The organism is Croceicoccus pelagius (assembly GCF_001661915.1).
Lineage (GTDB): Bacteria > Pseudomonadota > Alphaproteobacteria > Sphingomonadales > Sphingomonadaceae > Croceicoccus > Croceicoccus pelagius.
Genome location: NZ_LYWY01000014.1, coordinates 1 through 52,274, shown reverse-complemented (window position 1 = coordinate 52,274; position 52,274 = coordinate 1). Strand labels below are relative to the sequence as shown.

The following is a 52,274-nucleotide window of genomic DNA, read 5'->3' as shown; positions in this document are numbered from 1 at the left end:
GGGATGAGGGATTTACACCGTGGAACTTTACCTGAGGGTTCGTCTGGCGTGTTCTGAAGGGATGAGCCAGCGCGAGGCAGCGAAGCATTTCAACATATCGCGCGACACGGTTCGCAAGATGCTGTCGTATTCGGTGCCGCCCGGTTACCGTCGCAGCGCCCCGGTGCGGCGACCGAAGCTGGAAGCGTTCATACCGATCATCGATGGCTGGCTGGAAGGGGACCGGTCGGTTCCGCGCAAGCAGCGCCATACGGCGAAGCGTGTGTTCGACCGCCTTCGCGCAGAGCATGGCTTCACCGGCGGTTACACGATCATCAAGGATTACATCCGGGAGCGGGTTCAGCGCAGCCGGGAGATGTTCGTGCCGTTGGCGCACGCCCCCGGCCACGCACAGGCTGATTTCGGCGAGGCTCTGGTTGAGATCGGCGGTGTGGAGCAGAAGGCGCACTTCTTCGTGCTCGATCTGCCGCACAGCGATGCCTGCTACGTGCGGGCCTATCCGGCGGCCGTTGCCGAGGCGTGGATGGACGGCCACGTTCATGCCTTCGCGTTCTTCGGCGCGGTACCGCTCTCGATCGTCTACGACAACGATCGCTGCCTGGTCTCTAAGATCCTTCCTGACAGCACGCGGCGGCGCGCGAGGCTGTTCAGCGCCTTTCTGTCGCACTACCTGATCCGCGATCGTTACGGCCGCCCTGGCAAGGGGAACGACAAGGGCAGCGTGGAAGGTCTGGTCGGCTATGCCCGCCGCAACTTCATGGTCCCGATCCCCCGGTTCGCGACATGGGAGGCGTTCAACCTGTGGCTCGAGGAGCAATGCCGCAAACGGCAGAACGATCGGCTGCGCGGCGAGAACGAGACGATCGGCGAGAGACTGCAACGCGATCTGGCGGCGATGCAGGACCTTCCGGCATCGCCGTTCGAGGCCTGTGACCAGACCAGCGGCCAGGTCTCGTCGCAGGCGCTGGTGCGCTACCGGACCAATGATTACTCGGTACCGGTACGCTTCGGCCACCAGGAAGTATGGATCAGGGGCTATGTCGGCGAGGTGGTGATCGGCTGCCGGGGCGAGGTCATTGCCCGTCATCCCCGCAGCTATAGCCGCGAAGACGTGACCTTCGATCCGGTCCATTACCTTCCCCTGATCGAACAGAAGATCAATGCCCTCGATCAGGCCGCGCCCTTGCAAGGCTGGAACCTGCCCGAGGCGTTTGTGACGCTGCGCCGGCTGATGGAAGCGCGCCTGAACCGTCATGGGGGCAAGCATGGCCGGCGCGAGTATGTGCAGGTGCTGCGCCTGCTGGAAAGCTTCACGCTTGCCGATCTGCATGCCGCGGTGAAGCAGGCCCTTGATATGGGCGCGATCGGCTTCGATGCGGTGAAGCACCTTGTATTGTGCCGGGTTGAACGCCGGGTGCCCAGACTGGATATGGCGATCTATCCCTACCTGCCCAGGACGAGGGTGGAGACGACATCGGCGCGCTCGTACATGCGGCTGTTGTCGGGCGAGACGAAGGACGCGGCATGAGCAGCCCGGCTCCCGAACTGCTGCTCACCAATCACCTCAAGACGCTCAAGCTGCCGACGTTCCTGCGTGAGCATGACAAGCTGGCCCGGCAATGCGCGGCAGAGGGCGTGGATCATGTCCGCTATCTTGCCCGGCTTGTCGAACTGGAACTGATCGACCGGGAACGGCGGATGGTCGAGCGCCGGATCAAGGCCGCGCGGTTCCCGGCGGCCAAGAGCCTCGACAGCTTCGATTTTACCGCCATCCCGAAGCTCAACAAGATGCAGGTGCTCGAACTGGCGCGCTGCGAATGGATCATCCGGCGCGAGAACGTCATCGCCCTTGGCCCGTCAGGAACCGGCAAGACCCATGTCGCGATCGGCCTGGGCCTCGCGGCCTGCCAGAAGGGTCTGACAGTCGGTTTTACCACCGCGTCCGCGCTGGTCAGCGAAATGATGGAAGCACGCGACGAACGCCGCCTGCTGCGCCTGCAAAAGCAGATGGCCGGATACAAGCTCCTCATCATCGACGAGCTGGGGTTCGTTCCCCTGTCAAAGACCGGCGCGGAACTGCTGTTCGAACTGATCTCGCAGCGTTACGAGCGTGGCTCGACGCTGATCACCAGCAACCTGCCGTTCGACGAATGGACCGAAACGTTCGGTTCCGAGCGCCTGACCGGCGCGCTTCTCGACCGGCTTACCCACCACGTCAGCATCCTGGAAATGAATGGCGAGAGCTATCGTCTGGCCCAGAGCCAGGCACGAAAAGCACGCCCCAACCCCTGACAGAAATGACAATCCGGGTGTTGGCGACCCCCGCTCGGGCTACGCCCTCACGGCGCTCGCCAACACCCGGATCAACTGGCCTGGTTTTGCGCCGCCCAATGGCCGACTTTTACTCCGCCGTTGACAGAACCCCGCGCGTCGGGTTGGTTTGCACGCGGGGTTCCTGAACGGCCCCTTGGGGGCACCTGCGACCCGCAGGGCGTCGGGGGGAGGCGGGGCCGTCCTTTCCTGATCTTGCGATGTTCGTTTGTGTTTTTGCCGAGGGTATCTCCTGGATAGCCGTGTCACCGGGAAACGCGTCCGATCACATACCTTCCATGTCGTGATCGGCCATCGAGGACATGTCATGACCCGCATGGGGATCGGCCGGCTGGGTCGCCTCGCTCGCGGGTTGCGTGCGTGTTGCTGGAGGTGCGGGTGTGGCAGTTGCGCGTGATGCGGGAGAGGCAGCGTGCCGTGAGGCGGGCGTGGCGGCGCCATTTGTCGAAAGAGCGTCCTCCCGAGCGGTCGCTGCCTCATCTTTGGAGGGAGAGGCTGCCGGATCGGCAAGACCCGCCTCGGGTGCCGTGCCAGCCACCACCGCAGCTTCGCCCATAGGCGAAACCTCAGCAGCCGGTGTGCTCTCCTGCGCTTGGTCACAAGCGGCGAGAGCGAACGTCAATGGCGCGGTCGCGAGAAATGCTATCGCGGTGTTCGATTTCAGAATTCGCATGTTATTCAACTCCTTCAGAGCCACGAAACGCCAAGATGGTCCGGTCCGTGCGCGAGCTCGCCGCCAAGGAACCCCTGGATGAGAACGAGTGCCGCCATGGAGAAGATCGACGCGCGCAACCATGCGCGGCTCTGGCTCGGCCTGCTCGCGAGGTATGCCATCGCAATACCGAGAACCGCGATCAGCATACCGGTCCATCGATGGACTTGCATGACAGTATCGCCGCCGAACCACAGACCGGTGTGAATCCATCCGAACAGAACTGCGACGACTGCGCCGATTGCTCCGCCGTAGACGAGTACGCGCACCGCACTTTCCAGGCCCGCTCCTTTCCGGCGCATCACGAACAATTCGGTGGCCGCAGCCATGAAAAACAAGGCGATCGGGAAGTGGATCGTTGCCGGATGCAGCTTTTTCAGTACGGCCATGACGCCGGTTTCGCTCTCATCCGCATGGCCACCGGCCTCGTCATGGGCTGCGCCCGCTTCATCGTGCGCGCCGGAGGACTCGCCAGCATCCGCAGTCTCGCCCATCTGCGCCATGGCCGCCTGGTCGTGCACATCGCCATTGGTGGCAGCAGGCGCGGCGCTCGCCTCTTCGCCGTGCTTTTCGTCGCCATGAGCCTGAACGGGTCCGACGAAGAGCAGGCTTGCGGCGAGCAGCGCCAGAAATGAGGGGGCTTTCATGTCTCGTATGTCTCCCCACCCTGCAGTTAAAGTGCGACCTATGTGCCTGATACGCACGGCAGCCGCGTGCCCCTCGCATTAATTTGATAGTTCAGCGCGACTGAAGTGCGCCCGGGTGGTCACGCTTGCTGGCGGCATCATCGCGATCGTCGAACGCATTCGGCTCCTGGCCGCGTTCGGCCTGGCGAACGAGGGTAAGGCGTTCGCCCACGCGAATAAGCCCCATGGGCTCAGGCGAGCTTGCTCTTCTTTGCGCGGCGGCGCAGCCTCGGCATCCGGTTCGCCAGCAGGACGAAACCCGACAGGGCTATGATCGTGCCGCCAATGCCGAACAGCAGCAGCCACCAACTGTTGATGCGGTCGCGCTCGGTCCAGTCCATGATGTGGAGGCCCCAGATGAAATCGAACAGGCGCCATGTATCGCTGCGCGCCGCCCCGAGCGTGCCGCTGGCGGCATCGATGTAGATGCGCGTCGAAGCCTCGTCAGCATAGGTGACCTGCCAGGCCGGAAAAGGGCCGCGAAACTCGGTTCCGATGGGGTCATCGACGATCCGTGCGGCCTCGATGGTCGTGCGCGGCCCGGTCCATGCGCGCAAGGCGATGGATTTTGCCGTTGCCGCCGAGATGGGGGAGAGTTTACGCCCAGTCACCGGATCGTGGAGGCTCACGCTACCGTCAACCTTGCGGACCTCGGTCACGGCATCGCCGTCGAGCGAACGTGTCGTTACCGCTGCAAGAGTACCGTCGTTTGCGACCCAGGCCGGGAGCGGGGCATCGGCGGGCAGCGCCTCTTGTTCACGCGAAACGACATGTTCGGAGCGAACTTCTTCCAGGTCGAGAAACGACATGAGGGCGCCGGTTCCCATCCACAAGAGAACCTGGACACCGACGAAAATCGCCAGCCATTTGTGGATCTTGCTGCCGAGCACATGCAGGCGCAGCTTCAGCGACGGCGTTGCCAACCGGTGCTACCTCTTCGAAAGCCGTAATCAGTTGCGCGGCGCGCGCGACGAGGAATGGTACTGGACGATTCTCCACCCGTCCGCATCGTGAGCAAGCACCGATGTCGCCACGCCGTCGCGCTCGATCACCCGGCCATCGCTAAGTTCGATGCGATAGCCATACGTCTCATAGGCATGGGCCATGTGCCCCATCCGGGTGACGGTCAGCGTGGGGTCGGTAAAGGTGAAGCTCACAATCGCGTCGAGCTCGGGGCCCAAATGGTGCTCCATGTAATTGGCAAAGCTTCCTTCGGCCTTGCCATTCTCGAAGATCGCCGAGTCCTCGGCGAAGAGCGCGCGCATTGCCTGCGCGTCGCGCGCTTCAAGAGCGGTGCGATAGGCCTTGAGGGTTTCTTCAGCGCCCGCGACATCGTCCGCCGAAGCGTCCATCGCGTGCATCTGATGGTTCGCATGGGAAGAGTGGTCCATCTGCTGCGCGAAGGCTGGCAGCGGTATCAGCGTGGCAACAAGCGCAGTCGCCGCGATGCGTGTCAAAGGCTTGGTCATGGAAGTTCTATCCTTTTTGAGATTTCAGAACCAGAATCGCACACCGACGACATAATTGGTGACGCTCGGATCCTCTCCGGCGGCCCGCGCAAAATCCGCGCTGTCGCCGATGCGCCATTCCTGGGAAACGCCGACATAGGGCGCGAATTCGCGTGCGAACTCGTAGCGAAGACGCAGACCTGCCTCGATCCGGTCGAGGCCAGCGCCAATGCCGAGTTCGGGAATATCCTGAGCGGAAAGTGCGATTTCGGCACGCGGTTGAAGGATCAGCCGCTGCGTGATGCGCTGATCAAGTTCGCCCTCAAAACGCGCCGTCACATCGCCCTTGGTGGAGACGAAGGCCGCGGCATCGACCTCGAACTGGTAAGGCGCGATCCCTTGGATACCGATAACCGCGTGCGTGCGTTCCGGACCGGTCAGGTCCTGGCGAACACCCGCCTGGAAATCGAAGAAGGGCGCAATGGCGCGGCTCCAGAGCGCCTGGACCTCGGCGCCTTCTATGGGTTCGCCGAAGCTGCCCTCACCCTCGGACTTGAACCAGAATTTGTCGATGTCGCCGCCATAATATCCCTGGATGTCCCACAGATATCCATCCTTCCCCTCGCGGGCGCGGTACTCGAGCCGGTCGCCCTGAAACCAGAAGCGCATTCCTCCGTCGGTCTCGCGGACAAGCTCGCGGCGCGCTTCGTTCATGGCTTCCTCGCCCCAGATGGCGACCGCCGCGCGCGCTGGGCCGCTCCCTGCTTCTGGAGGAGGCGGCAGCAGCGGGATATCATCGTCCGAGCCCATCTGCATCGCCGAATGGTCCATGCCCTGCCTGTCCTGCGAAGGCGTCTCCCCATGGTTCATCTGGCTGTGATCCATCTGCCCATGGTCCATCGACGAACTGGCCTCCGCCTGACCCATCTCGCCGTGATTCATCTGCGAATGATCCATCGCGCCTTCGGCGGGCTTGCCCTGCGGCATCGAGCCGTGATCCATTCCTTCATGACTTTCGGGCGATGCCTGTGGACGGGCAGCGTCCACAGGCATTGTCATGCCAGAATGGCCATCCTGAGCGGTCATCGCACCATGATCCATGGTTGAGTGATCCATCTGCGAGCGGTCCATGGCGGCTTCAGGTTGAGCAGCCGGTTCGCATGCTCCATCTGCAACCGGATGCCCCATCGCGCGGTGGCGCTCGGCTTCTTCCTCGCACTTCGTCTTCGCGTCAGCCTGCGCCTCGGCGCTTTGCTGCGGCTCCGCCGGCGAATGACCGGCATGCTGCGCCGCCGCGGGGGAGGCGAGAACTGAGCCGGCTGCGACCGATGCGAGCAGGCTGACAATACGAATTTTCATGCTTCGCTCCCGTCGGGATTGGCGACCGTGACGATCTGAAACATCCCGGCATGCATGTGGTAGAGAAGGTGACAGTGGAAGGCCCAGTCGCCCGGCTCGTCCGCCGTCAGGTCGAACTGCGCGCTGCCACCCGGCTGCAGGATTACCGTGTGCTTGAGCGGTTGACGATCGGCCGGCGCGCCATTGACCAGCTCGAAGAAATGACCGTGCAAGTGAATGGGGTGCGCCATCATCGTGTCGTTGACGAGCTTCACGCGCACGCGCTCGTTATAGGCGAAACGGATCGGCTCGTCTGAGACGGCGGAGAACTTCTTGCCGTCGAACGACCACATGTAGCGCTCCATATTGCCGGTCAGATGAATTTCCATTCGCCGGGACGGCGTGCGGCCCTCGCGGTGTGGAGTCAGCGCGCGCAGCTTGCGATAGTCGAGCGTACGATGCGGCACATCGGCGAGACCGATGCCGGGATCGCCCATGCGGTCGACCGGGTTCATCGAGACCATGTCGAGACCGGGCCCGACCTTCACATCGGGCGGCAGAAGCGACGTGTCGCGCATCTGCATCCCCGACATGCCGGCCATGCCTGCCATCTCGGATTGGCCGGACGAACCATGATCCATCCCCGCCATGTCGCCGCCACTTCCGTGGTCCATGCCCGACATGCCGGCATCGCCAGACGAGCCGTGGTCCATGCCGCTCATGCCCATGTCGGCCATGGTCAGAAGCGGCGGATCGCGCAGCGGCGGAATGGCGGCGCGAGCGCCGGGTGCGCTCGCGAGTGTGGCAATACCCATGCCCGAGCGGTCCATCGACTCCGCGACCAGCGTGTAGGCTTGTTGCGCGCCCGGCGTCACGACGACGTCGTATGTCTCGGCCACACCGATCTGGAACTCGTCGACCTCCACCGGCTCGACGTTCTGCCCGTCCGCCTGAACGATGGTCATCGGCAGGCCGGGAATGCGAATATTGAAGAAGGTCATGGCGCCGGCATTGATGAAGCGCAGCCGCACGCGTTCGCCCGGGCGGAAGAGGTATTCCAGATTGTCGAGCGGGCCATGGCCGTTCAGAAGATAGGTATAAGCCGCGCTCGACACGTCGAGGATGTCCGTCGGCATCATGCGCATTTTCGCCCACATCCGGCGATCCTCGCCCGAAAGCGGGTAATCGTCGGTCCAGGTGTTCTGGTTGTAGTTGAAGTAGCCTTCGCCCTTCTTGAGCTTGTCGAAAATGGTGTGGGGCGACATGGCGCTGAATTCGCTCAGCACCACGATATATTCGCGGTCGGCCTGAACCGGATCGGGTCCGGCGGGATCGATCACGATCGCGCCGTAATGCCCGGCCTGTTCCTGCAGGCCGCTATGCGAGTGCCACCAGTAAGTGCCCGATTGGCGAACCGGAAACTCGGCGGTGAAGGTCTCTCCCGGTTTGACACCGGGGAAGCTCACGCCGGGCACTCCATCGAGCTGAAACGGCACGAGCAGACCGTGCCAGTGGATCGAAGTATCTTCCTCGAGCTGGTTATGGACATTGAGCCGGACGGTCGTGCCTTCCTGCAAACGCAACAGCGGACCGGGGATCGTGCCATTGACGGCGATCGCGCCGCCGCGCCTGTTGCCGGTCGCGAAGGCCGATCGGGCAACGGTGAGGTCGATATTGGGGCCGGATATCTCGTCCAGCCCCTTGCGGGCGTTACCTGCGAGGATGTCCGCGCCCCGTGCCCAGGCAGGCATCGCCCCGGCAAGGCCGAGCAGACCCATTCCTCCTGCTCCGGCTCCGAGAAACTTGCGTCGATTGACGGCGATCATAAAGGGCTCCTGACTTGGCGTTTACCGTTACTTACGCGCGCGCCCAGCCAACCCCTCAAAGTTTTTCGAAGCGCTCCTTCAGCCTGTTGCGCGCGCGATATACGCGGGTTTCGATCGCCTTTTCGGTCGTTCCGAGAAGATCGGCCGCCTCGGCCTGGCTACGCCCCTCGATGGTCACGAGCACAAGCGCTTCGCGCAGCCTTAAAGGCATTCGCGCGATCTCGGCCTGAACGAGATTGAGCTCTTCCCTGGAAACGGCCAACGCTTCAGGACCCGGCAAATCGTCGGCGATGGAATGGAGTTCGTCATCACCCGACAGTCCGAAAAAGCCTGCGACCTTGCGCCTGCGCAAACGGTCCCGGCAGCGGTTGAGGACGACGGTTGTCAGATAGGGTCCGATCGGCTTGTCCGGATCGAGCCGATGGCGCGTCAGCCACACCGAAGCGAGGCTGTCCTGAACAACGTCCTCCGCCTGAGAAGGAGAGGAAAGCATGCGTGTCGCGAGCGCGAGAAGCCGACCGGTTTCATGCTCGACGAGCTTGCTGAAAGCCCGCTTGTTACCGGCCCTCACCTGCGAGACAAGGGCCTCATCCGGATTGTCGCCCGCCCCCGACATGGCGCTTCAGTCGCGCGGGTCGCGGGTCAGGGCGTCGGAGACCTTGCGGTCGAACTGGCGTTGCTGCTCGGGTTCGAGAATTTCACGCATGTCGAAGACATGCCGTACCGTTGCTTTCTGCAGATCGCCCATACGCGCATGCACCTCGTCGATCGCGGCCGAAACCTCGGGACCGTACTCGTGCTCATTTTCCATCGCCTGGGCGAGCCGGGCATTGGCTGCGCGCGCCGATCCTTCGAGCCGTGCCCTTTCGACAGCGAAACGGGCCTCGAGCGCATCGAGACGCTGCTCCTGGTCGGCCGTCAGGGTGAGCTCGTCGTGCACGAAATCGTGGAGGCCGGAGCCGGCCTCGTGATTGGCCCAGCGATCCGCGGCAATCGCGCCGAGGCATCCTGCAAGTGCTGCGAGAAGCACCGCGAGAACGATATGCGTCGTCTTCAAACCCTATTGCTCCACATGGAGGAGCGCCGATGGGGACAGCTGTTCGCCGAGGATAAGACCCTCGCCAAATGACGCGGAAGACGTGCCATAGCCGCCGGGCCAACCGCTCGTTCCGGCGCCAGCTCCAAGCCCGACGACGAACAGACCGACGAAAAGGGCCGTCCGGCGGCGTCGGTCGGCGATTTCGCCAAGCTGTCCGGCGCGCTGCCAAACGCCATCCATGAAGTCGGCTGGGACCTCGTTGGCGGCGGTGGTGGAAAGCGTTCCGAGCACCGCATCAAGAGAGTGATTGTCACGCATCCGAAAAACTCCTGTGGGTTGCACGTGTCCTATACGCGCTCGCCTGCACAATCCCTTAAACTTCTTTTTTTGAGGGAATGTCCAGCGCCATACGTAACCGAGACGGGTCTGTCAGAATCGGGTCGAACCCGGGATGAATGGGAACCAGCTCGTGAACAATATCACCGCACCTGAAGATCACGGCGAATTTACGCCTCTTCTTGGCAAGAGCTTTCTGACGCCCCTTTACGACCGGGCGATCGGTCTGTTCACCCGCGAACATCTCTGGCGACAAAGGATTGTCGAAGAACTGCACCTTGTCCCCGGCGACCGGGTGATCGATGTTGGCAGCGGAACCGGCACTCTTCTCAAGGCCTTGATGACGGATTGTCCGGAAGCGGGTCTGATCGGTGTCGAACCCGACCCGGATGCGCTCGCGCTTGCGCGGCGCAAGTTTGGCGCGGGAGCCGATCTCGTGAAATGGCACAATGGCTTTCTCGAAAGCCTCAAGCTGCCCGCAGGGTGGCAGCCGAACAAGATCGTCAGCAGCCTCGTCCTGCACCAGGTCCCCTTGCGCAAGAAGCAGACAATCCTGGAAACCATCGAAAGCTTGCTCGTGCCAGGCGGAACCGTGTTGATCTCCGATTATATGAAGCAGGATAGCCCACTCATGCGGAGCCTCTTCCGGGCGACCGTCCAGTCTCTTGACGGCATAAGCGACACGCAGCCCAGCGCCGACGGCGAGGTCGAAAAACTATTCGCCGAAATCTTCACCGAGCCATGCCTGCTCCAACGGTTCCCGACGGCAACCGGGACGATCTCGCTATGGCGCGGATACAAGAAAGGAATTGCACAATGAATTTGAAAAAGCCTTCGCTGCTCCGGCGATCGATTAGCGGCGCGGCCTTGCTCGTGCTGGCAGCCTGTTCGAACGTGGCTCAGGCAGCGACCTATACGATGTTCAGGGACCCCGGATGTGGATGCTGTCTCAACTGGGCAGGCCATCTTGAAGATGGGATGAACGCGAAGGTGGCATCGGTCGATAGCAACGACATGGCGGCGATCAAGACAGCGCGCGGCGTACCGGAAGAATTGTGGTCGTGCCACACGATGGAGGTCGATGGATACATCATCGAAGGTCACGTGCCCGCCGAAGCCGTCGCCCGACTTTTGCGCGAGCGGCCCGACGGCGTTGCCGGTCTAGCGGTTCCGGGAATGCCTCTGGGATCGCCCGGCATGGAGGCCGGAAACCGGATCCAGCCCTATGAGGTCATCGCCTTTGGTCCGACCGGACAGAGCGTCTTCGCATCTTATCGGTGATTGTAAGGAACTGACGCCAGTGGCCGCGCGAGAAATAAGGGCGATGTCTCGTTGAAGAACAATCGCGCGGGAATAACACAGAAGCCCGGGACACCGGGACGGGCGCTAAGATGCCTGTCGATCATCCCGCTGGGTCCGGGGCCGGCTGCCCCGACGGTCCCGGACCCTTCCGTTTGCATAATTTTAGGACGCACGAAGTGGGAGAAATGCGATGGTAAAAGGATCAATCAAGAACTCGATATTCGCATGGGGCTGGACGCTCAGCGTGTTCCTGCTTGTCAGCTACCTCCTATGCATTGCCTTCGGAGTCCTCGCACCCGAGCGGTTTCACATGCACCAAGCCTGGGCTCCGTTGCTGCCATGGTTCGAATGGCTGACCCTGTCGGGATTTCTTGCAGGAGCGGTGGGCAGTTTTCTCTACGGCTGGTACATCGCACTCATCGCGGTCCCGCTGCACCGGTTTTTCCAGGCCCGGTTTTCCTGATTTGACGCGCTGAATATTAGGCGCACTCAGCGTGGACTGCCGTGCCTTGACGCGCCGCCATCGGCATCGCTGCAGGAAGAAAGAGCGCGCCGCCGGAAATCGATAGCTCAACGCGATTTCGGGGCCAGCCCAAGGATGGCTCATGCCCCGCCAGAAAATTTTTTGAGGGGTGAGCCGCTTCGCAACGTACTGCTTGTCGTGATGTTTCTCGGACGGGAGGACATCGACAGGGGAAAGACTTGCAGACAGATGGCAACGATCAACATGGGAAGAGTGCTGGATCGATAACGCTGCTTGGCGGTGTCGCAATGGGAACCGGCGTCATGATCGGCGCTGGTATTTTCGCACTGACCGGCCAGATTGCCGAACTGGCTGGACCGCTATTTCCGCTTTCTTTCATAGTCGGCGCCCTGGTCACTTCCCTAGCCGCCTACAGCTACATCAAGATGTCGAACCGCTGGCCCTCCTCTGGCGGCATCGCGATGATTCTTCAGAAGGCCTACGGACCGGGTGTTGTTGCAGCATCGGCATCGCTCCTGATGGCGCTGTCGATGGTCATCAACGAAAGCCTGGTCGCTCGGACCTTCGCGACCTATGCCTTGCGGCCCTTTGGGCTCGAGAGCAGCGGCATTCTGGTTTCCGTCGCGGCACTGGCGCTCATCGTCTTCGCCTATTTCGTGAATGCGGCAGGCAACAAATCGGTCAGCGGTTTCTCTCTCGTCATGTCGGCGATCAAGATCGGCGGCATCGCCCTGTTCGCGATTGCGGCGATCTGGGCCAGCGGCTTTTCGGGCGGCGCCTTCTCAGAGCCAGTCGCGCTTTCGGGTCTCGACGCGTTGCTCGCGTCGGTCGCCTTCTCGATCCTCGCGTTCAAGGGTTTCACCACCATCACCAACAGCGGCGGCGAAATCATCGATCCGCACCGAAATGTTGGCAGAACTATTATCATTTCGATCACAGTATGCGTGGTCGTCTACCTTCTGGTCGCGGTGGCGGTCGGAGCCAGCCTCAGCACTTCGGAAATAGCGCAAGCGCGCGATTACTCGCTTGCGGCAGCTGCGCGCCCCGCGCTCGGAGAGCTTGGGTTCTATTTCACAGTCGCAATCGCGATCGCAGCCACGACCTCGGGTGTCATCGCCAGCGTTTTCGCCGTTTCGCGAATGCTGACGATGCTGACCGAAATGAAGATGATCCCGCATAGCCATTTTGGGATGAAGGGACCGATCCGCAGTCACATGCTGGTCTATACCGTCGTGGTCGCCGGCACGCTCGCGGTCCTGTTCGATCTTTCGCGGATCGCCTCGCTCGGAGCGTTCTTCTATCTCGTAATGGACATGCTCGTGCATTGGGGCGTGCTGCGCGGTTTGCGGGAAGAAATAGGCGCGCGTGCCTGGATCCTCTGGTCGGCGCTCATGGCGGACGGCGTAGTCCTGACAGCTTTTGCCCTCGCCAAGCTCAAAACCGACCCTGCGGTCGTCGCCTATGCGGTCGCAGGTATTGCCGCAGTGTTCGGAGCCGAATGGTTCTATCTCCGTCGGAATCCTGCGCTGCGTGAAATGCCCGCCACACACGATGGAGATCATCGATGATCGCCGCACTAATTCTCGCCATTGCACTTTTCCTGGCCTCGGTCGGCGTGCATCTGTCGATCCTCGGCGCAGGGCATCGCATGCTCGACGCACCCGGAAATTTCTCCGCCAAACTTGGGGTCGCGCTTCTCGTCCTGGCATCGCACCTGCTTGTCGCGACGCTCTTCGCTGGCGGTTTCTGGCTGGGCGCGGAGCTGGGCCTCGGCGGGTTCGACAAGACGCCGGCGATGAGTGCGATGGACTATTTCTATTTCTCGCTGATCAACGTGACCACGCTGGGGCTCGGCGACATCTACCCGACCGAGCACCTGCGCGTCATTGCCGGCGTCGAAGCCTTGACCGGCTTCGCGCTCATCAGCTGCTCGGCACAATTGTTCTGGACCATGATGAAGGAAGGAGAAAACGCATGACTGAAAGCACATCCCACTCGGATAAGGGAGGGGGCGGGAACTACTGGCGATTCATGGCCATGGTATCGACCTCGACCGTGATCATGTTCTTCCTGATGTACGCCAACAGCTTCGACATGGACGACGTGTTCTGGAGCGAGACGCGCTTCTGGATGATGTTCGTCATGGGCGCGATGATGATGGTGGTCATGCTTCTCTTCATGTGGGGCATGTACAAGGACCGGACCAAGAACTTCATCATCCTGGGCGTCGGAGCCCTCGTATTCGCACTCGCGCTATGGCTCGTACGCAGCCAGACCACGGTCGACGACACCGAATACATGGCCGCGATGATCCCGCACCACTCGATCGCGATCATGACCAGCGAGAGGGCGAGCCTGAAGGATCCGCGGGTTCGCGAACTTGCGCAGGCCATCATCGTCGCGCAGCGGCGTGAGATCGCCGAGATGAAATATCTCATCGAGGACATCGAGGAGAACGGTCCACGCACCGAAGAACGCCTGCCCGAGGAGATGCAGCAATGAACAAGATCGCACTTCTGACGCTTGCAGCCCTCCCGCTGGCGGCCTGCAACACCAATACCGCGGTCGGCAATGATCGCGAAGCGCAGCTCGATCCTCCGGCGACGGCAGCTCCGATAGAGAGTGCTGCGAGCGCTCTTGCCAACCTCAGCCCCGGCCTCATGCTGCCCGAGACCATGAGCGAGGCGGACCTCGCCGCGCTGGGAGCCGAAAACACGTGCCAGTTCCGCCTGACCGAGGTCGCTTTTCCGTCATTCGTCTACGACAACAGCGGTCGCGGGGCCATCAAGATCAACGGCAAGCTGATCCCTGTTACGGCAAGCGCCTCGGGTGAGTATGCGAATGGTGAGCTTCGTATCCGTACGCGCATTCTCGATGACGAAGGAGACGCGGGCTTGCAAATGCAGGAGCTCATCGTCGCCGGCCCCCGGATGAAGGACGAGTTCGGGTTCTGGGGGTACACGACTTGCGGCAACAGCGAAGCGTGAACACGAGCGAGCGGGCGCCGGCTTCCGTCGGTGCCCGCTCCATAATCATGATCGGCCCGGCAAGCGCGGCCGAATTTACAATGAGGTGCTACAGTGGAAGCTGAGCCTGTGACCGATGCAGCCCCCCTTGCGGTCTTCGGTGCCGGAGGAAAGACCGGCACGGAAATATTGCGCCATGCGGTCCGCAAGGGCATCGCGGTACGAGCGTTCGAACACACCCTGCCCGAACCATCGGACAGGGTCGACAATGTCGAGTATTTCCAGTGCGACGTTCTCAATGACGACTTCAGCAGCGAGCTTGAAGGTTGTCGTGCGGTCATTTCCGCACTCGGTATAGGGTTCAGTCCATCCACGACGATCGATCCGCCTCCGCTTTACACGGAGGGAACCCGCAGGCTGGTGGAAGCGATGTCGACGACCGGCATTTCCCAGATCGTCGTGATATCGGCGGCGTTTGTAGAGCCGCAACCCAGCGTTCCTGCATGGTTCGAGCTCACGGCAAGACCAGCCTTGCACAATATTCTCGAACAGATGCGCGCCATGGAAGATCTTCTGGAGCGCGCGAAAGGCCTGAAATGGACGGCTGCGCGACCGGGCTGGCTCCTCGACGAACCCTATACGGGTGAAGCCGTCATTACCGACGAGCGTCTTGCCGAGGGTTGCTTTCGTTGCAGGCACGCCGACCTCGCGGCAGCCATGCTCGAATTCGTCTGCGAGAACACCTGGGTCAACGCTAAACCCGCTATCGCCCGGCCAGAAGCAGACCGCTTCGAGAACGTCTCGGCGCTCAAAGCCGAATTCGGGATCGACTAGATCGACGCGGGCTCGCGGAAACACTCTAACGACGAGGCAAAACATGCTGCTCGAGAAGATAAAGACCCCCGGCCTCTCCCACCTTTCCTATCTGATTGGTTCGCAGGGCAAGGCAGCGGTCATCGATCCGCGCCGGGACTGCGAGATTTATGTCGAGCGTGCCCGCGCCGAAGGGCTGGAGATCACGCATATCTTCGAAACGCACAGGAATGAGGATCTCATCACGGGATCGCCGGTATTGGCCAAAATGACCGGTGCCCGCGTTCTGCACGGTCCAAACCCTGCGGACGAGATTGTTTTCGCCGACACCGCGCGAGAGGGCGACGTTTTCGAGATCGGGAAGTTGCGGATTTCGGTGCTCGAAACTCCCGGTCACACCGACGATCATCTCGCCTTCGTCCTCCATGACGACGATTTTCCCGAAGGACCGGTCGGCGTGTTCACCGGCGATGCGCTCTTCGTTGGCGACGTCGGACGCACCGATTTCTATCCCGAGCGCGCGCGGGAGGTCGCGGGCCTCCTGTACGATTCACTGCAGAAGATTTGCGGTCTGGGTGACCAGGCGATCATTTACCCCGCGCATGGAGCAGGCTCGGTCTGCGGTTCGGGAATGGCGAACCGGGAATTCTCGACCATAGGCCACGAACGTCGCAACAATCCGCGGCTCCAGATAGCCGATCGCGAGGAATTCATCGAGGCGAAGCTCGCCGAGCATCATTACCAGCCACCCTATTTCAGACTGATGGAGCGTCTGAATGTCGAGGGAACATCTCCTGCGCCACGGATCCTGCGACCAAAACGTCTCATGCTCTCGGACATCCGCGAAATCGACGCCGACCATGTCGTCGACGTGCGGGATCCGCTTGCATACGCAAGCGGGCATCTGCCTGGTTCGATATGCCTTCCGGTCGGCATGATTTCGGCGTTTGCGGGCTGGTTCATCAGGGAGGGTGAAACAATCGCCCTCGTCGGATCGGCGGAAGACCAGCTGGCTTCGGCCATGACGCACCTTGTGAGGATCGGGCTCGACTCGATCGTCGGCGGCTATGTCGGTATCGTGCCGGCTGCAGCGCAAGGAATGAAGATGGCGAGCCTTCCGATGATCGGGACGAACGAGGTTCAGGATCGTCTCGAGCGCAAGCGCGACGACTGGACCTTGCTCGATGTGCGTGACCTCGATGAGCGGCGCAGCGGCGCGATCGAGGGATCGGACCACATCTACGTGGGCGAGCTCAATTCCCGCTTCGCCGAGCTCGATCGCGAACGCGCCTATTCCGTCATGTGTGCCAGTGGAATGCGTGCGAGTGTGGCGGCGGGCTGGCTGCAAAGCAAAGGATTTGGCAAGCTCGATATATATCTGGGCTCGATGGGTGCCTGGCAGCACGCGTCGTGATGAACCATCGCACCCGATGCGAGGTCCTTGTCTTGCGCTCTTCAAAGCTTTACGCTTTTTTTATGCGAGTCTTGCGCACCCTTGGACTGCTACTGATCGCCTGCGGGCTGTTCGTCCAGTCGGCAGCGCATGCATCTGCCCTGCCTCAGGCGGTCGATGCAGGCAAACCGGCCTGCGCCGAGATGGAGATGATGGCGGGCGCAGCTTCCATGGACGATCATGACGGCGTGCCTTGCAAGAACCTTCGGCTGGATTGTCTCGTGGCATTCGGCTGCATCCCGCCCCTCGTTCCAGGGGGTGATGCGACCCTGGTCGGTGAAATACCGGCGCAGGCTTCTCAGTTCAGCAGATTAGTCTCCAATTCGCTCGCGGCCCCAAGGCTGGGGCCAGAACCGCCACCTCCGCAATTTCCGGCATGACCCGCGTGCAGGCATAAGCCTGTGCGCTCCTGCCTCTGGATGGACGACCTGCGCTCGATGCGGGCCGGTGATCCGGAACGCGTGTCTGACGCGCTCCTTTTGCGGATGAACGATCATGCAACGAATTACTTGGACCGCGATTCCGGTCCTGCTGGCCCTCGCGCCGGCGAGTAATGCCCAGTCGGTGGGCTATGAAGAAGCTTTGCGAGCAGCAACGAGCGACCAGCCCCAGGTTCGCACAAGCGAGCTGCGACTGGACGCCCGGCGCGAGATCGCCGACGCTGCCGATGAACTGCCCGATCCGCGCCTTCGCGCGGGCATCCAGAACCTGCCGGTAAGCGGGCCGGCTGCGTTCGAGCTGGGTCGCCAGCTCCCTACGCAAATCCAAGTCGGTATCGAACAGGAGATTCCCAATCTCGCGAAACGTCGGGCCCGGTTCGGAATTGCGGACGCCGACATCGACCTTGCCGCAGCACAATTGCGTCAGACCCGTTACAGGGTACGCGTCGGAGCAGGAATGGCATGGATTTCGTTGGCTTATGCCCAACGGGCTCTGACCGTCGCCGACGATGCACTTGCTGAAATCGAGGGGCTCGTACCACTCGCGAGCAGTGCTGTCGCCGCCGGTTCGGCCAGACCCGCCGAAAGTCTGGAAATACGCCGTGCCGTGCTCGAAGTCGAGGATATGCGGACCAGGATCGAGGCCGACCGAGAGGCCGCTCAGGCCATGCTGTCGCGCTATACCGCTCTGCCGACCGCCACCGCGACCGGAACCATCCCTTCGGCCGATCTCGATCCCGAAGGTTTGCGGACCATGCTTCAAAGCAATCCGGAGCTCGTCGTGGCGCTTGCGCAGGTCCGCCAAGCGGAAGCGAGAAGCGATCTTGCCCGATCGGAAAGGCGTCCGGATTTCGGCGTCAATGTGAGCTATGGACGGCGCGATCCCGATTTTGGCGATGCAATCTCGGTGATGGGTTCGATCACGCTCCCGATTTTCGCGGACCGGCGCCAAAACCCGCGTATAGCCGCCGCCGAAGCCGAAGCGGCTGCGGCACAGTCGGCCAGAGCCGATCGGCTGCGTGAACTCGAAGCCCGGTTCGAAACCGATCTCGCGGCATGGCGCAGCGCTTATCGACAATGGCAGCGCGCGACCGACGAATTGCTTCCCCTTGCCGAAAGCCGCGTGGACCTCGAGCGCGCGAGCTTTGCCGCGGGCCGCGCGGAACTGCTCGACGTCATCGACGCCATCAAAACGCTCGCCGTGCTGCGGGTGGACATTCTGCAACGCGAGGAAGCGACCGTCGAAGCCGCCGCGAACCTGCGACTGACCTATGGGGAGTATGGCCGATGAGAGCCGCAATGGGAGCCGCGTGGGACAGGCTGTCGCCGCGCCAGAAATCCTGGACGATGGCAGGCACGGTCGCGCTCATCAGTCTTGCCGCCGGCTATGGTCTCTCGCAGCTCGGCGAAGGCCAGGGTGGTGCAAGCGACGCGGGCGGCAGTGCGACCGAATGCGAGGAGGTCCTTTACTGGTACGACCCGATGGTGCCGGGGCAGCACTTCGACGAGCCGGGCAATTCGCCCTTCATGGATATGCAGCTGGTGCCCAAGTGCGCGGGCGAGGAGGCCACTGCAGGCGTCAGGATAGATCCCGGCCTGGTGCAGAATTTCGGCATCCGCACCACTGAAGCCGAGTACGGCGTCCTCGAGCCGGAAATAACCGTCACAGGCGTTCTGGCCTACAACGAACGCGACGTCGCGATCGTCCAGCCACGTGCCGGAGGCTATGTACAAAGAACCTACGGCCGCGCGCCCGACGATGTCGTTGGACGGGGCGCGCCGCTCGCGGATATCCTGGTTCCCGAATGGGGCGGAGCGCAGCAGGAGTATCTGGCCGTCCTGAACAGCGGTGATGAAGAACTTGCGCAGGCCATGCGCGAACGCATGCGCCTTTTGGGCATGCCTCCAGGCCTGATCTCATCGGTAGGGCGCAATGGACGTCCGCAGTCCACGATCACCGTTACCGCGCCGATTGGAGGTGCCATCACATCGCTCGGCGTGCGTCCGGGAATGACAGTCATGGCCGGACAGACGCTCGCCGAGATAACCGGTTTCTCACCGATCTGGCTCGAAGCCGCGGTGCCTGAAACGCAGGCGGCGAATGTACGCGTCGGGCAACCTATCAGCGCGACGCTGACCGCATTCCCCGAGGAACGCTTCTCCGGACCCATTGTCGCTATCCTGCCGAGCGCGGAGGATGCAAGCCGTACGATCACCGTTCGTGCGCAACTGCCCAATGCATCCGGTCGCCTCAAGCCGGGCATGTTCGCACACGTCTCGCTGACCCCGGACACACGCCGCGCGCTGCTGGTGCCGTCCGAAGCCGTTATCAGGACCGGACGTCGAACCATCGTGATGGTGAAGCAGGACGAGGGCGGTTTCATGCCCGCCGAGGTCCGGATCGGCCGCGAAGCGGGTGGCAGGACCGAGGTTCTGGCCGGTCTGTCGGCCGGCGAACAGGTCGTGACATCGGGTCAGTTCCTGCTCGATTCCGAAGCAAGCCTTACCGGACTCGACGTCCGTCCGGTCGATCAGGCAGATGACGCTTCCACCGGCGGCGAGGACGAACCAGCGACCTTCGGTGCCACCGGCACGATCCAGTCGATCGCCAATGGTTCGGTGACGCTGCGGCATGGTCCTGTGCCCCGGCTCGATTGGCCCGCGATGACCATGACCTTCCGCACGAAGAGCGCGGCGCAAATGCGCGGGCTCGAGACGGGAGACAGGGTGCGCTTCACCTTCACCCAGCAGGATGCCGGCCCCCGGATCGAGTCTATCACGAGGGCCGGACAATGATTGCTCGGATAATTGATGCCTCGATCGCCAACCGCCTGTTTATCGTTCTCGCCGCCGTCGCGGTAACGCTGGCCGGTTTCTGGGCGGTGCGCACGACGCCGGTCGACGCGTTGCCCGATCTGTCCGATGTGCAGGTTGTGGTCCGGTCAAACTATCCGGGGCAGGCCCCCCGGATCGTCGAGGACCAAGTCACCTACCCCCTGGCAACGACCATGCTTTCGGTGCCGGGGGCGAAAACCGTCCGCGGCTACTCGATGTTCGGCGACAGCTATGTCTATATCATCTTCGAGGACGGTACCGACCTCTACTGGGCGCGATCGCGTGTGCTCGAATATCTCAACCAGGTGCAGGTCCGCCTGCCCGATGGCGTGACGAGCACGCTCGGCCCCGATGCCACCGGGGTAGGGTGGATCTACGAATATGCGCTGATCGATCGCAGCGGCGGACACGACCTTGCCGGACTGCGCAGCCTGCAGGACTGGTTCCTGCGCTACGAGCTCAAGACAATCCCCGGCATTGCCGAGGTCGCCAGCGTCGGAGGAATGGTCAAGCAATACCAGGTCGTGCTCGAGCCTTACCGGATGGCCTCGCTCGGCGTGACTCACGCCGAGATCGTGAGCGCAATCCAGTCCGCCAACCAGGAAGCGGGCGGCTCGATCGTCGAGATGGGCGAAGCCGAATATATGGTCCGTGCCTCGGGTTATCTCGGCGACCTCGACGATTTCAGGGCGATCCCGCTGCGCGCGGTGAGCGGCGGCGTTCCGGTCACGCTGGGCGACGTAGCGACGATCCAGGTCGGCCCCGAACTGCGCCGAGGCATCGCCGAGCTCAATGGCGAAGGCGAGGTTGCCGGCGGCATCATCGTCCTGCGCCAGGGTGCGGATGCAAGAAGCGCAATACAGGCCGTCGAACAGAAACTCGACGACTTGCAGGCAAGCCTTCCCGAAAGCGTCGAGATCGTCACGACCTACGATCGCTCTCAGCTCATCGATGCGTCTATAGAGAACCTCACCACGAAGCTCATCGAAGAGTTTATCGTCGTGGCGCTCGTATGCGCGCTGTTCCTCTGGCACGCGCGCTCGGCACTTGTCGCCATCATCACCCTGCCTTTGGGCGTGCTCGCGGCCTTCATCGTGATGCGCATCCAGGGCGTCAATGCCAACATCATGTCGCTGGGTGGAATAGCCATCGCGGTCGGTGCGATGGTCGATGCCGCCGTCGTCATGATTGAGAACGCGCACAAGCATCTCGAGCGATGGGAACACGAGAATCCCGATACCGTGCTCGCGGTGAAGGAACGCTGGCGGATCATCGCCGATGCATCGAAGGAAGTGGGACCGGCGTTGTTCTTCAGTCTGCTGATCATTACGCTGTCGTTCCTACCGGTCTTCACCCTGCAGGCGCAGGAAGGGCGGTTGTTCGCTCCGCTCGCTTTCACCAAGACCTATGCCATGGCGGCCGCGGCCATTCTGTCGGTAACGCTGGTGCCGGTAATGATGGGATGGCTGATCCGTGGGAAGATCCCTTCGGAGGATTCCAATTTTCTCAACCGCTGGCTGACGAAAATCTATCGTCCGGGGCTCGACTGGGTCATGCGGCGCCCAAAGGCAACGCTGGTGATCGCGGCGCTGATCTTCCTGACCACCGCGATCCCCTTCACCCGGCTTGGCGGCGAGTTCCTCCCGCCGCTCGATGAAGGCGATTTGCTTTATATGCCGAGCGCGCTGCCCGGCCTCTCCCCCGGCGAGGCTTCGGCGCTGCTGCAGCGCACCGATCGCCTGATCAAGTCGGTCCCCGAGGTGGAAACGGTGTTCGGCAAGGCGGGGCGCGCCGATACAGCGACGGATCCGGCTCCCCTGACGATGTTCGAAACGACGATCCGCTTCAAGCCGCGCGAGGAGTGGCGCGAGGGAATGACGCCCGATCTGCTGGTCGAGGAACTTGACCGGGTCGTCCAGGTGCCGGGCCTCGCCAATGTCTGGGTGCCGCCGATCCGCAACCGGATCGACATGCTCGCGACCGGGATCAAGAGCCCGATCGGGGTCAAGGTTTCAGGCGACGATCTCGATCAACTCGAACGCGTTGCACTCGATGTGGAGCGTATCGCCAAGACCGTGCCTGGCGTGAGTTCCGCCCTGGCCGAGCGGCTGTCGGGCGGTCGGTATGTCGATGTCGATATCGACCGGATGGCGGCCGCGCGATACGGGCTCAACATTGCCGACATCCAGCAGATCGTCTCTGGTGCAGTTGGCGGTGCCAATGTCGCACGGACCGTCGAGGGGCTGGCGCGCTATCCGATCAATGTGCGCTATCCCCGCGAAATCAGGGACAGCGTCGAGGAACTCAGGGCCTTGCCGGTTCTGACGCCGTCCGGCCAACAGATCACGCTTGGCACTGTCGCCCGTATCGCCGTCAGCGACGGTCCGCCCATGCTCAAGAGCGAACAGGGCCGACTGACCAGCTACATCTACGTCGACGTCCGGGGCCGCGATCTTACCTCGGTGGTCGCCGATCTGCAGGAGGTCGTCGCCGCGGGTGCCGATCTTCCTGCCGGCGTCAGCCTGTCCTATGCGGGCCAGTTCGAATATCTGACGCGCGCATATGAGCGACTGAAGGTCGTGGTTCCCGCGACGCTCGCGATCATCTTCCTGCTGCTATATCTCATTTTCCGGCGCTGGGACGAAGCCTTGCTGATCATGGGCACGCTGCCCTTCGCGCTGACGGGCGGATACTGGTTGCTCTATCTGATGGGCTACAACCAGTCGGTGGCGACTGCGGTCGGTTTCATCGCGCTTGCCGGCGTCTCCGCCGAATTCGGCGTGGTGATGCTGATCTACCTGAAAGCCGCACTGGAGCGGCGGCGCGGTGATCTGAGCGCCGAAGAAGTAGACGAGGCCATCCGGGAAGGCGCGCTCCTGCGCGTGCGGCCCAAGGCGATGACCGTCGCAGTCATCCTTGCCGGTCTCTTTCCGATCCTGATCGGCACGGGCGCGGGCTCGGAAGTCATGAGCCGCATCGCCGCGCCGATAGTCGGCGGCATGATCACCGCCCCGCTCCTGTCCATGTTCCTGCTTCCCGCCGCTTATCTGTTGTTGCGGCGCCCCCGTCCGGAAAAACCGGCCAATTCTCAAGGAGAAGAAGAATGCGTACCCTAACCTACATAATCCTGCTCGCGGCACCGCTGGCGCTTGCAGCCTGCGATGCTGCGGACGATACCTCCGAGACCATGATGCCTGACGAAATGGCGAACTCGGACAGTATGCCCATGTCAGGCGAAATGCCGATGGCGGAGGAGACCGGCGGCGAGCAGAGCGCCAGCGCGGAGGGAACGGTTACAGCCATCGATCCCGAGGCGGGCACCGTGACCATCGAGCATAGTCCGGTCGAAAGTATCGGATGGCCGGCAATGACCATGGCCTTCGAAGCCGACGCGCAGATCCTCGAACAGGTCAGTATCGGTGAGGGAATAGCCTTCGAATTTCGTACTGGAACCGAAGGCAGTGTCGTTACCTCGGTGACGCCGCGATAGAAAAATAAGTGGGAGGTGCTCGGTCGCGCCGGCGCCTCCCACGCCAAAGCAGGTGAATATGCCAGGTATCGACAGGCCCAACTTTCAGGATCGCCGCGACTTCATGAAGAGCGTCGGCCTCGCGGCGACGAGTTTCGCGGTGCTGCCGCTAGTGGGTTGCGACACGCAAAGTAGGATGTCGCTCGATCGATCAGGCGCTAGCAATCCCCTCGCCATACCTGAGCTACAGGCAGGAACCATCGAACGGGGGGAGCGTGTCTTTCGCCTGTCCCTGACATCGGGCGAGAAAGACTTCGTGCCTGGCACTCCGTCTCCGACAATCGGTATCGACGCATCCTATCTCGGACCGACCCTCGAAATGCGTCGCGGCGAACAGGTTCGATTTCACATCGACAACAAGCTTGCCGAAGATGCGACCGTCCACTGGCATGGCTTCGAACTTCCCGCCACCGCGGATGGCGGGCCGCACCAGCTCGTGCGGCCCGGCGAGCGCTGGAGCCCGTCCTTCGAAATACGCCAGCGCGCGTCGCTATACTGGTATCATTCGCATTTACATCAGCGGGCGGGACCACAGGTCTATGCCGGTCTCGCAGCCCCGATCTACGTGCGCGACGAGGAAGAGGATCGCCTCGATCTGCCGAGCCGGTACGGTGTGGATGACATACCGCTCATCGTGCAGGATCGCGTGATCGACAGCTCGGGCCGCCTCGTTTACCCGCTCAACATGCACTCGCGGATGATGGGAGTGCTGGGCGAGCACATCTATGTGAACGGAACGGCCAATGCCGTTTTCGACGGCGCCGCCGGCCCGCTGCGCCTGCGGCTTCTCAATGGATCGAATGCGCGGTTCTACACCTTCTCGCTCGAAGGTGATCGTCCGATGCAACTCATCGCAAGCGATGGCGGCCTGCTTGCCGCACCCCGGAAGGTTCGAAGTCTTACCCTTGCCCCAGGCGAACGCGCACAAGTGATCGTCGACCTTTCCGAAGGGCGCCCGCTGCGCCTGAATGCCAGCAGTCCTGATAACGCCATGGGCATGATGGCCGGAGAAGGCGGGGGTATGATGGACGGCGGAATGATGGGAAACCGGACCGGTCGCGAGAGGCAGGGCCGCACCTTTTCGATCCTCGATATGCGTCCCTCCGGCGCGTCGACTTCAGTTATGCTTCCGCCCACCCTGGCCGCGCTTGCCGCGCCGGACCCCTCGCTCGCCGTTCGCAGCCGCCGTTTCGTGCTCGATATGGGCATGATGGGTCGAGGCATGTCGATCAACGGCGAGACCATGGACATGGACGTCATCAATCAACGCGTACCGGTGGGTCAGTGGGAAATATGGGAAATCGCTAACGCTTCGATGATGGCGCATCCCTTTCATATTCATAACGTGCAGTTCCGCTTGCTCGACCGGGACGGTCGGCCTCCGCGGGCGGAAGAGGCGGGCTTCAAGGACACCGTTATCGTCAACCCGCGTGAACAGGTCAGGCTGCTGTTGCGGTTTGAAGAGAATACCGATCCCGACAATCCCTACATGTATCACTGTCATATCCTCGAGCACGAGGACGCAGGCATGATGGGGCAGTTCGTGGTCACGGCCAATTAGGGGAGAACGACAGATGAGCGATGGGCACAATGCAATCGAGGGTACGGCGACCGACCCCGTTTGCGGAATGAGCGTGAAGATGGACGGCGCCCGCTTCATCGATCGACACGAGGGTGGCGACCATTACTTCTGCTCCTCGCGCTGCCTCGACAAGTTCCGCGCGGATCCGGAGATGTATCTTTCGAAGGCGCACCTCGATGCTGTCGAGGATGTCCCGGAAGGTACGATATACACCTGTCCGATGCATCCGGAGATCCGGCAGCCGGGGCCGGGCTCCTGCCCGATATGCGGGATGGCCCTCGAACCCGAAACGGTCACCTTGAACGAGGGCCCCGATCCCGAACTCGTCGACATGCGGCGAAGGTTCTGGTGGAGCGCGCTCTTCACCCTGCCGCTCTTCGCCTATGCGATGGGCGACACGATCCCGTCGCGACCGTTCGATCAGGTCATCGAACCCGCTTTCGCGCAGTGGCTGCAGCTCCTGCTGGCCACTCCGGTGGTGCTTTGGGGCGGCTGGCCCTTCTTCACCCGGGCGCTGCAATCGGTCCGGACCATGAACCTCAACATGTTCACCCTGATCGGCTTCGGCGTCGCCATCGCTTATCTGTTCAGCCTTGTGGCAACCCTCGCCCCGGACATCTTCCCCGAGGCTTTCCGCGATCATGCGGGCCGGGTCGGCGTCTATTACGAGGCCGCAGCGGTTATCACGACCCTCGTGCTGCTCGGGCAGGTGCTCGAGCTCAAGGCGCGCGGATCGACATCGAGCGCCTTGCGAGCGCTTCTCGAACTCGCGCCCCCGACCGCGATGAAGATTTTCGGTCGCGGAGACGAGCGCGAAGTACCGCTCGATGAATTGACGTCTGGGGACCTGCTGCGCGTGCGTCCGGGCGACAAGGTCCCCGTCGATGGCACGCTCGAGGATGGAAGCAGCGCCATCGACGAGTCCATGATCAGTGGCGAACCCATTCCCGTCAAGAAAAGCGCGGGCGATCAGGTAATCGGGGGCACTGTCAACCAGACCGGCAGCTTCACCATGCGCGCGACGCAGGTCGGCGCGGACACCATGCTCTCGAAGATCGTGCAGATGGTGGCGGAGGCGCAGCGCAGCCGGGCACCGATCCAGCGGCTCGCCGACCAGGTCACCGGATGGTTCGTGCCCATCGTCGTCCTTGTCGCTATCGTGAGTTTTGTCGTCTGGGCCATCTGGGGACCGGCACCGGCCCTTGCCTACGCGCTCGTCAACGCGGTCGCCGTTCTGATCATCGCCTGTCCCTGCGCGCTCGGACTGGCGACGCCAATGTCGATCATGACCGGCACCGGCAAGGGAGCCCAGCACGGCATCCTGATCAAGAACGCCGAAGCGCTCGAAACGCTGGAAAAGATCGATACGCTGGTTGTCGACAAGACCGGCACACTGACCCGGGGCAAGCCCGATCTTGTCGACGTAAAACCGCAGTCAGATTTCGACGAGCAGGAGTTGCTGAGCCTTGTCGCTGCTGTTGAGAGAGGAAGCGAGCATCCGCTCGCCCACGCGATCGTCGAAGGGGCTCAAAGCAGAGGCGCTGCCATTCTCGACGCTTCCGATATCGAGTCCGTGACCGGCGAAGGCATCCAGGCAAATGTCGACAAGCGCCGGGTCGCGATCGGGAATGAAAAGATGATGGAGCGCATAGGGGCGCTCGAAGAAAGCTGGCGGTCCTCGGCCAATGAGGGTCGAAGCCTCGGACAGACGGTGATGTTCGTGGCCGTGGACGGGGCACCGGCAGGCCTTATCGCTGTCGCCGATCCGATCAAGGAAACCAGCCGCACCGCTATTACCGCGCTGCATGAGCGCGGCATCAAGATCGTGATGCTTACCGGCGACAGCGAAGCCACCGCGCGTGCGGTAGCAAGCCAGGTCGGTATCGACGAAGTCGAAGCGAATGTCTCGCCCGAGGACAAACATCGCAAGATCGAGCAGTTGAAGAGCGAGGGTCGCCGGGTCGCTATGGCCGGCGACGGCATAAACGACGCACCCGCGCTTGCCGCTTCGCATGTCGGCATCGCGATGGGAACGGGTACCGATGTCGCGATCGAAAGCGCGGGCGTGACATTGGTGCGCGGCGACCTCGTCGGCGTTGTTCAGGCGCTCGTCCTGTCTCGGGCCACTATGCGCAACATCAGGCAGAACCTGTTCTTTGCCTTCGCCTATAACGCGCTCGGCATTCCGGTCGCCGCAGGTGTTCTCTATCCGTGGACCGGGTTGCTTTTGAACCCGATGATCGCGGCCGCGGCGATGAGCCTGTCCTCGGTATCGGTGATCGGCAACGCCCTGCGCCTGCGCGGCCTCGCTCTTCCCAAATTCGATACCTGAGCGATGGGCACGGGAGGGAGATGGCAAGAGTGACGGATTAGACGATGCAGGATCAAAACCAAATCTCTGAGAAATCGCGCGAATGGCGCGGTGCTCATCCAGCGCTCTGGATCGCGATATTCGGAATTCTTATCGCATTCGCCTGGGAGATGCTTCAGCTTCCTTTCTACCAGTCGGGAGATCTGTCGCCTGCCGAGGCAGCACGTCGCTGCGGCCTGGCCTCGTTCGGCGATGCCGGGATCATGGTGGCCGCTTATCTCGGCGCCTCTGTCGGCAGTGGTAAAACGCCGTGGCTCGTAGACTGGCCGATCTCGCGTTTGGTCGTGTTCCTGGGAATCGGCCTGGCCATTACTGCCATGGTCGAAGTGCTGGCTGTCGGTGCCGACTGGGGGTGGTCCTATAGTGCAATCATGCCGCTTGTGCCCGGGACCAAAATCGGCCTGGTACCGATCGTGATGTGGGTCGCGGTTCCCACCGCCACCTTGTGGCTCGCGCGCCGTCTCGGCACCGGACCCCGCTGATCGCAAACCGGGATCTCCTATCCCTCGACAGCTGCCGGCTGCGGTCCCGATGGTGATCGACTTACCCGAAATCCGGCAATCAGGGCCAGCAGCGTGAGCAATTGCGCGCCGATCGTCTCGACCGTCGGGAAGAAGCCGAGTTCGGCGAGGCGCGGCAAGCCGGCGATGAAAGTGGCGGAAAGAACTCCGGCCTCCTGGAAAGCGCCCACGCCCTTGCCCGCGAGAATGACCGCAAGGATCGCAATCAGGATAGCACTGTAGCGGAAGAACTGGGTGATCGGCAGTTTGCGGCTGTAGCGCAGCATGGCCCAAGCAATGAGCGCCAGCAGCGCTACTGCCGACAAGGCACCTAACAGTATGATGCCGCTGCTCTGCGGGTTCCACAGGGCAGCGTAGAACAGGATAGTCTCGAAAGCTTCGCGGTAGACCACGACAAAGGCGAGCCCGAAGAGAAACCATGCCGATCCGCGCGAAAGCGCCTTGCCCATTTTTTCCTGGATATAGCGCCGCCACTCCTCGGCCTGGGATTTGCCGTGCATCCAGATCCCGACCGATACGAGAATGACAGCCGCAAGCAGCGCGCCGATCCCTTCGGTCATCTCGCGGCTCGCCCCGCTGATGCTTACGAAGTAGGTTGCTACGACCCAGGTGGCGACACCTGCGAAAAGAGCAGCGATCCAGCCACCATGGATATAGGGCAATACCTCGGAGCGCTGCGACTTTTTCACAAAGGCGATCATGGCGATCACAACCAGAAGTGCTTCGATCCCCTCGCGCAGCAGGATGGTGAACGCCCCGAGAAAGGTCGAGATTTCGCTGGCCGCCTCAGGAGCCAACGCTCCCTCGGCTCTGGCCAGCAGACTATCGATGCGAGCCCTTAGTTGCTGTAGTTCGGATGGATCCGCACCGGACTCTATTCCGGCCCGAAATTGCCCGAGCGCCTGTTCTACCTCGCGCATCAAACCGCCATCGCGCGTTGCAAGGAGGGCCTCCAGGGGTTCGAACCCGTCGAGATAGGCAGAAAGGGCAAGCTGCCGCGCTTCTTCACGGTCGCCAGCCCGATAGGCTGACAGGCTGCGATCGAGCGTATCGCGAACGAAAGCGAGCGAACCTGTGTCATTTGCCTGTCCCACCGCATTGGGATTGGCGCGAAGATAGGCCATGACGGCGAGCGCACGGTCCTCTCCGATCTCCTCGGCCAGACTTTCCGGTGTGAGCGCGGCGAGCGTCTCGAGATCGGGGACAAGCTGGCGTATGCCATCATCTTCCCGCCAGATACGCTCGCCTTTGGCCACATCTTCAAAAGCAATGCTGCCGGCATAGAATGCAAGCGCCCAGCGATCCTCGTCGGACAGCGATGCGAAGCTGGCCATGGACGTTCCTTCAAGCCCCTGCGTGATGACCTGGTAAAGCCCGAACGCACTGCGCTGCCGTGCCCGGTCGATATCGGTAAAGTCTATCGGCGGGGGATCGAGCGCCTGCATTGCGGCCGGTGGCGCACTTCCGGCGGCGCCGTGACACGAGGCGCAGTTCTGCGCGAAGAGAGTGCGGGCGCGGACAAGGTCGGGCGCCTGCGAAGGGGCGAGCGGAACCGGGTAGGCTGTCAGCAACGAGGCTGCCAGCGCGCGCGCGAAGCGCCCAACTTGCTCGGCAGGTTCCTTGTTGGCGATCAGAGCTCGCAGCTGGTCCGATCGGCGGATGAGTGCTTGATTGTCTTTAGTGTCCGGAAATGCAGCGACCTGCCGCGCCACGACATCGGAAAACTCCACCATTTCGCGATATTCGAATTCGTCGGCAACACGTCCCTCGGAAACCGCGGAGGCGTAGTCGACCGCGATATAATCGAGCAGACGCCAGGTGGTTCGCACATCGGGTTCTTCCGCGTTCGCGGTGACGGACAGACACAGCGCAAGCGCCAGCAGAATGAGCCGCAGTGCCGGATGGACGGTGGCGGAGACGATGCGATGCATGAGGGGTCTCTATATCTGTTGCAATTAATTCGCAATAGCAGAGTCTAGACGGAAACGTATTTCCCTCAATCCGCAATCGCGGGCATATTCTGGAGTTTAGGTAGAGCGCAGTTCGCCACGTGCCTGTTTGAAGACTTCGGCACTTCCCCACACCGCCAGTCCTGCCATGATGCTCGCCACAACCAGATCGGGCCACGCACGGCCGGTGCCGAAAACGCCAATCGCTGCCGCCAGCACGGCGATATTACCGATCGCGTCGTTGCGCGAACAGATCCACACCGAGCGCATGTTCGCATCGCCCGAGCGATACCGGAACAGCATCGCGGCGACGGCGAGATTTACCGCCAAAGCAAGAGAACCGATGGCGCCCATCGTTCCCGGGTCGGGCGACGCCCCGACAAAAAAACCCCAGATGGCCGAGCCGAGCACCCACAGGCCGAAAGCCAGCATGGTCGCCGCCTTTACGAGAGCCGCACGCGCGCGCCAGACGAGCGCCATGCCCGCTACGCCGAGACTGATAGCATAGTTTGCCGCATCACCGAGAAAGTCGAGCGCGTCGGCCTGCAAGGCGCGCGAATCCGCAGCAATGCCTGCCACGATCTCCACACCGAACATGATTGCATTAAGGCCCAGCGCGATCCACAGAATGCGCCGCCATGTCGGATCGTTGTTGTTTGCACCGCCCTCATCGGGACCGCAGCAGGTCTTTCCCATTTACTCGACTCCTTGCGTCGATCCGCCCTATGCACCTTGTAGTAACTACAAGGTCAAGCCGCAGGAGCCTTTGTCATGAGAATTGGTCAACTTGCCCGGATAACCGGCGTCAAATCCGAAACAATCCGCTTCTACGAGCGCGAAGGTATCCTCGCTGCCCCTCCGCGCACGAAGGCCAATTATCGCGACTATGGACCTGCAGAGGAAGCGCGCCTTAACTTCATACGGCGCGCGCGTGATCTCGGCTTCTCGATGGCACGCATCAGGGAATTGCTCGATCTCTCCGATGATGCCGACCGGTCCTGCGCGGGCATTGACGCTCTGGCCAGAAGCCATCTCGGCGAAGTCGAGCGCAAGATCGCCAGCCTGGAGGCGTTGCGGACGGAGCTTGGGCGCATGATCGCTGCCTGCGAGCAAGACACGGTAGGCGATTGTCGCATCATCGATGCACTTGCCGGTACCACCGAGCCTTGATGCCCGCGCCTCGTGCGCCAGTTCGGTCAGGCTCGCCGATGCACGGCTTTTGTCCGCCGCCCCTAAGAGACTTAACTTCGGGAAGGCCGACGAGTGCGAAGCTGCCCGTGTCGCCATCCCGGGTCTGTCGAACGGGTTATGATGCTGCTGTCGGCCAGTTCCAGACGGCCATTTTTTCAATGCTCATATCCTCCATCGTGTAGGCGATCCCGCCGACGCCAAGCCCGGAGCGGCGCAGCCCTGCAAAAGGCATCCAGTCGACGCGGAATGCCGTATGGTCGTTCACCATCACCGCCGATCCCGTCAGAGACCTGATGCAATGATTGGCGATTGACAGCCGATCGCTGAATACAGCGGCCTGAAAGGCGTAAGGCAGGGCATTGGCCTGCTCGATAGCCAGGTCGATATCGTCATAGCCATACACGCAGATCACGGGGCCGAAGATTTCTTCCTGGGATACCTTGGCGCTTTCCGGAGGATCAACAATGACGGTCGGGGAGAAAAGAGTGTCACTCAGACGGCTTCCCCCGCACACCAGGGTGCCTCCTGCTGCGATGGCTTCATCGACCCAGCGTTCGACGCGGTCAACTTCCTCCGTTCGGATCAGGGGTCCGCATTGGGTCTCAGCATCGGCGGGATCGCCCACGACCAGCTTTTCGGCAGCTCGCCCTAGGTCATTGGCGAAGTCTTTCAATTCTGCAGCAGGGACGAATACGCGCTGCACGGAAACGCAGACCTGACCCGAATGATAGAACCCGCCTTTTAGCAACGAGGCGATCACTGCTGCGCGCTCCACGCCGCTGTCCACGATTACCGGCGCCGCACCGCCGTGCTCGAGAGCAATGCGGGTTCCCGGCGCCAGCTTCGAGCGAAGCATCCAGCCGATTTTCGCAGAACCGATGAATGAGAAGAACGCCGTGCGCGGATCGGTTACCATTCTTTCGGCGACATTGTTGCTGCACGGAGCGAACCGGCACCAGGCCCCGGGCAGGCCGGCTTCATGGAGAATGCCCACGAAGCTCTGGCATGAAAGAGGCGTTTCCAGCGCAGGCTTGATGAGAACGGGGCACCCGGCTGCTACCGCCGGTCCAACCTGATGGACGATTAGGTTGAGCGGGTGATTGAATGCCGAGATCGCCACGACAGGACCGATCGGCTCGCGGAAGGTATATGCCGTCCTTCCCGCACCCGCTTCTGTCAGGTCCATGGGGATCTCGTGACCGCCGCCATCGCTGAGCGCCTGAACGCACAAGTCGACGCTGTTGATCGCGCGACCGGCTTCCACGCGCGCATCGACCAGGGGTTTGCCGCCCTCCCTGACGATCTGGAGAGCCAGATCCTCGGCTCGTTCGCGCATGATATCCGCAGCCCGCCGGAGGATGGCGACACGCTCGTGCACGGCAAGCCAGCCATGGCGGTCGCGGTGGAGCAACTGCGCTTCATTCAGCCATTCATCGATTTGAGCCCAGCCAACAAGCGGTACTTCTGCAATCGGCGAGCGGTCGAAAGGATTGTGAACGATCGTTTTCATAGCTCACACACCTTTGCGCCGAGTTCATCAATCAGCACCTTCTTGTTTTCGGAATAGTCGACGGGCAGATCGACAAGGTGCACGCCGCCAGCCTCGAATGCGGCGTTCAGGACCGAAACCAGATCCGCACTTCGCTCGACACGGTGGCCGGTCGCTCCATAGCTTTGTGCGTAGGTGACAAAGTCGGGATTGGAAAAGGTCAGGCCGTAGTCCGGAAAGCCAAGCTGGTCCTGCTTCCAGCGGATCATCCCGTATGCTGCATCATTCAGAACGAGAACGACAAGGTTCAGTCCAAGCCTGACGGCCGTTTCCAGTTCCTGCGAGTTCATCATGAACCCGCCATCGCCGCATACCGCGAGCACTCTGCGCCCCGGCGCCAGCATCGCAGCCATCATGGCGGATGGAAGGCCAGCACCCATCGTCGCCAATGCATTGTCGAGCAGGATGGTGCCAGGCTCGTGGGCGATGTAGTTTCTGGCGAACCAGATCTTGTAGATGCCGTTGTCGAGCGCAACGATATCATCGCGCGCCATTACGCTGCGTACGTCGGCAACCACGCGCTGGGGGACCATTGGAAAACGTTCGTCGTCGCTGGTCTCGGAGATGTGCGATGCAATCTCGTGATGCAGGGCGGTATAATAGCTGCGGTCGCACTGCAGCTTGCCATCCAGGCGGTTTCCCAGCCGCTCGACCGATCCGGCGATGTCGCCGATGACCTCGAGCTGCGGGAAGTAGACCTGATCGACTTCGGCTGCCTTGTAATTGATATGGATGACGGTCTGCCCGCCCGGCTCCATGAAGAAGGGCGGCTTCTCCACCACGTCGTGACCGATATTGACGATCAGATCGGCCTTTTCGATTGCGCAGTGAACATAATCGCCCGACGATAGCGCCGCGGTGCCCAGATAGAGCTCGCTATCTTCATCGACCACGCCCTTGCCCATCTGGGTGTCGAAGAAGGGAAAGCCGGTATCAGACACGAATTTGCGCAACGCTTTCGAAGCGCGGCGGCGGTTCGCTCCGGCACCGATCAGGAGCAATGGCCGCTCAGCCGCGATGATGCGCTCGGCCGCTTCGTCGAGCGCAGCATCTCCGGCGACCGCATAACGCCTGTCATGCGGCGGTATGACCGGTTCGATCGTTTCCTCTTCAGCGATATCTTCGGGCAGTTCCAGGAGGACGGCTCCGGGTCTTTCTTCCTGCGCCAGGCGGAAACCTTCGCGAACGAGAGAGGGGATGCGGTTGCCGTTCACAATCTGGGTCGAAGCCTTGCAGAGCGGAGTGAACAGGGAAACGACATCGACGATCTGGAACTGGGCCTGTTTCGATGTCTTTATCGGCTTCTGTCCGGTAATGATGACAAGCGGAAAGGCCCCGAGCGCGGCATAGGCCGCCGGTGTGGTCAGGTTCGTCGCCCCAGGCCCGAGAGTCGCCAGGCACACACCTGCCTTGCCGGTCAGGCGGCCATAGGTCGTCGCCATGAAGCCAGCGCCCTGTTCGTGACGGGCCAGAACCAGCGTGATGGCGGAAGTTCGCAGCGATTCCAGAAGATCCAGGTTTTCTTCGCCTGGAACGGCGAAAACATATTCGACGCCCTCGGCTTCGAGTGCGGCGACCATGAGATCGGATGCTTTCATTCGTTGGTCCTCATTTTACGAGTTGCAGGGCGGTTTATGCCGTGCGCTGCCAAGCTGCTTGCCCACAGCGACCGACCCGATCGCCGCGCTTGTCAATGGTCGTGGTCATGGTCGTGGTGATGGTTCTTCTCGACCTGATGGTCCGGGATCATGTCCGGATCACACTCCGCAGCGAGACAGGCTTCGAACGTTGCATGGGCGATGGCGTGCTGCGTCTCGAGCATACCGCGAGCCCGCGCCTTCACATCCTCGAAAGCCTGCAGCGAAGATTCGGCAGGAACGATATGCGCCTCAAGCGCGCGATAATGCTCACTGATGCTCCAGACATGGACGTGATGGACGTCGGCCACGCCTTCTGTGTCACGCAGGTCGCTCACAATGCGATCGAACTCGCTTTCGCCCGGCACCGCACCCATCAAGAGCCGCACCGTGCGAGGCAACAAAGTGACGCCCTGCCAGATCACATAGGCAGCAATGACCACAGTGATGATCAGATCGGCAATATAAAGTTCGTATCGCAGAATGAGTACGCCAGCCACGATCACACCGACCGAAGCCAGCGCATCGGACACATTGTGCAGAAAGGCGGCTTTCATGTTGAGGGAGTTCTTCGAGCTGGCGTAAACCATCACCGCCGTAACCACGTCGATCACCAGCGCTATCCCGGCGACCCAGATTACGGTCCACCCCTCAACGGGTTGAGGGTCTGCGAAACGGTTGATCGCCTCGACGAGCAGATAGAAACCGATGATAAGCAAAGTCGTCAGATTGATGAGCGCCGCGACGACTTCCGCACGAGCATAGCCGAAGGTCATAAGCTTGTCGGCTGGCCGGCGCCCGATCCGCCTCGCAAACAGAGCCAGTCCAAGCGATGCCGCGTCGCTGAAATTGTGCAGCGCATCGGCGATCAGTGCGAGCGAACCCGACAATATCCCCCCGATGATCTGGGCGACAGTCAGCAGGACGTTGAGGGCGACGGCCAATACAAGGCGGCCGTCGCTCATGCTTTCTTCGCCGTGACTGTGCCCGGCATGACCGCCCGATTGTGCCACTACCTGCCTCCTTTTTCTGTTCTCTTGGTCGTCGTAACGGACTGCGCGGGGGAATGCTGGAACGTGCTGTTCGAGACATCGAGTTCGCGCGACAGTTCTCCAAGCGCCGAGATCGCGAGGCCGAGCAGCGCGAACCCTCCGACGAATGCCAGGAGCGTAATATGATTGGCGGCGACCGATCCGGTTCCCATGCGAAGCAGCGCGCGCGCCGATGCAACTATAAGAAAGCCCGGGATAATAGCCGCTAGCCAACCTCGCCCGTTGTCGGTGAATCCGTGCAGCGCCCAAAAGGTCAAGAGAGCGATCCCGATGAAAAACAGGGAAAAGAGGACAAGTAGCGCAAGCTGGTCCATCCTGCTCACTTGGGCGGATCGGTATTCATCGATCGCCTGGCGTCCTATTTCCAGGTTCGCAAAAACAAGCGCTGCAGACACCGCCATTGCTGTCGTCGCGGATGCAGCAGCGGCAGCACCCAAGATAACGCTGTAAGGCAGGATATCGGACGCCATCGACACCGAGATGCGACGTACCAGGGTTGGCCTATCGGAGCATCGCTCAGGTCCGTCATCATCCGGTCTGAGTTTTGCGTATCGACCAAGCTCGTTGAAAATCAGAAGCAGCAGGCCGCCCGCCAGCATCAAACCAGTGAGTGTCCAGCGGGTGAGAGGAGATTGTCCCAGCGGAAGAGTTAGCAAGACGGCAAGGGCGGCAAAAGCACCCGAAACGCCGCCCGGCAGGAGCGGATGCAGGAAGCTCCAACTGCCTTTTGCCAATTTGCCGTCAATCATGACCCCGATGCCTGATAGCATCGCCAGGACAAGGACCCGCGAAAGGTCCTGCGCGGCAAACAAGGTATCGATTAGCGTCAATTCCTCTTCTCGCCGTGGACGGTTCCCGCCTCGTCGTGCACATCCATATGCGTATCGCGCAGGATCTGCACTCCGCCGTAAAGCGCTATGCAGGCGACCGCTATTCCGACCACTAGGTCGGGCCAGTTGGCACCGGTAATCAGCACAACGATGCCGGCGATGATGATCCCGCCATTGGAGATGAAGTCGTTGAAGCTGAAGGTTGTCGCCGCCCGCATATTGACGTCCTTGTTCTCCACCTTCTGCAACAGGCGCAGGCAATAGAGATTCACCAGTCCCGCGACGAACGCCATCGCCATCATCAGCATGCCGCCCGGATCGGAACCTTCCACGAACCGTCGGTAAGCATCGAAAATGACCCCAGCGGAGAAGACCAGCAGCATGATGCCGGAGAAACGCGCGGCCCCGCGTTTCCAAGTCCGCGAGCGGGTTAGCGCAAGCAGGCTGAGCGCATAAACGATTGCATCCGATGAATTATCGAGGCCGTTTGCCAACAGCGCGTTGGAATCGGCAAAATATCCGACCGCGAAGAAGCCGATCGCGATGGCGACGTTAAGCCACAGGACAACCCACAGGGTCTTGCGCTTTTCGGGCGACCCGGCATCGACCTCATGTCCGCCACTCATGCTGCGTCCTCCCCGGTTTGTACCCAGCTTTCCGCATGACTACGCTGTGATGGCCGGAAAAACTTCATTTCGGCGCGGAAGAGTGAGGATGACAATTTCCAGCCCCGCTCTTCCCATTTGCTGTCGCCGATCATGGCGATCCGGCCGAAACAATCCTTATGCCGGATGTCGAACTTGAGATCGCGCCAGAGACCTCCGAAGTTCCAACCCGAAAAGTCAGGCGCGAGCTCGATCACCATCGGGACGGTACCGGCCTCGCGCTCTGCGATATGTTCGAATTGGGGAATAAAGCGGTCATAGGCTTCATCCCCCAGCCTGCCTCCGGCGCGTATCCAGAGCAGTCCGTTCTCTTCCTTCAGTGCCAGCACCGTTTTTTCCTTTCCCGATCGGTCATGCGATGTCCTTCAGCTCGCGCTGCTCATCGCTTGTCACGTTGCGCCGCAGCCGGTCCCACCAGCGCTGTCGCCAGGTCCGGTCATCTTCTCTGGTACTGAAAACCAGCTTCAAAATTGCGGGCAAGACGAAGAGGGTCAGAGCGGTAGCGGTGATCAACCCTCCGATGACCACTGTCGCCAAAGGACGCTGCACTTCCGCGCCGGTCCCCGTCGCAATCGCCATCGGCACGAAGCCGAGCGATGCAACGAGCGCGGTCATGAGAACCGGCCTCAGGCGCGCCAGGCCACCGGCCACGATGGCGTCATCGAGCGCCATGCCCTTGTCGAGCCGCTGACGGATCGCAGTCACCATCACGAGCCCGTTCAAGGTCGCTACGCCCGACAGGGCGATAAAGCCTACCGCCGCAGAAACCGAGAATGGCATCCCGCGCAGGGCCAAGGAGAATATTCCGCCTGCCAGGGCCAGCGGGATCGCGCTGAACACGGCGAATGCCGGCACCCAGCCCCCGACCGCCATGTAGAGCAACAGGAGAATGACCGCGAACGCGATGGGAATGACGATCTGAAGTCTTTCCTGGGCAGCTTGGAGGTTCTGGTATTGACCGCCCCACTCGATAAACGCGGCAGCGGGCAGTTCGACTTGCGCCGCAACCCTTTCCTGCGCCTCTTCGACGAAAGACCCGAGATCGCGCTCCCGCACATTGGAGGAGACGATGACCAGTCTGCGTCCCTGTTCCCGGCGTACCTCCGCGAGACCATCCACCACACGGAACTCGGCAACCGAGCGTAGCGGTATGGTTGCCCCGTTCGGGAGAAGCACCGGCAAAGCACCGAGCTGGTCGAAATCGTCGCGGGTCGCGTCCGACAACCGCACAACCACATCGAAGCGGCGATCGCCTTCGAAAACGAGGCCCGCAGGCCGACCGCCCAGTGCGATCGCCACCGATTGCGCAACGTCTTCGACCTTCAGCCCGTAACGGGCAATCGCTGGCCGATCGAAGGCAATATCGAGGGTGGGGAACCCGGTCACTTGCTGGACCTTGACGTCCGCGGCGCCGTCGACATTGCGCAGCACGCCCGCAACCTCGTTCGCCGCCGAGGTCATGGCGCTGAGATCGTCTCCGTAGATCTTGACGGCAACATCTCCGCGAACGCCTGCGATCAATTCGTTGAACCGCAATTCGATCGGTTGGCTGAACTCGTAAAGGTTGCCGACGAGACTGCTGAGGGCGCTCTCCATTTGCGCGACCAACTCGTCCTTGGCGAGGTCGGGATCGGGCCATTCCTCACGGGGTTTGAGGATCACGTACGCATCGGAAGCGTTCGGCGGCATCGGGTCACTGGCCACTTCCGCCGTGCCCGTCCGCGAAAAGACGAGCTCGACCTGCTCAAACTGCTCGAGCCGGTCCTCGACCCGCCTTTGCATCGCGAGCGAACGTTCGAGCGATGTCGAAGGAATACGCAGCGATTGCACGGCGATGTCGCGCTCGTCCAATTGCGGTGTGAACTCGCTCCCGAGGAAGCTGAACACGAAGGCCGCAAAGGCGAAGATGCCGACGCCCATGCCGATGACCGGCCAAGGGCGGGTGATCGCCCTGCGGACCAGCGGTCCGTATCGCTCCTTGGCGATCCGGATCGGCTTGACCTCCTTTTCCGTCAGCTTCTTGTTGAGCAGGATGGCGATCATTGCCGGGACGAAGGTCAGCGACAACACGAACGCCGAGGCGAGCGCGAGCATGACCGTGATCGCCATGGGCGAGAAGGTTTTGCCTTCGACCCCGGTAAAGGTCAGAAGCGGTGCGAAGACGAGAAGTATGATCGCCTGCCCGTACACAGTCGGCTTGATCATTTCCTGCGCGGCAAGCCGCGTTTCCGTCAACCTTTCGCCCAGTGTGAGAAGCCGGCCTTCGTGTTCCTGCCGGGCCGCGAGCCTCGCGACACTGTTCTCGACGATGATGACGGCACCATCGACGATCAGGCCGAAGTCCAGCGCACCCAGGCTCATGAGATTGCCCGACACGCCGAGCCGGTTCATTCCGATCGATGCCATCAGCATGGAAAAGGGAATGACCAGCGCCGCGATGATCGCTGCCCGGATGTTGCCCAGCAGCAAGAACAGGATCGCGATCACCAGAAGCGCGCCTTCAACGAGATTCTTCTCGACGGTCGCGATCGTCGCATCGACCAGCGAAGACCGGTTGTAGACGATCTCCGCGACAATTCCTTCCGGCAGGGAGCTGCGAACTTCCTCGAGCCGTTCGGCCGCCTGGGCCGACACGGTGCGGCTGTTCTCGCCCGCGCGCATGAGCACGGTGCCCACGACCGCTTCATCGCCGTTCAGCGACGCCGCGCCCGTTCGCAGGTCGCCACCGATGCTGACCGTGGCGACGTCTCCTACGCGAATGGGGACTCCTTCGCGTGTAGAAACGACCGCCTGCTCGATATCCTCGACACTGCCGAGGCGCGCATCAACTCGGGCGAGGAGGGCTTCGCCTGCCCGCTCGACGAAATTGGCCCCTTCGGCGAGATTGGCCGCTTCCAGCGCATCGATCACTTCGTCGAACGATAAACCGTACCCGGTCAATCGCGCGGGATCGGGTTGGACAAGGTATTGCTTTTCGAAGCCGCCGATCGAGTCGACACCCGCCACACCGTCGACCGACCGCATGAGGGGGGCAACCACCCAGTCCTGGATGGTTCGCAGATAGGCAGCCTTGGCAACATCGCTGTCGAGCCGGTCGCCACGTTCGGTCACAAAGCTCCCGTCGGACTGCCAACCGACCGCTCCGCCCAGCGGTGCTTCCTTGCCGTCAGGAAACTCGTACTCGATGGTATACATGAGCACTTCGCCCAAGCCGGTCGAGATGGGTCCCATCACCGGTTCGGCACCCTCGGGTAGGGAGGCACTTATGGGCGTCAGCCGTTCGTTGACCTGCTGACGCGCAAAATAGATGTCGGTCCCTTCCTCGAAAATCGCGGTCACCTGGCTGAACCCGTTGCGCGATATTGAGCGGGTCATCTCCAGACCCTCGATACCGGCAAGCCCGGTTTCAACGGGATAGGTGACCTGCGTTTCGACTTGCGAAGGCGACAGGGCTGGTGCCTCGGTGTTGATCTGCACCTGTACATTGGTGATATCGGGCACGGCATCGATGGGCAGGCGCAGCAAATTCACCACGCCATAGATTGCCACACCGAGCGTCAGTACGACCATCGCCCAGCGAAAGCGCACGGCGACGTCGAGGATCCCGCCGATCAGGCCATGGCGGTGGGAGCGATCCGCGTCCTGCATGTGATCAGTGTCCATGCTCGGCCTCCTCCTTCTCGAGTTCAGCCTTCAGCAAAAAGGCATTGGCGGTGGCGATCCGCCACTGCGCTTCGAGACCGGACTCGATGACCACGCGTCCTCCCGAACGCGCACCGGTGACCACCGGACGGGCTTGAAACCCGCGGCGCGTGCGAACGAAGACCACTTCTGCGCCATCGATTGTCTGGACGGCACTTTCCGGCACCGACATGCGGCCTGTATCGACCTCACCCGAGGGGCGGATACGTGCCTGCAGGAAGGCCCCGGGTTGCAGACCGGGGATCGGTCTTGCCAGCGACAGGACCGCCGTAGCGCTGCGGCTTTCGGGATCGAGCGAGGGAGTGACAGACCGCACGCGCGCACCCACTTCCCGGTTGTCCGCGATTTCCAGCGTCGCCTCGTCGCCAGGCTCGATGCGGCTTGCTTCAGCCGACGGGAGGGCAACCTCGACCTGCATGCCGCTCGGATTCACGACCTGATAGAGTTCTTCCCCGGCATCGACGAAGGAGCCGAGAACGATAGGCGCCGAGGTCACTCGGCCTGCGAGCGGGCTCGTGACCGCAAGGGAGCGCCCGTCGCCGCTAACGCCCGCCGCGGAGACTGCCGCCTGGGCGCGCGCAAGTTCCGACTGGGCGACCTGCAGATTTGCTCGCGCGGCCTCGAGATCCTGCCGTGCGGTGACATTGGCCTCGAACAGGCGGCGCTCCCGATCGTAGGCAGCGGACAGTTCGTTGACCCTCGCGCGCGCTGCGCTCAACTGCGCTGCGAGAGCAGCCGCGTCGGCGCTCTCGATGCGGGCAATCGTCTCGCCCTGCCTCACGTAATCGCCCAGCGTTTTGCCGACACTGCGGACCACGCCCGCCGCGCGGGCATCGATGCGGGCACTTGCCGTCGGGCTTGCCGCGACGGTGGCCGGGAAGACCAGCTCGACCGCCGATCCCTGGCCGACGATTTCGACCACTATCTGGGACGCTTCAATTTGTTCGGCGCCAAGCAGGACAAGGCCTTCGGGAAGCTCGACCTCCTCACTCGTCTCCTCGGCGATTTGGTCAGCTTCGTTATCGGGCCACAGCATGAGCGCCGCGACTACAAAGAGAATCGAAAGGCCGATCGCAACGGCCAGACGTTTACGGTTCATCGGAAAATACCTCATTGTGCACCGAGCCAGATCAGTGTCGCCGCCAGGCGACCACGATCTTCCTGGGCTTGAATCAATGCTTCACGGATGGTGTCGCGCGCTTCGGCCGCAGCCAGAACTTCGATCAGCGGAAATCTGCCGTTGCGGTAGCCAATCCGAACGAGGCGCAAGGCTTCCTCGGCTTGGGGCAAGGACGTCTCCGCGAGGGTCTCGACCCGCGCTTCGGCTGCCAGAAATTGTCCGCGAGCCTGCGTGACTTCGAGTTCGAAATCGGTGCGGGCAATCGCCTCCCGTGCCGTCGCGGCGCGAAGCCGCGCCTCGGCAGCAGCGATGTTTCCCTGGTTGCGATTACGCAATGGAAGCGGGATCGAAACCCCCACGAGAAACGCCTGGTCTCGACTTTCCTCGAACCGTCGGACTCCGGCGGATATCGCCGGATCCGGAATGCCTAAAGAGCGTTCCCGGGCGATCGCGGCATCTGCAGCCTCGCGTTCGGCACGGGCGACCTGAAGACGTAAGGCCGAAGGCGAGGCGAGCAGCGTCGCCGGAGGTTCGATCTCGGGGAACACCGAAGGCACGTCCGTAGCAGGTGTTGCCTCGCCCCAAAGCGCGGCGAGCGCAGTCCTCGCCGCACTGTCGGCAGCCAGGGCCGCTTCAAGCTCCGCGAGCGCCTCCGCAAGTGCCGCTTCGGCACGAAGCGATCGCAGAGGAGGCTCCCGCCCAACATCGACCAGTACGCCTGCGATCCTGGCAAGCTCGCGATTGCGCTCGACTATGTCCCGCGCGAGTTCCAATCGGGCTGCCGCAGCGACGGCTTCGACATAGCGTTCGCGCACCGATCGCCCGAGCTGAGCAACCGAGAGCGCTCCTGAAAGGGTCGCGACGCGCGCTTCCGCCTGGGCGGCGCGGACGCGCGCTCCCCGTTTGCCGCCCAATTCGAGCCGCTGGCTCAGGGACAAAGTATACTCGGTGGCCTGCAATCCCGAAAACGCGCCGCTCCCGGCAATGTTTTCGGCTTCGAAAGCAATTTCTGGGTTGGGCCGCAGCCGCGCCTGGTCGACTAGGGCCCGCGCCGCGTCGGCTTCGGCCCGCGGTCCGATCAGGCGCGGATTTTCTGGGGGCTCATCTGCGCTGTCGACGATGCCCGCACGAGCGAGCGCAGCTTCGAGCGTCAGAAGCTCACGCTCCTGCGCCGCCACGGTCGTGGCTTGAGCGGCGAGGAACAGCCCTCCAAGGAGGACCCCTCGCCAATGAATGGCTGACATTTTTCGAATATTCCTCTGCTGACGATCCGAACTGCGCTGCGGCATGTAGCGCGGTGACGGTCGTCAGGCGCGAGGGGGGCGCTTCAGTCGGTCGGCAATGTCGAAAGCGAGCGCTTCGGCGGGAGGCGCATCGGGAACCACAACCAAGTGAGGAACCGAATTCTTCTGCACGGTGCTGGCAAAGCTCGCCCCATGATGACAATGGCCGTGCCCACACACGCCGTGTTGCTCGGTCGGCGCATCCGGATCGCCCGGAACTTCGTCAGTAGCTGCGGATGACGCGGACGCGCTGTCGAGCGAAACCAGAACGGGCGTGCTTCCGGGCGCCACTTCGGCGCCGCAAGCAGCAGCATCCGCCGCCGTCACGAACACCATCGCGACCAGCATGAGCAGGACGACGAAAGGATGCAGGACAAGGCGACGATAGCTTGTGGTCATGGATTCCGACGGCTCCTAGCAAACCGGATCAAGATTGCAAGCTCCGTAACACGATGAAGTATAAGTCTTTTGTTATAGTATAACAGTCCTCGAATACTGTTTCGGTCTTTTAGAACGGCGCGATCAGGCCGCGCGAAGCTCGGGATGCGGATGCTCGCAGCGATGAACTTCGATCGTGACGTGCACATATTCTGCATGCTCTGAAAGTCGGCTGGCATAATTGTCGGGCGCGAGCGGATCATCGGCGATGAGCGAGGCGATGACTGCATACTTGCCAGGACCGATCCGCCAGATGTGCAGATCGCCGATCGCGGCGTCCCGGTCCTCGAGCGCCTCGCGCACCTCTGTGTACCGTTCAGAGGCCGCTTCGGCGTCGACAAGCACGGCAGCGGTATCGCGCAGCAGTGACCATGACCAGCGCCCGATCACGAAAGCACCCACCAGCCCCATTGCCGCGTCCATCCATGCCCAGCCGAGGTACATGCCGGCGAGAAGGGCCACGATAGCCAGGGCCGAGGTCAGGGCATCGGCAAGCACGTGGAAATAGGCGGAGCGCAGATTGTTATCGGCATGCGCATGGTCGTGGTGATGATGATGGTCGTGATCATGCCCATGGTGATGATCGGCACCAAGCAGCCAGGCACTCGCGAGGTTCACCACGAGGCCGAGCACGGCGATCCAGATCGCCTCGGTATAGGCAATCGTGAGCGGACTGACGAACCTTTGAGCCGATTCAACCGCGATCCCGATTGCGAAGATGGCGAGGACAAGCGCGCTCGCGAAGCCGGCGAGGTCGCCCACCTTGCCGGTACCGAATGTGAAACGCGGGTTGTTCGCATGGCGCTTGGCAAACCAGTAGGCGAAGGCCGCGACGCCCAAGGCACCTGCATGGGTCGCCATGTGGATACCATCGGCGAGAAGCGCCATCGATCCAGTCCACAGCCCCGCAACAATTTCGATCACCATCATCGCGGCGGTCAACGCGACAACATAGCGCGTGCGCTGCTCATGCGCGTCGTGCGAAGCGCTCAGAAAGTTGTGATCATGGGCGAGCGGTTTAGAGTCGGCGTGGTGCATGCGAGGCTGATAATCGGTATTACGGAAGGGCGAAACCTGAATGGAGCTTTCGACTCCGAGACCGAGGTGAATTTCGGACCTAGTAATTCCTTCCCGTCAGTCAGACCGAGAATCTGGTATTGCGAAAAGTAGGACCTCACTTCTCGCGATATCCGCTGCATTTACTCTCAATCCTACCTGTGCGATGAGCGTCAGCGTTTGAAAATCAACAAGATACGACAGGTATCCTATCGGTCCGATTCTGTTCATCCCGGGAAGGTCACAAGCTGGCCATGAATGCAAAAGTCATCACGAATTTCCAGCTTGGCAGCCGCGAATCCTCCTCGGCGCCGGATGTCTTGCCCTTGGCTACAGAGCATGCGCTGCAATCCGCCGGAGCTGCTTTCCATGCGCTCGCCGACACCATGCCGCAGATGGTTTGGTCGACTCTTCCCGACGGCTCCCACGATTATTACAATGCGCGCTGGTATGAATTCTCGGGTGTCCCTGTCGGATCAACCGACGGCGAAGGATGGGCCGGGATGTTTCATGAGGATGACCAGGCCGATGCATGGAATAAATGGAACCACAGCCTCGCTACCGGCGAACCGTACGAGGTTGAATATCGCCTGAGGCATCACAGCGGTGATTATCGCTGGATGATCGGTCGTGCGCTGCCGATCCTCAACGAGCAGGGTGAGATACAGCGCTGGATCGGCACTTGTACGGATATCGACGAGCAGAAGCGCACCGCCCTCCAAAACTGTTTGAAAGCGTCCAGGTCCTCAACGGCGCCAGCGCCTTCCTGAACGGTGCAGCACCGGGCGGATCGGGACTTGGCGGAAGCGTCAATCTGCAGCTCAAGAGGGCCGGAGACACCGACCTCAATCGCGTAACCGTTTCAGCCAGCGAGAATGCCCACTTCGGCGGCAGCTTCGATGTCGCTCGCCGCTTTGGCCAGAACGGCGAATGGGGCGTTCGCCTGAATGCAGCCTATCGTGACGGCGAAACGTCGATCGACCGTGAAGATCGCCGCACTCAGGTCGTGGGCGGTGCGATCGATTATGACAGTGGCCCGCTACGGGCAGCTCTCGACCTGGCGTTCCAGAATGTCCGGATCGACGCCTTGCGGCCGAAGGTCACCGTCGGAAGCGCAACGATCCCCGCCGTTCCCGATGGCGATGCGAACTATGCGCAGGATTTCACCTACACCGAACTGCGCGATGTTTTCGGCGCGCTGGCCGTGGAATACGATCTTGCCGACAATGCATTGGCATACTTCAGGGCCGGTGCGCGCGACGGGCGCGAGGAAGGCATTTACGGCGGCATTACCGTTCTCGATGCCGGTAGCGGTGCTGCCAGCGGCACGGCGCTGTTCGTCCCGCGGACCGACAATAACGAAGCGGTCGAAGCTGGCATCCGCGTGAAGTTGGGCGAAGCGATCACCCACGAGTTCAATTTCGGCGGCAATGCCAGCTGGCAGGTGAACCGCAACGCCTATGATTTCCGTTACGGGCCTGGTTTTGCCGGCTACGCCACCAATATCTACGACGCCCCGCAGGTCGAACTGCCGTCTTCGGCCCTCGTCGGCGGCGACCTTGAGGATCCCTTCCCGATTTCGCGGACGCGGCTCTGGAGTGCTTTCGCATCGGACACGATCGGGATGATCGAAGACCGTTTGCAGGTCACGGCGGGCCTGCGCCTGCAATCCATCAATGTGAAGAGCTACAGCTATTTCGGCGGCGACCTGGCGACCGAATACGATGAAAGCGCAGTCACGCCCGTAATCGGCGTGGTCCTCAAGCCCTTCGATGGCCTGTCGCTATATGGCAACCGGATCGAGGCGCTCCAGCAAGGTCCGACAGCGCCCCTCGATCCGGCGCTCGTCAGCAATCCGGGAGAGGTGCTCGCGCCCCGCAAGTCGCTGCAGTACGAGGTTGGAGGCAAGCTGGCACTGGGCGATGTCTTCGTCGGTCTCGGCGCCTACCGCCTTGAGCGACCGGGAGAGGGTGTGCTTGCCGACGGCAGCTTCGGATACCTCGGGGATCAGACGCACCAAGGCATCGAGTTCACGGTCAACGGCGATCTGACACCCAGCCTGAGGCTGATCGGCGGCGCAGCTCTGACCGATGCGAAGCTCGTCAGCGGCAACGAGGTACCTGGCGTTTCCGAATACACCGCCAATGCAGACTTGGAGTGGGACTTGGGCTTTGTGCCTGGCGCGACGATCACAGCGCGTGCAGTGCACACGGGTCCGCAGTGGGTCGATGCCGCCAACACGCTCGAACTCGATAGCTGGACGCGTATCGATCTCGGTGCGCGCTACGTCTTCGCGGCGGACGACACGCCGGTCACGCTCCGCCTTTCGGCCGATAATATCACGAACGAAAAGTACTGGGCCAGCGCGTTCGACGTCTTTTCTGCCGCACTGCTGCAAGGAACCCCGCGCACAATCAAAGCCAGCATCTCTGCCGACTTCTAAGTTGGGCTGCGATGGGGCCGCTAGTGGTCAGTCCGGTCCTGGTCGACAAGGCGCAGATAGCGGACATTCGGCTTGCGACCCGTGAGCGGATATTGGTCGCATTACACCGCTGTGTGAAAGCAGTCGTTGGGTTGGAATGGAGAGAACTCCGGCGATCGGGTGCTGCTCAACCCAACATAGATCCGGCGTCGGAGGCAGCTGTAGGGTAAGCAAACATAGTCGATTTAATATCGTCCGCATTAAGCCCATGTCGGATGGCTAAGCCGAAGATATTGATCAGTTCGTCAGCGTCAGGGCCGACCAGGTGAGCCCCAAGGATGCGTCCTGTTCCAGTTTCGACCAGCACCTTGTGGCCGTAGATCTCTTCGTTCAGCCGCCTTGCCGAAAACCAACCTGGGTGCGATCCAGCATTCACCGTGAAATCCAAACCTGCCTCGTGCGCCTCGCTTTCCAGCATTCCGACCCGCGCCGCCGGCGGCTCCGTGAAAAGTGCACTAGGAACCCCACAATAGTTCGGAGCTCGGCCGCTATCTTCGAGTATGTTCTCAAGAACCACTTTGGCATCATGACTGGAGACCGGAGTCAGTGGCGGACCATTTGCAGCAGCGTCACCCGCCGCGAAGACTTTGGGGTTGCTTTGGCTTCGTAGTTGAGCGGTAAGCACCAAGCGACCCTCGTCACAGGCGACGTCTCCCGCCCCCAGATCGAGCGAACCGATCGCAGGGACTCTTCCGGCAGCGTGCACCACCAAGTCCCCTTCGATCCTGCGGTCGCCAGCATGGACGGTCAGAACGCCGCCTCTCTTCGCTACGCTGTTCACCTCGGCGTCCACGATTTCAATGCCGAGATCGTCGAAACTCGGCATGAGCCAATCGACCGTGTCAGGGTCGAAGGCTTTCAGAATGCGGCCTCGTTGGATGATGGTCACCTTTGCACCTGCCCGCGCCGCGAGGTGGGCAAATTCCGCAGCTATGTATCCACCGCCGACGAATACGATCCGATCTGGAAGGGTTTCGAGTTCTAGGAATGCATCGCTGTGGGTCAGCAACGGCTCGCCTTCGATGCCAAGTGATCGAGGCTCCGCCCCCGTCGCGATAAGAGCGTGGGAAAAACACAGTTCCGTCTCGCCTATCACGATCCGGCCGGGGCCAGCGAAGCGAGCCGTGCCGTGGAAGGTCGCGACGCCCTTTCGCTCGTAGCGAGCTTCCTGCTTTTCAGGGACGGGGTCGGTGAAGCTGCGCTTGAATGCCTGGAGGTCACCCCAGTCAATCGAAACAGAACCTTCGATACCCTTCCCCTTCAATCGCCTGTGTGCAGCGAGCGCTTCCTCTCCACTCACCATCATCTTTTTCGGATCGCACCCTCGGAGCGCGCATGTGCCACCGTAGGGCCTGTAATCGATAACCGCGCAACGCTTCCCGGCGTCGGCCATCTGGTGGACCGCGACCTGCGCAGCCGTTCCCGATCCGATCGCAATGAAATCGAAAGCCTCAGCCATTGCAGCAGTCCCCTTCCTGTATCGGAGGACAGCGAACTGTGCCGTAGGAGCAGAACACGCAGCAATCGCCGTGGAGCGGCTTGAGACGCACGCCGCAGCCCGTGCAAGTGTAGAAGAACATGCAGGCGTTGGTCGGCATTTCCATGTCTTCTTCATGACCGCATTCGGGGCAGCGCAAGCGCGAGATCAGGATCGGATCAGCCATAGAGGAAGGCACCTGTCAGCAGCGCAGCACCGATGGCAATCCCTATGGCGGTCAGCGCTCGATAGGTCGGTGATCCGCATGCACTGTCCGCCGGGCATGTTTGTGCCTGCCTAAACTGCCAGAGCAAACGGAGGGTCGCAGCGAGGAGAAGAGCCGACGCGAGGGTCAGCAGGGGGAGGCGATAGGGGGCTACGACAGGCGAGATGCTGCCAAGCCACGCGGAACCCACACCAACTGACGTAAGCGTCAATGGGAGTGCACAGCAAGCAGCTGCTCCGAAGGCAGCAAAGACACCGCTGCCCGCCGCTAATCCGTTCCACCATGTGCTGAAGCTGCGCACCAGTCGTCCCTTTCCAAAACCCGATTCCCGCAATTATTTACAGTCTGTAGCAACTACAGACTCAAGGGGTTTCGTGTGAAAATCGGTGATGTATCGAAACAGACCGGATGCAAAATCGAGACAATCCGATATTATGAGCGGATAGGAGTCATCGACCCGCCTCCACGAAGGGGCGCTTACCGCGACTACGGTCCTCGGGACATCGAGCGGCTGCGTTTCGTTCGGCGTGCGCGCGAACTCGGCTTCTCCCTTGAAGAGGTGCGGGCGCTGCTCGACCTCACACCGGGGCCCGATGTGCATTGCGATCAAGTGCAATCAATCGCGGAACAGCATCTCGGGAACGTCCGCGCCAAGCTGGCGGACCTCGCGCGCATGGAAACTGCTCTGACAAAATTGATCAGGCAGTGTGGCACTACCAGTGATGATCGGTGCCCGGTATTGGAAAGCTTAGCCGGCGAAGGCTAATCCAGCAGATCCAAGCTACGGACCAACGTTCCATCCAACACTCACAATTGACTCAGCCTGCCAGAGCAGAAAAGCAAGCGGTCCGCTTTCGGGCACCTTGCTATGCGCGGGCTACGTCCAGAATCCGGGCGTATTGTGTTGAAAAACTCTGCCACCCGTTTTGGTCGGTAACACTAGAACTTTGGCACGCCTCGTAGTGTAACAATGATTCAAGCGGCAAGCTCCCTCTGAATTTTTGTTGCCCGAAATTAACCTCCGGCGCGGCGGGGCCGACTTTTTCAACACAATACGGGCGTAAAGCTGACATTGATGTCGCCCAACTCGCATAGGGAGAAATTGAATTTGGAGTCCCGAAAAAGGCATCGAACCAATGCATTAGACGGCTTTTGAGGGCCTTTTGAGGGCTTTTTGGAGACGACCGAATTCCTAGCTATCTGATAAGACGTAAAAAATTATTTCGAATGTGATGCCTCTTCTGGGCACCATTAGCTTAAAGCATTGAAATACATAGAAAAATGGGATACTTTGAGGACTCACATTGGTTCTCCAAATTCTTGTCTCGGCTTGTCTTTTCCCTTCTCTTTCAATGCCTATCGGTCTCCAGCGTTCGAATCATCGATAGTCCCGGATCATTCTGGCTTGAAATTCTTGCGGGCCTTTCTATGGGCCTTCTGAAAATCCGAATTAGGAGGCCCGCATCGTCATTCCCGTGAGGAACGCCTCTTTCCTGTCTCTTGAGCGATTGCCACGCTTGGGGAAGTTTGGGGAGCGGTCTAGGCAACTTACCCTGCAATTCGTATGAATTGAGGAGATGCTGCGTAAATCTTGCATTTCCGGTCTTTACCCTGCATTTTCGTGAAATCGCAGATTGCAGGGTAATACATGAACTTCAAACCGTTTTCCGACGAACAGGCAAGGGTGATCGTCAATCTCGAGCAGACCTACCAGGTCTGGATGGAGGCCCTGCGTGCGCTGAATGAGATGCCCTACAACATGCGCATTAAGGAGGTTTCTGGTCGAGAATATCTTTATGAGGTTACAGATCGGCGCGGATCGATGAAGAGCAAGGGCCCGCTCGATCAGGAAAAGCAGGCTGAATTCGACGTTTACAAGGCTGAGAAGGCAGAGCTCAAGGAACGTCTTTCAGGAAGCAAGGACGCGCTCAAGGAACAAGCGAGCCTGTACCGCGCGCTGCGTCTCCCAATGCTCCCGGCGGAGGCGGGCAAGATCCTGCGCGAAGCTGACCGCCTTCGTTTTCTTGGACATCAGGCCATGGTAGTCGGCACCAACGCTCTGATTGCATATGCCTTGGAGGCAAATGGATTCATTCGAGATGCGCCCGACACAACACTGGATTTTGACATGGCGTTGACCGGAATCGAGGCTGATGAGGACCGACCAACCTTATGGAAAGTGCTTAAAGAAGCCGACTTGACCTACTCGGTGAACACCGAGCGGCCTTTCCAGGCACGCAACGCCAAGGCATACGAGGTGGAAATTCTTTCGGCCCCTAGCCGCATTAGCGGACAAGTCTTGCAGGACCGACCTCGGCCCATACCGCTACCCGAACAGGAATGGCTGTTGAATGGACGACCGGTCGACCGCGTCGTTGGTGTACGCGACGGCGAAGCTGCGCGCATGGTTGTTCCCGATCCGCGATGGTTCGCCTTGCAGAAACTGTGGATGGCAGAAAAGCGTGAGCGCGATCCGCAAAAGAAGCCCAAGGATCGCAAGCAAGGAAATGCCGTGCTTGATGCAGTCTGGGTTGCCATGCGGCATTACCCATTGGATGAAGAATTCTGCAAAGAGCTGCCCGAAGTATTGAAGCCGCATTTTGAACGATGGGATGCCAAGAAACCGCAGCGCGATTAAGCGATCCGACGCCGGCTCCCTTGTTATCGGTTGCTTTCAGGTCATCGGTAGGTGTCGCCGTACTAAGCTTTCCGGGATCACTGTCGTAGCGATGGTGACAGAAACTGGGCCGATTGCGGACTGTCGGCTTTTTGGGAAATTTGTACGGATATTACATGTAGCGGCGCGAGGCTGGTCGGAGCGAGAGTCTCGCGCTGAATTTTGTCTTCCGACATGCGTTGTGAGCGGGGTGGGTTATTGCGCCGTCGCTCTCCAGTTGAATAGCCCCTAGATTTGTGGACGCCTTCTTTCCTAAATTTGAGGACAGGAGGCGACGATGGGGAAAGCTAATTTCAGCGACGAGTTCAAGCGTGATGCGGTGGCCCAGATCACCGAGCGCGGCTACCGGGTGACCGAGGAGCGCGACATCCTAAAAAAAGCCACCGCGTATTTGACCTTTGGCCACTTCGTTCCGCCAGGGATGCAAAGTGAGATACGCGTTCGTTGCCGAGCATCGCACGCTGTTCCCGGTGCGCGCGATGTGCCGGTGTCTGCGCATCCAGCCCAGCGGCTTCTACGCCTGGTTGAAGAACCCGTTGAGCAGACGGGCGAAGGAAGATGCTCGGCAGACCGAGCTGCTCCGGCAGGCATGGGAAGACAGCGGCAAGGTCTATGGCTATCGCAAGCTGCATGACGACCTGCTCGATCAGGGCGAGACTTGCTGCCCGAACCGCGTGGCGCGTCTCGCCAGTCTGGCGGGTATTAAAGCGAGGATCGGCTACAAGCGCAGGCCGGGCAGCTATGGTGGCAAGCCATCCAGGGTGGTCGACAATACGCTGGCCCGCCAGTTCGATGTCGCGGCACCCGACAAGACATGGGTGACCGACATCACCTACATCAGGACGCAGGAGGGCTTTGCCTATCTGGCGGTGGTGATCGACCTTTACTCCCGCCGAGTGGTGGGCTGGTCGATGCAGAACCGCCAGAT

47 protein-coding genes and 2 pseudogenes are annotated in these 52,274 nt (G+C 61.4%); 24 read left to right on the top strand and 25 right to left on the bottom strand.

Annotated elements, in window-relative coordinates; all coding sequences use genetic code 11:
• Positions 1-19: 19 nt before the first annotated feature.
• Entirely contained in the window at positions 20-1,528 is a 1,509-nt protein-coding gene (gene istA, locus A9D15_RS02775) for an IS21 family transposase (protein ID WP_082924210.1), read from the top strand.
• Positions 1,525-2,292: an IS21-like element helper ATPase IstB gene (istB, locus tag A9D15_RS02770; protein ID WP_066761576.1), complete on the top strand. Its 768-nt coding sequence runs from the start codon at positions 1,525-1,527 to the stop codon at positions 2,290-2,292. The genes istA and istB overlap by 4 nt, the downstream gene beginning before the upstream one ends.
• Positions 2,293-3,018: 726 nt before the next feature.
• On the opposite strand, the gene A9D15_RS02765 is transcribed toward istB, so the two are convergent.
• The 9 genes from A9D15_RS02765 to A9D15_RS02730 all read right to left on the bottom strand — a co-directional run bounded on the left by A9D15_RS02765 (position 3,019) and on the right by A9D15_RS02730 (position 9,698).
• On the bottom strand, positions 3,019-3,690 hold the full coding sequence (locus tag A9D15_RS02765; RefSeq protein WP_009823986.1) for a DUF2231 domain-containing protein: 672 nt from the start codon (positions 3,688-3,690) through the stop codon (positions 3,019-3,021).
• 91 nt (positions 3,691-3,781) lie between these two features.
• Positions 3,782-3,916 (bottom strand): hypothetical protein, encoded by a 135-nt coding sequence (locus tag A9D15_RS17035; RefSeq protein ID WP_267900630.1) that lies wholly within the window; start codon positions 3,914-3,916, stop codon positions 3,782-3,784.
• 4 nt (positions 3,917-3,920) lie between these two features.
• Positions 3,921-4,652, bottom strand: coding sequence for a PepSY domain-containing protein (locus A9D15_RS02760; protein ID WP_009823988.1), 732 nt, complete (start codon positions 4,650-4,652; stop codon positions 3,921-3,923).
• 27 nt (positions 4,653-4,679) lie between these two features.
• The gene (locus tag A9D15_RS02755; RefSeq protein WP_082924209.1) at positions 4,680-5,198 is read right to left on the bottom strand and encodes a YybH family protein; all 519 of its coding nucleotides are present in this window, start codon (positions 5,196-5,198) and stop codon (positions 4,680-4,682) included.
• A gap of 24 nt (positions 5,199-5,222) precedes the next feature.
• Positions 5,223-6,536, bottom strand: coding sequence for a copper resistance protein B (locus A9D15_RS02750; RefSeq protein ID WP_066761575.1), 1,314 nt, complete (start codon positions 6,534-6,536; stop codon positions 5,223-5,225).
• A complete protein-coding gene (locus A9D15_RS02745; RefSeq protein ID WP_066761574.1) occupies positions 6,533-8,341 on the bottom strand; it encodes a copper resistance system multicopper oxidase in 1,809 nt (602 codons plus the stop codon). Before A9D15_RS02745 ends, A9D15_RS02750 begins: the two co-directional genes overlap by 4 nt.
• Before the next feature lie 55 nt (positions 8,342-8,396).
• Positions 8,397-8,957: an RNA polymerase sigma factor gene (locus A9D15_RS02740; protein WP_066761573.1), complete on the bottom strand. Its 561-nt coding sequence runs from the start codon at positions 8,955-8,957 to the stop codon at positions 8,397-8,399.
• Positions 8,958-8,963: 6 nt separating this feature from the next.
• The gene (locus A9D15_RS02735; RefSeq protein ID WP_008603940.1) at positions 8,964-9,398 is read right to left on the bottom strand and encodes a Spy/CpxP family protein refolding chaperone; all 435 of its coding nucleotides are present in this window, start codon (positions 9,396-9,398) and stop codon (positions 8,964-8,966) included.
• 3 nt (positions 9,399-9,401) lie between these two features.
• Complete coding sequence (locus A9D15_RS02730; protein ID WP_066761572.1) at positions 9,402-9,698, bottom strand: hypothetical protein; 297 nt, start codon at positions 9,696-9,698, stop codon at positions 9,402-9,404.
• A gap of 133 nt (positions 9,699-9,831) precedes the next feature.
• On the opposite strand from A9D15_RS02730, the gene A9D15_RS02725 reads away from it, so the two are divergent.
• The 16 genes from A9D15_RS02725 (at position 9,832) to A9D15_RS02645 (ending at position 27,973) form a co-directional block, all read left to right on the top strand.
• The gene (locus A9D15_RS02725) at positions 9,832-10,536 is read left to right on the top strand and encodes a class I SAM-dependent methyltransferase (protein WP_066761569.1); all 705 of its coding nucleotides are present in this window, start codon (positions 9,832-9,834) and stop codon (positions 10,534-10,536) included.
• A complete protein-coding gene (locus tag A9D15_RS02720; RefSeq protein ID WP_066761567.1) occupies positions 10,533-10,997 on the top strand; it encodes a DUF411 domain-containing protein in 465 nt (154 codons plus the stop codon). Before A9D15_RS02725 ends, A9D15_RS02720 begins: the two co-directional genes overlap by 4 nt.
• A gap of 211 nt (positions 10,998-11,208) precedes the next feature.
• Entirely contained in the window at positions 11,209-11,481 is a 273-nt protein-coding gene (locus A9D15_RS02715) for a hypothetical protein (RefSeq protein WP_010240151.1), read from the top strand.
• 284 nt (positions 11,482-11,765) lie between these two features.
• On the top strand, positions 11,766-13,070 hold the full coding sequence (locus tag A9D15_RS02710; protein WP_255356054.1) for an APC family permease: 1,305 nt from the start codon (positions 11,766-11,768) through the stop codon (positions 13,068-13,070).
• Complete coding sequence (locus A9D15_RS02705; protein ID WP_054527894.1) at positions 13,067-13,480, top strand: potassium channel family protein; 414 nt, start codon at positions 13,067-13,069, stop codon at positions 13,478-13,480. Before A9D15_RS02710 ends, A9D15_RS02705 begins: the two co-directional genes overlap by 4 nt.
• Positions 13,477-14,004, top strand: a complete 528-nt coding sequence (locus A9D15_RS02700) for a DUF305 domain-containing protein (RefSeq protein WP_172807445.1) — start codon at positions 13,477-13,479, stop codon at positions 14,002-14,004. The genes A9D15_RS02705 and A9D15_RS02700 overlap by 4 nt, the downstream gene beginning before the upstream one ends.
• A complete protein-coding gene (locus tag A9D15_RS02695) occupies positions 14,001-14,489 on the top strand; it encodes a DUF6692 family protein (protein ID WP_066761563.1) in 489 nt (162 codons plus the stop codon). The genes A9D15_RS02700 and A9D15_RS02695 overlap by 4 nt, the downstream gene beginning before the upstream one ends.
• Before the next feature lie 108 nt (positions 14,490-14,597).
• Positions 14,598-15,302 (top strand): NAD(P)-dependent oxidoreductase, encoded by a 705-nt coding sequence (locus A9D15_RS02690; protein WP_066761559.1) that lies wholly within the window; start codon positions 14,598-14,600, stop codon positions 15,300-15,302.
• Between the two features lie 43 nt (positions 15,303-15,345).
• Positions 15,346-16,695: an MBL fold metallo-hydrolase gene (locus tag A9D15_RS02685; RefSeq protein ID WP_066761557.1), complete on the top strand. Its 1,350-nt coding sequence runs from the start codon at positions 15,346-15,348 to the stop codon at positions 16,693-16,695.
• Between the two features lie 534 nt (positions 16,696-17,229).
• Positions 17,230-18,465 (top strand): TolC family protein, encoded by a 1,236-nt coding sequence (locus A9D15_RS02675; RefSeq protein ID WP_066761554.1) that lies wholly within the window; start codon positions 17,230-17,232, stop codon positions 18,463-18,465.
• A gap of 8 nt (positions 18,466-18,473) precedes the next feature.
• Positions 18,474-19,970: an efflux RND transporter periplasmic adaptor subunit gene (locus A9D15_RS02670; RefSeq protein ID WP_066761552.1), complete on the top strand. Its 1,497-nt coding sequence runs from the start codon at positions 18,474-18,476 to the stop codon at positions 19,968-19,970.
• On the top strand, positions 19,967-23,125 hold the full coding sequence (locus A9D15_RS02665) for an efflux RND transporter permease subunit (protein WP_066761551.1): 3,159 nt from the start codon (positions 19,967-19,969) through the stop codon (positions 23,123-23,125). The genes A9D15_RS02670 and A9D15_RS02665 overlap by 4 nt, the downstream gene beginning before the upstream one ends.
• The gene (locus tag A9D15_RS02660; protein WP_066761550.1) at positions 23,113-23,499 is read left to right on the top strand and encodes a copper-binding protein; all 387 of its coding nucleotides are present in this window, start codon (positions 23,113-23,115) and stop codon (positions 23,497-23,499) included. Before A9D15_RS02665 ends, A9D15_RS02660 begins: the two co-directional genes overlap by 13 nt.
• A 103-nt stretch (positions 23,500-23,602) precedes the next feature.
• Entirely contained in the window at positions 23,603-25,099 is a 1,497-nt protein-coding gene (locus A9D15_RS02655) for a multicopper oxidase family protein (protein WP_229660412.1), read from the top strand.
• 13 nt (positions 25,100-25,112) lie between these two features.
• The gene (locus A9D15_RS02650) at positions 25,113-27,452 is read left to right on the top strand and encodes a heavy metal translocating P-type ATPase (RefSeq protein WP_066761546.1); all 2,340 of its coding nucleotides are present in this window, start codon (positions 25,113-25,115) and stop codon (positions 27,450-27,452) included.
• A 44-nt stretch (positions 27,453-27,496) separates the two neighbouring features.
• Positions 27,497-27,973 (top strand): hypothetical protein, encoded by a 477-nt coding sequence (locus A9D15_RS02645; RefSeq protein WP_067696355.1) that lies wholly within the window; start codon positions 27,497-27,499, stop codon positions 27,971-27,973.
• A 17-nt stretch (positions 27,974-27,990) separates the two neighbouring features.
• On the opposite strand, the gene A9D15_RS02640 is transcribed toward A9D15_RS02645, so the two are convergent.
• Complete coding sequence (locus A9D15_RS02640) at positions 27,991-29,943, bottom strand: cytochrome c/FTR1 family iron permease (protein ID WP_066761544.1); 1,953 nt, start codon at positions 29,941-29,943, stop codon at positions 27,991-27,993.
• 96 nt (positions 29,944-30,039) lie between these two features.
• The gene (locus A9D15_RS02635) at positions 30,040-30,657 is read right to left on the bottom strand and encodes a cation efflux transmembrane domain-containing protein (RefSeq protein ID WP_008603825.1); all 618 of its coding nucleotides are present in this window, start codon (positions 30,655-30,657) and stop codon (positions 30,040-30,042) included.
• 75 nt (positions 30,658-30,732) lie between these two features.
• On the opposite strand from A9D15_RS02635, the gene A9D15_RS02630 reads away from it, so the two are divergent.
• Positions 30,733-31,131, top strand: a complete 399-nt coding sequence (locus tag A9D15_RS02630; protein WP_008603824.1) for a MerR family transcriptional regulator — start codon at positions 30,733-30,735, stop codon at positions 31,129-31,131.
• A gap of 136 nt (positions 31,132-31,267) precedes the next feature.
• Here the strand turns inward: A9D15_RS02630 and A9D15_RS02625 are convergent, their stop codons facing one another.
• The 11 genes from A9D15_RS02625 to dmeF all read right to left on the bottom strand — a co-directional run bounded on the left by A9D15_RS02625 (position 31,268) and on the right by dmeF (position 44,466).
• A complete protein-coding gene (locus A9D15_RS02625) occupies positions 31,268-32,662 on the bottom strand; it encodes an aldehyde dehydrogenase family protein (protein ID WP_066761539.1) in 1,395 nt (464 codons plus the stop codon).
• Complete coding sequence (locus A9D15_RS02620) at positions 32,659-34,299, bottom strand: acetolactate synthase large subunit (RefSeq protein ID WP_066761537.1); 1,641 nt, start codon at positions 34,297-34,299, stop codon at positions 32,659-32,661. The genes A9D15_RS02625 and A9D15_RS02620 overlap by 4 nt, the downstream gene beginning before the upstream one ends.
• A gap of 92 nt (positions 34,300-34,391) precedes the next feature.
• Positions 34,392-35,351: a cation diffusion facilitator family transporter gene (locus tag A9D15_RS02615; RefSeq protein ID WP_066761535.1), complete on the bottom strand. Its 960-nt coding sequence runs from the start codon at positions 35,349-35,351 to the stop codon at positions 34,392-34,394.
• On the bottom strand, positions 35,351-36,220 hold the full coding sequence (locus tag A9D15_RS02610) for a hypothetical protein (protein ID WP_141521486.1): 870 nt from the start codon (positions 36,218-36,220) through the stop codon (positions 35,351-35,353). Before A9D15_RS02610 ends, A9D15_RS02615 begins: the two co-directional genes overlap by 1 nt.
• Positions 36,217-36,846, bottom strand: coding sequence for a cation efflux transmembrane domain-containing protein (locus A9D15_RS02605; RefSeq protein ID WP_054522854.1), 630 nt, complete (start codon positions 36,844-36,846; stop codon positions 36,217-36,219). The genes A9D15_RS02610 and A9D15_RS02605 overlap by 4 nt, the downstream gene beginning before the upstream one ends.
• Entirely contained in the window at positions 36,843-37,214 is a 372-nt protein-coding gene (locus A9D15_RS02600; protein WP_066761531.1) for a SpoIIAA family protein, read from the bottom strand. The genes A9D15_RS02605 and A9D15_RS02600 overlap by 4 nt, the downstream gene beginning before the upstream one ends.
• Positions 37,215-37,236: 22 nt before the next feature.
• The gene (locus tag A9D15_RS02595; RefSeq protein WP_141521514.1) at positions 37,237-40,500 is read right to left on the bottom strand and encodes an efflux RND transporter permease subunit; all 3,264 of its coding nucleotides are present in this window, start codon (positions 40,498-40,500) and stop codon (positions 37,237-37,239) included.
• Positions 40,501-40,537: 37 nt separating this feature from the next.
• Positions 40,538-41,686: an efflux RND transporter periplasmic adaptor subunit gene (locus A9D15_RS02590; protein ID WP_066761529.1), complete on the bottom strand. Its 1,149-nt coding sequence runs from the start codon at positions 41,684-41,686 to the stop codon at positions 40,538-40,540.
• Positions 41,687-41,697: 11 nt separating this feature from the next.
• Positions 41,698-42,996, bottom strand: coding sequence for a TolC family protein (locus tag A9D15_RS02585; RefSeq protein ID WP_229660414.1), 1,299 nt, complete (start codon positions 42,994-42,996; stop codon positions 41,698-41,700).
• A gap of 18 nt (positions 42,997-43,014) precedes the next feature.
• Entirely contained in the window at positions 43,015-43,389 is a 375-nt protein-coding gene (locus A9D15_RS02580) for a hypothetical protein (protein ID WP_066761525.1), read from the bottom strand.
• Between the two features lie 123 nt (positions 43,390-43,512).
• Positions 43,513-44,466 carry a CDF family Co(II)/Ni(II) efflux transporter DmeF gene (dmeF, locus tag A9D15_RS02575; RefSeq protein WP_066761523.1) on the bottom strand — a complete coding sequence of 318 codons (954 nt, stop codon included), beginning with the start codon at positions 44,464-44,466 and terminating at the stop codon, positions 43,513-43,515.
• Between the two features lie 383 nt (positions 44,467-44,849).
• Between dmeF and A9D15_RS16115 the strand changes: the two are divergent.
• A pseudogene (locus A9D15_RS16115) lies at positions 44,850-45,191 on the top strand (PAS domain-containing protein); the annotation flags it as partial.
• Positions 45,167-46,927, top strand: coding sequence for a TonB-dependent receptor (locus A9D15_RS02570; RefSeq protein WP_229660415.1), 1,761 nt, complete (start codon positions 45,167-45,169; stop codon positions 46,925-46,927). The pseudogene A9D15_RS16115 and the gene A9D15_RS02570, both read left to right, overlap by 25 nt.
• Positions 46,928-47,093: 166 nt before the next feature.
• On the opposite strand, the gene A9D15_RS02565 is transcribed toward A9D15_RS02570, so the two are convergent.
• From A9D15_RS02565 to A9D15_RS16110, 3 genes are read right to left on the bottom strand one after another with little or no spacing between them, the layout of a single operon-like run.
• Positions 47,094-48,425 carry a dihydrolipoyl dehydrogenase family protein gene (locus A9D15_RS02565; protein ID WP_046903607.1) on the bottom strand — a complete coding sequence of 444 codons (1,332 nt, stop codon included), beginning with the start codon at positions 48,423-48,425 and terminating at the stop codon, positions 47,094-47,096.
• Positions 48,418-48,630 (bottom strand): GDCCVxC domain-containing (seleno)protein, encoded by a 213-nt coding sequence (locus A9D15_RS02560; RefSeq protein WP_053833516.1) that lies wholly within the window; start codon positions 48,628-48,630, stop codon positions 48,418-48,420. Before A9D15_RS02560 ends, A9D15_RS02565 begins: the two co-directional genes overlap by 8 nt.
• Entirely contained in the window at positions 48,623-48,970 is a 348-nt protein-coding gene (locus A9D15_RS16110; protein ID WP_082347936.1) for a mercuric transporter MerT family protein, read from the bottom strand. The genes A9D15_RS02560 and A9D15_RS16110 overlap by 8 nt, the downstream gene beginning before the upstream one ends.
• Before the next feature lie 75 nt (positions 48,971-49,045).
• Here A9D15_RS16110 and A9D15_RS02555 point away from each other — a divergent pair, with 75 nt between their 5' ends.
• The 3 genes and pseudogenes from A9D15_RS02555 to A9D15_RS02545 form a co-directional block, all read left to right on the top strand.
• A complete protein-coding gene (locus A9D15_RS02555) occupies positions 49,046-49,435 on the top strand; it encodes a MerR family transcriptional regulator (protein ID WP_046903606.1) in 390 nt (129 codons plus the stop codon).
• Positions 49,436-50,317: 882 nt separating this feature from the next.
• Positions 50,318-51,307, top strand: coding sequence for a GSU2403 family nucleotidyltransferase fold protein (locus A9D15_RS02550; protein ID WP_066761518.1), 990 nt, complete (start codon positions 50,318-50,320; stop codon positions 51,305-51,307).
• Positions 51,308-51,623: 316 nt separating this feature from the next.
• Positions 51,624-52,274, top strand: a pseudogene (locus A9D15_RS02545) (IS3 family transposase); the annotation flags it as partial.

What these genes read in the sequence shown, in the direction of transcription:
- A9D15_RS02655 (WP_229660412.1), top strand. Translation starts at nt 23,603, where the DNA reads ATGAAGAGCGTCGGCCTCGCGGCGACGAGTTTCGCGGTGCTGCCGCTA.
- A9D15_RS02640 (WP_066761544.1), bottom strand. Translation starts at nt 29,943, where the DNA reads ATGCATCGCATCGTCTCCGCCACCGTCCATCCGGCACTGCGGCTCATT.
- A9D15_RS17035 (WP_267900630.1), bottom strand. Translation starts at nt 3,916, where the DNA reads ATGGGGCTTATTCGCGTGGGCGAACGCCTTACCCTCGTTCGCCAGGCC.
- A9D15_RS02625 (WP_066761539.1), bottom strand. Translation starts at nt 32,662, where the DNA reads ATGAAAACGATCGTTCACAATCCTTTCGACCGCTCGCCGATTGCAGAA.
- A9D15_RS02605 (WP_054522854.1), bottom strand. Translation starts at nt 36,846, where the DNA reads ATGAGTGGCGGACATGAGGTCGATGCCGGGTCGCCCGAAAAGCGCAAG.
- A9D15_RS02565 (WP_046903607.1), bottom strand. Translation starts at nt 48,425, where the DNA reads ATGGCTGAGGCTTTCGATTTCATTGCGATCGGATCGGGAACGGCTGCG.
- A9D15_RS02695 (WP_066761563.1), top strand. Translation starts at nt 14,001, where the DNA reads ATGAACAAGATCGCACTTCTGACGCTTGCAGCCCTCCCGCTGGCGGCC.
- A9D15_RS02580 (WP_066761525.1), bottom strand. Translation starts at nt 43,389, where the DNA reads ATGACCACAAGCTATCGTCGCCTTGTCCTGCATCCTTTCGTCGTCCTG.
- A9D15_RS02720 (WP_066761567.1), top strand. Translation starts at nt 10,533, where the DNA reads ATGAATTTGAAAAAGCCTTCGCTGCTCCGGCGATCGATTAGCGGCGCG.
- A9D15_RS02590 (WP_066761529.1), bottom strand. Translation starts at nt 41,686, where the DNA reads ATGAACCGTAAACGTCTGGCCGTTGCGATCGGCCTTTCGATTCTCTTT.
- A9D15_RS02645 (WP_067696355.1), top strand. Translation starts at nt 27,497, where the DNA reads ATGCAGGATCAAAACCAAATCTCTGAGAAATCGCGCGAATGGCGCGGT.
- A9D15_RS02650 (WP_066761546.1), top strand. Translation starts at nt 25,113, where the DNA reads ATGAGCGATGGGCACAATGCAATCGAGGGTACGGCGACCGACCCCGTT.
- A9D15_RS02755 (WP_082924209.1), bottom strand. Translation starts at nt 5,198, where the DNA reads ATGACCAAGCCTTTGACACGCATCGCGGCGACTGCGCTTGTTGCCACG.
- dmeF (WP_066761523.1), bottom strand. Translation starts at nt 44,466, where the DNA reads ATGCACCACGCCGACTCTAAACCGCTCGCCCATGATCACAACTTTCTG.
- A9D15_RS02660 (WP_066761550.1), top strand. Translation starts at nt 23,113, where the DNA reads ATGCGTACCCTAACCTACATAATCCTGCTCGCGGCACCGCTGGCGCTT.
- A9D15_RS02730 (WP_066761572.1), bottom strand. Translation starts at nt 9,698, where the DNA reads ATGCGTGACAATCACTCTCTTGATGCGGTGCTCGGAACGCTTTCCACC.
- A9D15_RS02585 (WP_229660414.1), bottom strand. Translation starts at nt 42,996, where the DNA reads ATGCCGCAGCGCAGTTCGGATCGTCAGCAGAGGAATATTCGAAAAATG.
- A9D15_RS02620 (WP_066761537.1), bottom strand. Translation starts at nt 34,299, where the DNA reads ATGAAAGCATCCGATCTCATGGTCGCCGCACTCGAAGCCGAGGGCGTC.
- A9D15_RS02740 (WP_066761573.1), bottom strand. Translation starts at nt 8,957, where the DNA reads ATGTCGGGGGCGGGCGACAATCCGGATGAGGCCCTTGTCTCGCAGGTG.
- A9D15_RS02560 (WP_053833516.1), bottom strand. Translation starts at nt 48,630, where the DNA reads ATGGCTGATCCGATCCTGATCTCGCGCTTGCGCTGCCCCGAATGCGGT.
- A9D15_RS02765 (WP_009823986.1), bottom strand. Translation starts at nt 3,690, where the DNA reads ATGAAAGCCCCCTCATTTCTGGCGCTGCTCGCCGCAAGCCTGCTCTTC.
- A9D15_RS02725 (WP_066761569.1), top strand. Translation starts at nt 9,832, where the DNA reads ATGAATGGGAACCAGCTCGTGAACAATATCACCGCACCTGAAGATCAC.
- A9D15_RS02635 (WP_008603825.1), bottom strand. Translation starts at nt 30,657, where the DNA reads ATGGGAAAGACCTGCTGCGGTCCCGATGAGGGCGGTGCAAACAACAAC.
- A9D15_RS02700 (WP_172807445.1), top strand. Translation starts at nt 13,477, where the DNA reads ATGACTGAAAGCACATCCCACTCGGATAAGGGAGGGGGCGGGAACTAC.
- A9D15_RS02665 (WP_066761551.1), top strand. Translation starts at nt 19,967, where the DNA reads ATGATTGCTCGGATAATTGATGCCTCGATCGCCAACCGCCTGTTTATC.
- A9D15_RS02675 (WP_066761554.1), top strand. Translation starts at nt 17,230, where the DNA reads ATGCAACGAATTACTTGGACCGCGATTCCGGTCCTGCTGGCCCTCGCG.
- A9D15_RS02685 (WP_066761557.1), top strand. Translation starts at nt 15,346, where the DNA reads ATGCTGCTCGAGAAGATAAAGACCCCCGGCCTCTCCCACCTTTCCTAT.
- A9D15_RS02715 (WP_010240151.1), top strand. Translation starts at nt 11,209, where the DNA reads ATGGTAAAAGGATCAATCAAGAACTCGATATTCGCATGGGGCTGGACG.
- A9D15_RS02750 (WP_066761575.1), bottom strand. Translation starts at nt 6,536, where the DNA reads ATGAAAATTCGTATTGTCAGCCTGCTCGCATCGGTCGCAGCCGGCTCA.
- istB (WP_066761576.1), top strand. Translation starts at nt 1,525, where the DNA reads ATGAGCAGCCCGGCTCCCGAACTGCTGCTCACCAATCACCTCAAGACG.
- A9D15_RS02550 (WP_066761518.1), top strand. Translation starts at nt 50,318, where the DNA reads ATGAACTTCAAACCGTTTTCCGACGAACAGGCAAGGGTGATCGTCAAT.
- A9D15_RS02630 (WP_008603824.1), top strand. Translation starts at nt 30,733, where the DNA reads ATGAGAATTGGTCAACTTGCCCGGATAACCGGCGTCAAATCCGAAACA.
- A9D15_RS02670 (WP_066761552.1), top strand. Translation starts at nt 18,474, where the DNA reads ATGGGAGCCGCGTGGGACAGGCTGTCGCCGCGCCAGAAATCCTGGACG.
- A9D15_RS02705 (WP_054527894.1), top strand. Translation starts at nt 13,067, where the DNA reads ATGATCGCCGCACTAATTCTCGCCATTGCACTTTTCCTGGCCTCGGTC.
- A9D15_RS02745 (WP_066761574.1), bottom strand. Translation starts at nt 8,341, where the DNA reads ATGATCGCCGTCAATCGACGCAAGTTTCTCGGAGCCGGAGCAGGAGGA.